This is a genomic window from Pandoraea sp. NPDC090278 (genome assembly GCF_044772185.1).
GTDB lineage: Bacteria > Pseudomonadota > Gammaproteobacteria > Burkholderiales > Burkholderiaceae > Pandoraea.
On sequence record NZ_JBIVYJ010000009.1, the window covers coordinates 1 to 57671 of the forward strand.

Annotated in this window: 48 protein-coding genes and 1 pseudogene (1 of these 49 running past the window's edge); 16 read left to right on the plus strand and 33 right to left on the minus strand. The window is 63.2% G+C overall.

The features are described from left to right. Positions 1-297: 297 nt before the first annotated feature. Positions 298-936: a peroxiredoxin gene (locus ACIQWO_RS25515; protein ID WP_046292760.1), complete on the minus strand. Its 639-nt coding sequence runs from the start codon at positions 934-936 to the stop codon at positions 298-300. A 215-nt stretch (positions 937-1151) separates the two neighbouring features. On the opposite strand from ACIQWO_RS25515, the gene ACIQWO_RS25520 reads away from it, so the two are divergent. The 3 genes from ACIQWO_RS25520 to ACIQWO_RS25530 all read left to right on the plus strand — a co-directional run bounded on the left by ACIQWO_RS25520 (position 1152) and on the right by ACIQWO_RS25530 (position 2518). After that, positions 1152-1460, plus strand: a complete 309-nt coding sequence (locus ACIQWO_RS25520) for a YqjD family protein (protein WP_402830182.1) — start codon at positions 1152-1154, stop codon at positions 1458-1460. 118 nt (positions 1461-1578) lie between these two features. After that, entirely contained in the window at positions 1579-1962 is a 384-nt protein-coding gene (locus tag ACIQWO_RS25525) for a phage holin family protein (RefSeq protein ID WP_402830184.1), read from the plus strand. Between the two features lie 13 nt (positions 1963-1975). Beyond that, complete coding sequence (locus ACIQWO_RS25530) at positions 1976-2518, plus strand: hypothetical protein (RefSeq protein ID WP_402830187.1); 543 nt, start codon at positions 1976-1978, stop codon at positions 2516-2518. Positions 2519-2552: 34 nt separating this feature from the next. On the opposite strand, the gene ACIQWO_RS25535 is transcribed toward ACIQWO_RS25530, so the two are convergent. From ACIQWO_RS25535 to ACIQWO_RS25570, 8 genes are all read right to left on the minus strand, one after another. Next, positions 2553-3050 carry a GspH/FimT family pseudopilin gene (locus tag ACIQWO_RS25535; protein WP_402830190.1) on the minus strand — a complete coding sequence of 166 codons (498 nt, stop codon included), beginning with the start codon at positions 3048-3050 and terminating at the stop codon, positions 2553-2555. Between the two features lie 55 nt (positions 3051-3105). Next, positions 3106-3747, minus strand: coding sequence for a hypothetical protein (locus tag ACIQWO_RS25540; protein ID WP_402830193.1), 642 nt, complete (start codon positions 3745-3747; stop codon positions 3106-3108). Continuing rightward, the gene (locus ACIQWO_RS25545; protein ID WP_402830196.1) at positions 3726-4688 is read right to left on the minus strand and encodes a PilW family protein; all 963 of its coding nucleotides are present in this window, start codon (positions 4686-4688) and stop codon (positions 3726-3728) included. The genes ACIQWO_RS25540 and ACIQWO_RS25545 overlap by 22 nt, the downstream gene beginning before the upstream one ends. 11 nt (positions 4689-4699) lie before the next feature. Then, positions 4700-4855 carry a hypothetical protein gene (locus ACIQWO_RS25550; protein ID WP_402830198.1) on the minus strand — a complete coding sequence of 52 codons (156 nt, stop codon included), beginning with the start codon at positions 4853-4855 and terminating at the stop codon, positions 4700-4702. A gap of 417 nt (positions 4856-5272) precedes the next feature. Beyond that, complete coding sequence (locus ACIQWO_RS25555) at positions 5273-5530, minus strand: acyl-CoA-binding protein (protein ID WP_039396661.1); 258 nt, start codon at positions 5528-5530, stop codon at positions 5273-5275. 287 nt (positions 5531-5817) lie between these two features. After that, positions 5818-7299: an AdeC/AdeK/OprM family multidrug efflux complex outer membrane factor gene (gene adeC, locus ACIQWO_RS25560; protein WP_402830202.1), complete on the minus strand. Its 1482-nt coding sequence runs from the start codon at positions 7297-7299 to the stop codon at positions 5818-5820. A 3-nt stretch (positions 7300-7302) separates the two neighbouring features. Beyond that, a complete protein-coding gene (locus ACIQWO_RS25565; protein ID WP_402830205.1) occupies positions 7303-10482 on the minus strand; it encodes an efflux RND transporter permease subunit in 3180 nt (1059 codons plus the stop codon). A 15-nt stretch (positions 10483-10497) separates the two neighbouring features. Continuing rightward, entirely contained in the window at positions 10498-11739 is a 1242-nt protein-coding gene (locus ACIQWO_RS25570; RefSeq protein WP_402830207.1) for an efflux RND transporter periplasmic adaptor subunit, read from the minus strand. A gap of 489 nt (positions 11740-12228) precedes the next feature. Between ACIQWO_RS25570 and ACIQWO_RS25575 the strand changes: the two genes are divergently transcribed. The 4 genes from ACIQWO_RS25575 (at position 12229) to modC (ending at position 15870) form a co-directional block, all read left to right on the plus strand. Further along, on the plus strand, positions 12229-12885 hold the full coding sequence (locus ACIQWO_RS25575; protein WP_233326591.1) for a TetR family transcriptional regulator: 657 nt from the start codon (positions 12229-12231) through the stop codon (positions 12883-12885). A 353-nt stretch (positions 12886-13238) separates the two neighbouring features. Further along, complete coding sequence (modA, locus tag ACIQWO_RS25580) at positions 13239-14060, plus strand: molybdate ABC transporter substrate-binding protein (RefSeq protein ID WP_402830210.1); 822 nt, start codon at positions 13239-13241, stop codon at positions 14058-14060. Positions 14061-14066: 6 nt separating this feature from the next. Further along, a complete protein-coding gene (modB, locus tag ACIQWO_RS25585) occupies positions 14067-14765 on the plus strand; it encodes a molybdate ABC transporter permease subunit (RefSeq protein ID WP_402830213.1) in 699 nt (232 codons plus the stop codon). After that, positions 14755-15870 (plus strand): molybdenum ABC transporter ATP-binding protein, encoded by a 1116-nt coding sequence (gene modC, locus ACIQWO_RS25590; RefSeq protein WP_402830216.1) that lies wholly within the window; start codon positions 14755-14757, stop codon positions 15868-15870. Before modB ends, modC begins: the two co-directional genes overlap by 11 nt. A gap of 151 nt (positions 15871-16021) precedes the next feature. On the opposite strand, the gene ACIQWO_RS25595 is transcribed toward modC, so the two are convergent. The 5 genes from ACIQWO_RS25595 to ACIQWO_RS25615 form a co-directional block, all read right to left on the minus strand. After that, positions 16022-16330, minus strand: a complete 309-nt coding sequence (locus ACIQWO_RS25595; protein WP_402830218.1) for a pentapeptide MXKDX repeat protein — start codon at positions 16328-16330, stop codon at positions 16022-16024. Positions 16331-16465: 135 nt separating this feature from the next. Then, positions 16466-17284 (minus strand): molybdopterin-dependent oxidoreductase, encoded by an 819-nt coding sequence (locus ACIQWO_RS25600; RefSeq protein WP_402830221.1) that lies wholly within the window; start codon positions 17282-17284, stop codon positions 16466-16468. Between the two features lie 49 nt (positions 17285-17333). Beyond that, complete coding sequence (locus ACIQWO_RS25605) at positions 17334-17960, minus strand: cytochrome b/b6 domain-containing protein (RefSeq protein WP_402830381.1); 627 nt, start codon at positions 17958-17960, stop codon at positions 17334-17336. Positions 17961-18213: 253 nt separating this feature from the next. Next, a complete protein-coding gene (locus ACIQWO_RS25610; RefSeq protein WP_402830223.1) occupies positions 18214-18588 on the minus strand; it encodes a winged helix-turn-helix domain-containing protein in 375 nt (124 codons plus the stop codon). Further along, positions 18578-19195 carry a CoxG family protein gene (locus ACIQWO_RS25615; protein WP_402830225.1) on the minus strand — a complete coding sequence of 206 codons (618 nt, stop codon included), beginning with the start codon at positions 19193-19195 and terminating at the stop codon, positions 18578-18580. The genes ACIQWO_RS25610 and ACIQWO_RS25615 overlap by 11 nt, the downstream gene beginning before the upstream one ends. Before the next feature lie 371 nt (positions 19196-19566). Between ACIQWO_RS25615 and ACIQWO_RS25620 the strand changes: the two genes are divergently transcribed. Beyond that, positions 19567-20592, plus strand: coding sequence for an XdhC family protein (locus ACIQWO_RS25620; protein WP_402830228.1), 1026 nt, complete (start codon positions 19567-19569; stop codon positions 20590-20592). 32 nt (positions 20593-20624) lie between these two features. Here ACIQWO_RS25620 and ACIQWO_RS25625 read toward each other — a convergent pair whose 3' ends face one another. The 7 genes and pseudogenes from ACIQWO_RS25625 to ACIQWO_RS25655 form a co-directional block, all read right to left on the minus strand. Further along, a complete protein-coding gene (locus ACIQWO_RS25625) occupies positions 20625-21743 on the minus strand; it encodes a DUF2827 domain-containing protein (protein WP_402830230.1) in 1119 nt (372 codons plus the stop codon). Between the two features lie 35 nt (positions 21744-21778). Further along, positions 21779-22939, minus strand: coding sequence for a DUF2827 domain-containing protein (locus tag ACIQWO_RS25630; RefSeq protein WP_402830233.1), 1161 nt, complete (start codon positions 22937-22939; stop codon positions 21779-21781). Continuing rightward, entirely contained in the window at positions 22932-24059 is a 1128-nt protein-coding gene (locus ACIQWO_RS25635; protein WP_402830383.1) for a DUF2827 domain-containing protein, read from the minus strand. The genes ACIQWO_RS25630 and ACIQWO_RS25635 overlap by 8 nt, the downstream gene beginning before the upstream one ends. 109 nt (positions 24060-24168) lie before the next feature. Beyond that, complete coding sequence (locus ACIQWO_RS25640) at positions 24169-33585, minus strand: YadA-like family protein (protein WP_402830385.1); 9417 nt, start codon at positions 33583-33585, stop codon at positions 24169-24171. 27 nt (positions 33586-33612) lie between these two features. After that, positions 33613-34209 (minus strand): annotated as a pseudogene (locus ACIQWO_RS25645) (ESPR-type extended signal peptide-containing protein); the annotation flags it as partial. A 449-nt stretch (positions 34210-34658) separates the two neighbouring features. Further along, positions 34659-35108, minus strand: a complete 450-nt coding sequence (locus ACIQWO_RS25650; RefSeq protein ID WP_402830236.1) for a carboxypeptidase regulatory-like domain-containing protein — start codon at positions 35106-35108, stop codon at positions 34659-34661. Positions 35109-35240: 132 nt separating this feature from the next. Beyond that, on the minus strand, positions 35241-36782 hold the full coding sequence (locus ACIQWO_RS25655) for a DegQ family serine endoprotease (protein ID WP_402830238.1): 1542 nt from the start codon (positions 36780-36782) through the stop codon (positions 35241-35243). Positions 36783-37102: 320 nt separating this feature from the next. Between ACIQWO_RS25655 and ACIQWO_RS25660 the strand changes: the two genes are divergently transcribed. Continuing rightward, the gene (locus ACIQWO_RS25660) at positions 37103-37537 is read left to right on the plus strand and encodes a hypothetical protein (RefSeq protein ID WP_402830241.1); all 435 of its coding nucleotides are present in this window, start codon (positions 37103-37105) and stop codon (positions 37535-37537) included. Positions 37538-37606: 69 nt separating this feature from the next. Here the strand turns inward: ACIQWO_RS25660 and ACIQWO_RS25665 are convergent, their stop codons facing one another. Together ACIQWO_RS25665 and ACIQWO_RS25670 are read right to left on the minus strand one after the other, a co-directional pair. Continuing rightward, positions 37607-39016, minus strand: a complete 1410-nt coding sequence (locus ACIQWO_RS25665) for an ATP-binding protein (protein ID WP_402830244.1) — start codon at positions 39014-39016, stop codon at positions 37607-37609. Beyond that, complete coding sequence (locus ACIQWO_RS25670; RefSeq protein WP_402830245.1) at positions 39016-39720, minus strand: response regulator; 705 nt, start codon at positions 39718-39720, stop codon at positions 39016-39018. Before ACIQWO_RS25670 ends, ACIQWO_RS25665 begins: the two co-directional genes overlap by 1 nt. 336 nt (positions 39721-40056) lie before the next feature. Between ACIQWO_RS25670 and dacB the strand changes: the two genes are divergently transcribed. Further along, the gene (gene dacB / locus ACIQWO_RS25675; protein ID WP_402830246.1) at positions 40057-41577 is read left to right on the plus strand and encodes a D-alanyl-D-alanine carboxypeptidase/D-alanyl-D-alanine-endopeptidase; all 1521 of its coding nucleotides are present in this window, start codon (positions 40057-40059) and stop codon (positions 41575-41577) included. Positions 41578-41806: 229 nt separating this feature from the next. Further along, positions 41807-42673 carry a sterol desaturase family protein gene (locus tag ACIQWO_RS25680; RefSeq protein ID WP_150577208.1) on the plus strand — a complete coding sequence of 289 codons (867 nt, stop codon included), beginning with the start codon at positions 41807-41809 and terminating at the stop codon, positions 42671-42673. A gap of 15 nt (positions 42674-42688) precedes the next feature. Here the strand turns inward: ACIQWO_RS25680 and ACIQWO_RS25685 are convergent, their stop codons facing one another. The 5 genes from ACIQWO_RS25685 to ACIQWO_RS25705 all read right to left on the minus strand — a co-directional run bounded on the left by ACIQWO_RS25685 (position 42689) and on the right by ACIQWO_RS25705 (position 48057). Then, positions 42689-43777 carry an L-threonylcarbamoyladenylate synthase gene (locus ACIQWO_RS25685; protein ID WP_402830249.1) on the minus strand — a complete coding sequence of 363 codons (1089 nt, stop codon included), beginning with the start codon at positions 43775-43777 and terminating at the stop codon, positions 42689-42691. Between the two features lie 7 nt (positions 43778-43784). After that, positions 43785-44978: a 5-(carboxyamino)imidazole ribonucleotide synthase gene (locus ACIQWO_RS25690; protein ID WP_402830251.1), complete on the minus strand. Its 1194-nt coding sequence runs from the start codon at positions 44976-44978 to the stop codon at positions 43785-43787. Positions 44979-45018: 40 nt separating this feature from the next. After that, positions 45019-45525 carry a 5-(carboxyamino)imidazole ribonucleotide mutase gene (purE, locus tag ACIQWO_RS25695; RefSeq protein WP_039396619.1) on the minus strand — a complete coding sequence of 169 codons (507 nt, stop codon included), beginning with the start codon at positions 45523-45525 and terminating at the stop codon, positions 45019-45021. A gap of 16 nt (positions 45526-45541) precedes the next feature. Beyond that, on the minus strand, positions 45542-46432 hold the full coding sequence (locus ACIQWO_RS25700; RefSeq protein ID WP_039402467.1) for a phosphoribosylaminoimidazolesuccinocarboxamide synthase: 891 nt from the start codon (positions 46430-46432) through the stop codon (positions 45542-45544). A gap of 167 nt (positions 46433-46599) precedes the next feature. After that, positions 46600-48057, minus strand: a complete 1458-nt coding sequence (locus tag ACIQWO_RS25705; RefSeq protein WP_402830254.1) for a hypothetical protein — start codon at positions 48055-48057, stop codon at positions 46600-46602. A 393-nt stretch (positions 48058-48450) separates the two neighbouring features. Here ACIQWO_RS25705 and ACIQWO_RS25710 point away from each other — a divergent pair, with 393 nt between their 5' ends. After that, positions 48451-49098, plus strand: coding sequence for a hypothetical protein (locus ACIQWO_RS25710; RefSeq protein ID WP_402830256.1), 648 nt, complete (start codon positions 48451-48453; stop codon positions 49096-49098). Positions 49099-49193: 95 nt separating this feature from the next. Here the strand turns inward: ACIQWO_RS25710 and fba are convergent, their stop codons facing one another. The 5 genes from fba to ACIQWO_RS25735 all read right to left on the minus strand — a co-directional run bounded on the left by fba (position 49194) and on the right by ACIQWO_RS25735 (position 54565). Continuing rightward, positions 49194-50258: a class II fructose-bisphosphate aldolase gene (fba, locus tag ACIQWO_RS25715; RefSeq protein WP_039396607.1), complete on the minus strand. Its 1065-nt coding sequence runs from the start codon at positions 50256-50258 to the stop codon at positions 49194-49196. Positions 50259-50390: 132 nt separating this feature from the next. Then, on the minus strand, positions 50391-51824 hold the full coding sequence (gene pyk, locus ACIQWO_RS25720) for a pyruvate kinase (protein WP_402830258.1): 1434 nt from the start codon (positions 51822-51824) through the stop codon (positions 50391-50393). A 274-nt stretch (positions 51825-52098) separates the two neighbouring features. Further along, positions 52099-53304, minus strand: coding sequence for a phosphoglycerate kinase (locus ACIQWO_RS25725; RefSeq protein WP_402830261.1), 1206 nt, complete (start codon positions 53302-53304; stop codon positions 52099-52101). A gap of 86 nt (positions 53305-53390) precedes the next feature. Then, positions 53391-53714, minus strand: a complete 324-nt coding sequence (locus ACIQWO_RS25730) for an AzlD domain-containing protein (RefSeq protein ID WP_150577214.1) — start codon at positions 53712-53714, stop codon at positions 53391-53393. Further along, positions 53714-54565, minus strand: a complete 852-nt coding sequence (locus ACIQWO_RS25735; protein WP_402830388.1) for an AzlC family ABC transporter permease — start codon at positions 54563-54565, stop codon at positions 53714-53716. Before ACIQWO_RS25735 ends, ACIQWO_RS25730 begins: the two co-directional genes overlap by 1 nt. Positions 54566-55020: 455 nt before the next feature. Here ACIQWO_RS25735 and ACIQWO_RS25740 point away from each other — a divergent pair, with 455 nt between their 5' ends. The 4 genes from ACIQWO_RS25740 to ACIQWO_RS25755 form a co-directional block, all read left to right on the plus strand. Continuing rightward, positions 55021-55215 (plus strand): zinc-finger domain-containing protein, encoded by a 195-nt coding sequence (locus tag ACIQWO_RS25740; RefSeq protein WP_039396595.1) that lies wholly within the window; start codon positions 55021-55023, stop codon positions 55213-55215. Between the two features lie 79 nt (positions 55216-55294). Beyond that, a complete protein-coding gene (gene waaF, locus ACIQWO_RS25745; protein WP_039396594.1) occupies positions 55295-56320 on the plus strand; it encodes a lipopolysaccharide heptosyltransferase II in 1026 nt (341 codons plus the stop codon). A gap of 57 nt (positions 56321-56377) precedes the next feature. Then, entirely contained in the window at positions 56378-56833 is a 456-nt protein-coding gene (locus tag ACIQWO_RS25750) for a nuclear transport factor 2 family protein (protein ID WP_046292789.1), read from the plus strand. A gap of 16 nt (positions 56834-56849) precedes the next feature. Continuing rightward, positions 56850-57671: the 5' portion of a YheT family hydrolase gene (locus tag ACIQWO_RS25755; protein ID WP_402830266.1), read on the plus strand. 210 nt of this gene lie beyond the right edge of the window; only the first 822 of its 1032 coding nucleotides appear in the window; it begins with the start codon at positions 56850-56852; its stop codon lies off the right edge, out of view.

Here is a 57671-nt window from a genome sequence, read left to right on the forward strand (position 1 = left end):
AACACACACCACGCCCCCCACCACACCCCCCCCGTTTTTGGGGGGCGTCACCTGCGGTTCTTTCGGGGTTTTTTTTTTGCCCCGTATTTTGGTGTGGGGGGCGCCAACCCCCCCCCACTTCTTTGCAACGTTGTTGGGTACGCGTCGTTTCTCGAGCCGCATGTCGCGGGCCGTCAATCCAACGAGTGACGGCGCGTACCCAACAAAAAAGCCAGCTCATACGAGCTGGCTTTTTTTGTTTCTTGCTGCGGCACGTGCGGCGCATCGTCATGCAACCGCACATCCCTCACCTATCGATTACTTGTTCGGCTGCGGCGTGAGGCGCAGATACGGACGCACGGCCTTGTAACCCTTCGGGAATTTCTCCTTCAGCACGGCCTCGTCCTTGAGCGACGGCACGATCACGACGTCTTCGCCATCCTTCCAGTTACCCGGCGTGGCGACCGAGTAGTTGTCGGTCAGTTGCAGCGAATCGATGACGCGCAGAATCTCGTCGAAGTTGCGACCCGTGCTTGCCGGGTACGTGATGATCAGACGCACCTTCTTCTTCGGATCGATCACGAACAACGAGCGCACCGTCACGGTTTCGCTGGCGTTCGGGTGAATCATGTCGTACAGCTGCGAAACCTTGCGATCGCCGTCGGCCAGGATCGGGAAGTTCACCGTGGTGTTCTGCGTTTCGTTGATGTCGCTGATCCAGCCTTTGTGCGACTCCGCATCGTCCACCGACAAGGCGATGGCTTTCACGTTACGTTTTTCGAACTCGCCCTTGAGTTTTGCAGTCAGACCCAGTTCGGTCGTGCACACCGGCGTGTAGTCGGCCGGGTGCGAGAAAAGGACACCCCAGCCATCGCCGAGGAATTCGTGAAACTTGATCGGGCCGATCGACGAATCCTGCTCGAAGTCGGGAGCGATATCACCCAAACGCAATGTCATTTACGGTCTCCTTGAGAACCTTTCACTCAGTGGGATCAAGACTAAAGGATGCTAAGCTTAGTCAGAACGAATAAAAAATTTGTTCCAAATGATTTCTGGAAATATACCGCTGCCCGTCTGTTGTTTTCTGGCAACGACGCGTTGAAAGCGGTAGGATAACCCCCATATCAGCCGCACATCCCCCCGCATTTTCCTCCCAGAAACGGGTAACGACTATGTCGCACGTGCATACCAACAAGGAGAAGTTCATGACCGATATCAAATCCGTACTGGCCGACGCCGAAGACCTGCTCAAGCAAGCTGCCAACACGACCGGTGAGCGTGCTTCCGAACTGAGCGACAAGGCCCTCACGCTGCTCAAGCAAGCCAAGGAAAAGGCCTCGGACGTTCAGGTCGTGGTGGTCGAGAAGAGCAAGATGGCCGCTCGCGCAACCGACGACTACGTGCACGATCATCCGTGGCAAGCCGTGGGCATCGCCGCCGGTATCGGCGTGGTGATCGGCCTGCTGCTCAACCGCAAGTAAGCCAACTGAGTACGCGCAGTCAGCGCGACCAGCACAAGTCACTTTCTCGCCTACTCTGCCAAAGGGCGGAGCCTGCCTGACCGGTGCGACGGGTCGGGTGGGCCGCCCCGTCCAGCCCATGACCGACAATGATCGCACGACCCCGCCGCGGCCTTCGCTACGGCGCCTCGCCGGTGCGTTGCTCGAGATCCTTCAGTCGCGCATCGAACTCATCGGCATCGAATTGACCGAAGAGAAGGAACGCCTGATGGGCGTTGCGTTTCTCGGTCTTGCCGCAATGCTCTTCGGTGTTCTCGCCCTCGTGTCGCTGACCGCGCTGGTCATCGTCTTTTTTTGGGACACCTATCGCCTCCAGGCCATGACCGGCATCTTCGTCGTGTATCTCTTGCTCGCGAGCTGGTGCGCCATGCGTGCGCGCAACATTCTGCGCGATGCCCCGATGCCGTTCGAAGCCACACTGGCCGAGTTCGAAAAGGACCGCGACGCCCTGCGTCCGGACTGAAGGAGACCCGCCCGTGCCGCTGGAACAGAACCATTCTCAACGACCGCGTCGCCCGCGTCAGTCGCGACGCTCCCGTCACGAACTCCTCGCCATTCGCAAGGAAATCGTGCTCACACGCATTGCCGTCGAGCGTGCCGAACTGATTCAGGCGTCGCACGTGACGCGCGAGCGGCTGCGCAACTTCCGCTGGGTTCGCTACCTGCTGCCCGGCGGTCTCGCCCGCTTCTCCGGCCTCGGCGGCCTCGGTGGCCTCGCCAACTCCGGCCTGAAGCTTGGCGGTCTGCTCGAACGCTATCCGCTCGTCAGCTCGGTGGCGTCGATTGCGTTGACGGGCCTCTCGCACACGCCGGTCGGACGCATCGCCCGTCGCGGGCTCAAGTGGGGCAGCCTCGGTGTGCTCGCGTGGCAAGGCATCAAGCTCTGGCAGGAGTCGACGAAAGGATCGTCGACACAAACCGACGCTTCGACAGACGCCGCGACCTCGACGAATCCCGCAACGCCCCCATCATCGCCCGTCGCCAAAGACAACGATCGCGGCTCCCCGCCGTTGATGTAACACCGGCACTCGCGCCGCTCGCCCATACGGCCGCCTACGCTTCGCAACGCTTTGCGACACGTGCGCGGCCGTAGGCGTTGATGGTGATGCAGATGCGTCGATCATGCCCTGCGATGCGCACCGTGCCCGACAACCATTTGCGCGCCTCCGTCCGGATGAAGCCACTTTCGGCGAATGCCAGCCCTTGTGTGTAGTACAAGCCCCACCTCGCCTCGATACTCACGCCCGACGGCAGCGGCGCATGACGCCCCAATAGCGTCTCGCCCGCATCGAGCCGGTGATTTCGGTTCTCGTCGACAAACGTCACCCAACCGCTGTTCAGGCTCACACCGTCGTGCGGCGCGATCGCGATACGCCGATGTCGCCCCAATGCCTCGGCGCGCGCCGCTTGCATCGTCGCCAGAAACGCACGCGCCGTCGTCTCCACCGCCACACGACGCCGCACCGCCTCAATCGACGGCGCGACAGCAAACAGCGCAACCACAAGCACCGCCATCGCCACAAGGCACTCGATCAGCGTGACGCCACGCATCGGGCGTGCGATGTGCCTATCGCACCTATCGAGCCGCGGTGACACGCCGCCGCCATCACGCATCGCAATGCTCTCGTCTGGCACCCGGCACCCGCGTCGTTATCGCGCTGTCGTGCCAGCTCCCGACTTCTCGCCAGTTCAGCCTGCGCGACGAGAACGAGATCGGCGCAGCACCTCCCGCCGCCTTGCGTCCACGAGACACGCGAACCTCATAGATCGCTTGCAGGAAGACCCGCGTCCCGGGCAACTTGCCGCATCCCATCGCGCTCACGCGGTAGCGGCGCACGAGCGACGCCCTTGCCGCCTTCGCCTCGCGCGCGTCCGGCAAGTACTCGGTGAACGCGATTCGCTCGATGAAGTACCGCGCACTGCTCACCGAGACGACGCGTACGTCATTCCAACCAATCCCGACCCAGTTCGCCATTTGATTGGGTTCGCGGCTTCCGTCTCGATAGCGCGCACCGATGACACCATGCGGCCCCTCATCGAACTCGTACGGTGCGCCAATATCCGGCGCCTCCGCGCCGCCGACCAATCGCTCGCGTGCGGCCCGGAGTGCATCATGCGCCGCGCCGAAAGCGAGCGTCCTGTCGTTTGTGTACGCGATGAAGCGGGTCGCCAGCTCACGATGCTGCATGCCTGAGGCCGCCAACGCCATCAGAGCCGCGAGCCACATCACGATGAAGACACCAACCATTTCGCCTCCCCGCGAATACCGCCATCGTTGCGCCGGTAGGCCACCACCGTGAACACATGCAAATGGATGTCACCGGCATTGGTCAGCCACTTGTACTCGCGGCCACCGGACGCCGCATCGAAGACCTCGACGGTCCGCCCCGCACGCTGCTTTCCCCCACGTCGCGGTGCCCCCCTTAGCACGAGCGAAAATGCCACGGCACTCACGTTCTCCCAGCCACCGGACCCAGCGGGCGCACTGGGCGGTTTGCGTCGCGCGCTCTTCACCGGTGTCAGCCATCGCAATGGGCCGGTTCCCCCTGCGCGCACGCCCAGCCGGATGTACATGGCCTCGACGCCGATGACCAGCACCTGCGCAGGACGCAGCGTCGTGATCTTGTATCCCCGGTCGCCGTACCGACAGAACAGCGACGGGACGCCGTCTTCGCCCTTGTCGACGTAAAAGGCGCTAACGTTGCGGTCGTCACCATCGCTTCGCGCTTTGACGCTTGCCCCGCCGCAGCTCTGCACCGCGCCGTTACCATTACCGTTTTCGTCTCCGAAGCCCGCCCCGTGGTACTGCACCTCCAGCATCGTGCTGCCCTGCCAGCCACGCTTCGGGCAGGTGTCGACCGTGCTTGCGCATTCGGCACTGGCTCGCAGTGACGGCCAATCGCCCAGCCCGGGTTTAACCGATTGATCTGCGTTGAGGATAGGCCCTTCCAACGGATCCCAGTTTCGATATCCGGCCATGCCGACAGCACGCGTGAGTTGGGTCAGCGCGAAGGCGGCACGCTCGTTCACCTCATATCGCTCCGCCTGCACGCGCCACAGTCGAATGCCCGCGAGGTAGATCGCCGTCGCAGCCATGACGATCAGCAGCCCCAGCGGCATGGCGATCACCCACTCGAACAACGTGAAGCCGTGCATGCGACGTTTGCCTGCTGGTAGACGACAAGTCATTGGCGATGTCGTCATGGCTGACGCTCGACAGCCATGACGCCTTGCATCGCCGGCGACGGCAATGCGGTTGTGACCACGTTATGCGCGACAGTCCCTGTGGCCGACGACACACTGCCCGCCGCTTGCCAGTGCGCGAAGCCCTGCGCACCGGCGACAAGCGCGGTCATCGTGAACAAGACGTCCAGCAGCGCCGCCCCTCGCATCGCGCGGCGACAACGAACATGCGGCGAATGCGGTCTCGATGGTGTTGGCGATGTGGGCGGAGACGATGCACGCACGCGATTCCCCCGTACATCGCGTGACGTGTGATGCCCGATGCGTCGCAGCATGTGATGGCGATCCTGTTGCATGGCGTGGCTCCTTGGCGCATTGATGGCTCGTTGCTGACGTGTCCATCGTCGCGCATCGCCATCTCCCAACCAATCGGACAGCACCGCAAAACCCGCCCCGTTATGCGCCACCTCACTTTTCACACACGTCACTTCCGCCACGCAAAAAAAAACGGCGACCGAGGTCGCCGTCTTTCTTCTCATCGAGGGTCGCCTATGGCATGTCGCAAGCCGCCAAAGCGCCATGCACCGTCATTATCCCTTGAGGGATTCGATGAGCTCGACGTAAGCCGTCTGCACTTCGTCTTTCGACTTGCCCTTGAGCATTTCCCAGGCATCGAATTTGGCGCGTGCGACGAAGTCCATCGCACCGGGGCGGGAACCGGTCACGTCGCCTTCCGTGCCTTGCTTGAACAGCGCGTAGATGCGCAGCAGCGTCAGATTGTCGGGGCGTTCGGGCAGCGTCTTGGATTGGGCTACCGCCTCGTCGAAGCGGGCTTGAAGATCGCTCATGGTGTCTCTCCCTGGAAAAACAGTCAGCTTATAAGTGACCCGCGCGTCGACTGGGCGACGTCTGCAGCAAGGTGTGCGGCACACGTGTCGACGCTCGGGGTGTTGCGAATACAACGCGAACAAGGATAGCGACGATGGCCTACGCAAGGTAGGGGCCAGCGTAGAACCCCGCGTCTAAACCTCTCGGGAACTGAGTCGATTGTTACGAAATGCCGCGTGACGAAGGCGACGCCTCAATGAAAAACGCCCGGCATTGCCGGGCGTTTTTTCAATCGTCAAACTTTACATCACGACGCAGAGGCGGCCGACGCCGTTCCCGCATTCGCAGGTGCCGAGCGCTCTTCCCAACCGCCGCCCATCGCCTTGTACAGCGTGACGAGGTTGGTCCAGCGCGCCAGACGCGTCGCGATCAGCGTTTGCTGCGACGAATACAGCGAGCGTTGTGCGACCAGCGCGTTCAGATAGCTGTCCACGCCATTGCGATAGCGCAGGTCCGAGAGCTTGTAGCTCTCGTCGCTCGCCTTCACGAGCGATTCCTGCGCCGCAATCTGATCGTCCAACGTGCCGCGTGCCGCCAGGCCGTCCGACACTTCGCGGAACGCCGTCTGAATCGCCTTCTCGTAGTTGGCGATCTCGATGCGCTTCTGCACCTTGGCCAGATCGAGGTTGGCGATGTTCTGCCCGCCCGCGAAAATCGGCAGCGTGATGGTCGGTGCGAACGACCATGCGCCCTGCCCGCCCTTGAACAGATTGCTCAGCGATGCGCTCGCCGTGCCCGCATTCGCCGTCAACGAAATCGACGGGAAGAACGCCGCACGTGCCGCACCGATGTTCGCGTTGGCACCCTTGAGCGTGTGCTCGGCAGACGTCACGTCCGGACGACGCAGCAACAAGTCCGACGGCAGCCCGGCAGGCAGATCGGCCAACAGGCCCTGCCCGTCGAGCGGACGTGCGGGCGGCAAATCGGCCGGCAACGGCTGGCCGATGAGCAGCGCCAGCGCGTTTTCGTCCTGCGCCACCTGACGCGTGTACTGCGCGAAGTTCGCACGCGCCGTATCGACCGGCGTTTGCGCCTGACGCAGATCCAGCCCGGAGGCCGTGCCCACGTCGAAACTGCGCTTGGTCAGGTTATACGACGATTGCTGGCTCTTGAGCGTGTCCGACGTGAGCTTGAGCAGCTCCTGATCGGCCAGCCACGTGAGATATGCCGTCGCCACTTCCGAGACGAGCGTGATGTGCGCCGCCTTGGCCGTGTCCTCGCTCGCCAGGTACGACTCCAACGCCTGATCCTTCAGGCTCTGGATGCGACCGAACAGATCGAGTTCGTACGACGTGAAACCCACGCCGACCTGATAGCTGCGGCTGATCCCCGCACGACCCGACGACGACAGATCCGCCGGCGAGCGCTGAACCGACGCCTGACCTGCCGCCCCCACCGAGGGCAGCAGCGCCGAGCGCTGGATCTGATACTGCGCACGTGCGGCTTCGACGTTGAGCATCGAGACACGCAGATCGCGGTTGTTCTCCAACGCGATCTCGATCAGCTTTTGCAGGCGCGGATCGGCGAAGAAATCTCGCCATCCCAGATCGGCGGCCACGACATTGCTGTCGGCGGCGCCGTTCTGGTTCGCCGCGCCGGGCGTCTTATAAGCCGGGCCCGTGGGGAACGACGTGGCGACCGGTGCCTCGGGCCGCTCATAGTGCGGCGCGAGGGTACAGCCTGCCAGGAACGCCGCCGCCAAGGCCATCGGCAATGCTTTGTGCTTCATAGGTCAGTTTCCTTCCTTGGCGGGACCGTTGGTTGCGTCAGGGTTCTCATGACGCGCTTCCGGATGTTCCACCGTGTCCAGATCCTCATGAGCGAAGCGCTTACGCACCAGCACGAAGAAGATCGGCACGTAGTAGATCGCGAGGAACGTCGCGGCCAGCATACCGCCGATCACACCGGTACCGATGGCGTGCTGCGAAGCCGAGCCGGCACCGTTCGAGATCGCCAGCGGCAGCACACCGAGAATGAACGCCATCGACGTCATCAGAATCGGTCGCAGACGCAGACGCACGGCTTCCATCGTCGCTTCCATCAGCGTGCGGCCCTGCTCCTGCAGATCCTTGGCGAATTCCACGATCAGAATCGCGTTCTTCGCCGACAGACCCACGGTAGTGAGCAGACCCACCTGGAAGTACACGTCGTTGGACAACCCGCGCAATGTCGCAGCCAACAGTGCACCCAACACGCCCAGCGGCACCACCAGAATCACCGAGAACGGGATCGACCAGCTTTCGTACAACGCGGCCAGGCACAAGAACACGATCAGGATAGAGATCGCATACAGCGCCGGTGCCTGCGAGCCCGAAATACGCTCTTCGAACGACAGACCCGTCCACTCCAGACCGATACCCGGCGGGAGTTGCTTCGCGATTTCTTCCACTGCCTTCATCGCGTCGCCCGACGACTTGCCCGGTGCCGGCATACCCTGAATTTCCACGGCAGGCACACCGTTGTAGCGCTCCAGACGCGGCGAGCCGTACGTCCACTTGCCCGTAGCGAAGGCCGAGAACGGCACCATCGTCCCGCTGCTGTTACGCACGTAGAGCTTGTTGATGTCCTGCGGCAGCATCCGGTCCTTCGGTTCCGCCATTACGTACACCTTCTTCACACGACCGCGGTCGATGAAGTCGTTCACGTACGACGAGCCCCACGAGGCCGACAACGTTTGGTACACGTCGGCAATCGACAGACCCAGTGCAGCAGCCTTTTCTTCGTCGACGTCGACCTTGTACTGCGGCGTGTCGTCCAGACCGTTCGGGCGCATGTTCGCCAGATTCGGGTTCTTCGCTGCCATGCCCAGCATCTGATTACGGGCGGCCATCAGGGCGTCGTGACCCAGACCTGCACGATCCTGCAACTCGAAGTCGATACCGCCCGCGTTACCGAGTTCCGGCACCGACGGCGGGTTGATCGCGAAGATCATGGCGTCCTTCACGCTGGCGAACGCCTGGTAGGAACGCGCAATCACGGCCTGCACCTTCAGGTCGGACGATTGACGGTCTTCCCACGGCTTCATCATCGTGAACGCCAGACCCACGTTCTGACCACGGCCGTTAAAGCCGAAGCCGGTCACCGTGAAGATCGAACGAACCGAGTCTTTTTCCTTCTCGAGGTAATGCTTCTCGACCTGCTTCATGACGTCGAGCGTACGCTCCTGCGTCGCACCCGGCGGCAATTGCACGAGGTTGAAGAAGTAACCCTGGTCTTCGTCCGGCAAGAACGCGGTCGGCATACGCACGAACAGGAAGCCGACAACCCCCACGATCACCACGTAGACGATCACGAGCGGCGTGGTGCGCTTGAGCAAGCGCTCCACCTGACCCTGATAGGCCTTCGAGCCGCTGTCGAACTTGCGGTTGAACCAGCCGAAGAAGCCGCGCTTCTCGTGAACCTCACCCTTCTTGATCGGCTTGAGGATCGTTGCGCACATGGCCGGCGTGAGCACGATAGCCACGAGCACCGACAACGCCATGGCCGCCACGATGGTCAGCGAGAACTGACGATAGATGGCACCGGTCGAGCCACCGAAGAATGCCATCGGCACGAACACGGCCGAGAGCACGAGCGCCACACCCACCAGCGCGCCGACGATCTGATCCATCGCCTTCTTCGTCGCTTCTTTTGGACTCAGCCCTTCTTCCGCCATCACCCGCTCGACGTTTTCGACCACCACAATGGCATCGTCGACGAGCAGACCGATGGCGAGCACAAGGCCGAACATCGATAGCGTGTTGATGGAGAAGCCTGCCGCCCCCATGATGCCGAACGTACCGAGCAGCACCACCGGCACCGCAATCGTCGGGATGATCGTTGCCCGCAGGTTCTGCAGGAACAGATACATCACGAGGAACACGAGCACGATACCTTCGATGAGGGTCTTGATCACTTCCTCGATCGAGATCTTCACGAACGGCGTGGTGTCGTACGGGTAGTCGACCTTCATGCCCTGCGGGAAGTACGGCTCGAGTTCGGTGACCTGCTGCTTGACGGCAGTCGCCGTCTGCAGCGCGTTCGCACCGGTGGCCAGCGTAATCGCCAGACCGGCGGCCGGCTTGCCGTTGTAACGTGCCACGACCTGATACGACTCACCGCCCAGCTCGACACGCGCCACGTCACCCAGACGCACTTGCGAGCCGTCCTTGTTGACCTTGAGCAGAATCTTGCGGAACTGCTCCGGCGTTTGCAGACGGCTTTGCGCCGTCACGGTCGCATTAAGCTGCTGGCCCTTCACTGCAGGCGCGCCACCCAGCTCACCGGCCGAGATCTGCACGTTCTGCGATTGAATGGCGTTCGAGACGTCGATGACGGTCAGGTTGTAACCATTGAGCTTCTGCGGATCGACCCACACACGCATGGCGTACTGCGAACCGAACAGCTGGACCTGACCCACACCGTTCACACGGCTGATCGGATCCTGCACGTTGGCTGCGATGTAGTTCGCCAGGTCGATGTCGGTCATGGTGCCGTCATCGGAATACGCGCCGATCACCAGCAGGAAGTTCTTGGTCGCTTTCGCCACCTTGATACCCTGCTGTTGCACCTGCTGCGGCAGCAGCGGCGTGGCGAGTTGCAGCTTGTTCTGCACCTGCACCTGGGCGATGTCCGGGTCCGTACCCTGAGCGAACGTCAGCGTGATCTGAGCGGTACCCGAGCCGTCGGACGTCGACGACATGTACTCAAGGTGATCGATACCGTTCATCTGCTGCTCGATCACCTGCGTGACCGTATCCTGCACGGTCTGCGCCGAAGCGCCCGGATAGGTCGCGGTGATCTGCACGGACGGCGGTGCGATCGGCGGGTACTGCGAGACCGGCAGCTTCAGAATCGAAAGCGCACCGGCCAGCATGATGACAATGGCGATCACCCAAGCAAAGATCGGGCGATCGATAAAAAACTTTGCCATGAATAAGGCTCCGCGTTATTGGGCTTTGGCGCTCGAGGCGGCGTCGGCCTGCGAGGCACCCGAAGCGCTGGCAGCGGCCGGTGCGCTCGCACCTGCCGGCTGTTGCGCCTGAGCACCCGGCAACTGTGCGGGCACTGCCTTCGCGGGCGAACCGGGGCGCGCCTTCTGAAGACCCGACACGATCACCTGATCGCCTGCAGCAAGACCCGAACTCACCAGCCACTTGTCGCCGATCGCACGGTCGGTCACGAGCTGACGCAGTTCGATCTTCCCTTCCTTGTTCACGATAAGTGCCGTCGGCTGACCCTTCTGGTCACGCGTCACGCCTTGTTGCGGCACCAGCAGACCGCCTTCCTTCACGCCTTCCTGGAGCTTGGCGTGCACGAACATACCGGGCAGCAACTCGCGGTTCGGGTTCGGGAAGATGGCGCGAACGGTCACCGAGCCGGTCGTCTGATCGACGGTGATGTCCGAGAACTGGAGCTTGCCTTCGAGCGGGTACGTCGTGCCGTCTTCCAGCGTCAGTTCGACCTTGGCGGCGTTCTTGCCAGCGCTTTGCAGCTTGCCGTCGGCCAGAGCGCGACGCAGACGCAGGCCGTCGGCGGCCGATTGCGTCACGTCCACGTACATCGGGTCGATCTGCTGCACGGTCGTCATGAGCGTGGCGGCGCCGGACTGCACGTAAGCGCCTTCGGTTACTTGCGAAAGACCGGTGCGGCCCGAGATCGGGGCCGGAACATCCGTGTAGCCGAGGTTGATCTTCGCCGTATCGACGGCAGCCTTACCGGCCTGCACATCGGCGTCGGCTTGCAGTGCTGCGGCGACGGCGTTGTCGTAGTCCTGCTTCGACACGGCTTCGACGGCGACCAGTTGCTTGTAGCGATCGGCCAACAGCTTGGTCGACGCCTGATTCGCTACGGCCTTCGCGAGCGTTGCCTTGGCGTTCTCGTAAGCGGCCTGATACGTTGCCGGATCGATCTTGTACAGACGCTGGCCAGCCTTGACGTCACCGCCTTCGGTGAAATCGCGCTTGAGCACGATCCCGTCGACGCGCGCACGCACGTCGGCGACGCGGTAGGGCGCGGTACGGCCTGGCAGGTCGGTCGTCAGCGTGACGCTCTGGGGTTGCAGTGTCACGACGCCGACTTCCGGCACCATGCCCTGCGGCTGCTGCGGCTTCTTGCCGCACGCGGCCAGGGTCAATACCGCGAGTGCGACGGCAGTGACCATCCCCAGTGAACTTCTCTTGACGTGCATATACGCCCCCGATAAATGGAATGCGGTCAAACAAAATGACGAATAACGTTGCGACGATTGCGACGGCGAAGGCCGGTCCGCAATCCCGTCGCACAAAGGCGGGCGGCAAATACCAAAAGGCCCGGTTTAGCGGGCCATCGGAGACAGGCCCGCCGGATGGGACGGGCGGGCCAACAAGACGTCCCCGGGCGCGACACAGGTCGCGCACGCTGGCACTCGTGTGAGATCGTCGAACAGGCTCCGGGACATCAGGCGACCTTGACTCACGCACCTAACCCCCAATCAGGCGGCGCGGCTTCATCAATTCGCTCTCTCCGGTCAGGGAGTTATCCCTTAGAGGAGGCAGCTTAAATGGTCCCTGTGCAATAGAGCAAGCGGCTGCTATTATAGATACATTCATGAATGTATGTAAATCACATTGCGTCGCACCATAGTGCGGCGCGGTTTACATGACATTTCACAAATTTCCGCTGCCCCTGTGACACGACGATGGCCCGCAGAACGAAAGAAGAAGCGATCGAGACCCGCAATCTGTTGCTAGACACCGCCGAGACGGTGTTCGCTCAGAAAGGCGTGTCGCGCACGTCGCTGGCCGACATCGCCGAAGCCGCCGGCCTCACGCGCGGCGCCATTTACTGGCACTTCAAGAACAAGATCGACCTCTTCAACGCCATGACGGATCGCATCCGCCTGCCGATGGAGCGCATGATCGACGAGGAATGCGCCGAGCCGGAAGACGGCGACCCGATGCAGCGCATGCACGAGATCTGCAAGCTGGTGCTCAAGGAAACGGCACGCAACGAGCGCCGCCGCCGCGTGCTGGACATTCTGTTCCACAAGTGTGAATACACGAACGAGATGCTCTCGGTGCTGGAGCGTCAGCGCGAAGCCTGCGCGGACGGCAAGCAGCGCATTACGCGTGACATGGAACGCGCCATCGAGCGCGGCCAGTTGCCCGCGGCGCTCGACACACGGCGTGCCGCAATCATGCTGCACGCGCTGGTCGTGGGCATGATGTCGGACTGGCTCTTCCTGCCCGACTACGACCTCGGCGCAGAGTGCGACGCCGTCGTCGACGGCTTCTTCGACATGCTGCGCACCAGCCCGGCGATGTTGCGTCCGGGCGGGCAGACGGCAGCCGTCTGAGATGTGACGAAGGGGCCCGCTCGCGGCCCCTTTCGATTTACTACATATATTAATTAGCAGACGTCACGCCCGGTCCTCGCTTTCGCCATGTCCGGCGAACGTGCACATTGTCCCGAATTCTCCGTTTCGCGACGCGGCATCGCCGCGCCGCGCGCCATTCGAATGCCGTGATAAGGCATATCGCTGTACAGCGCCGCATCGTTATATATAATCCTACACAACGCGTTGCGCACCCCGCGCAGCCGAAGGTCCGGCCTCGCTGCCCGACCGTATCCATGAGCCGACTCACGGCGCCGCGGCGAATTCCGCGCCAGCCGAGTCTGCCTTGCCACCACACGCTGGAGACCACTTTCGTGAAAGCTGTCGCAACCACTGTCACTGTTAGCCACACGTCCCAAGCCTCGAATACCCCCGGCACGATGCTGCGCCGCGCCCTCGGCGTTGCCGCTCTCGGCGCCAGCCTGTTGTTCGCTGGCCACGCCGCAGCCCAGCAAGTGTTCGCTGCCGCCAGCATGAAGGACGCCCTCGACGACCTGTCCGCCGCCTACACCAAGGAGACGGGCAAGAAGCCGGTGCTCGTGTACGGCGCAAGCTCGACGCTCGCTCGTCAGATCGAGAAAGGCGCGCCCGCCGACGTCTTCATCTCGGCCGACCAGGACTGGATGGACTACGCCCAGAAGCACGACCTGATCGATACGAAGACCCGCACCAACCTGCTCGGCAACGAGCTGGTGCTGATCGCGCCCGCCACGACCTCGGGTGACGTCGATCTGAAGTCGGGTACGGATCTCGACGCCAAGCTGGGCAACGGCAAACTCGCGATGGGCGATCCGGCGCACGTACCGGCGGGTCTCTATGGCAAGGCCGCGCTCGAGAAGCTCGGCGTCTGGTCGAAGGTACAAGGCAAGGTGGCTGCCGCCGACAACGTGCGTAACGCACTGCTGCTGGTCGCTCGTGGCGAAGCGCCTTACGGCATCGTCTACAAGACGGACGCCAACGCCGAGAAGCGCGTGCGTATCGCAGGCACGTTCCCCGCCGACAGCCATGCACCGATCGTCTACCCGGTGGCCGTGACGAAGCAGGCCAACCGCGCCGACGCCGATCCGTTCTTCAAATTCCTGCAAACGCCGACGGCTCAGGCCACGTTCCAGCGTTTCGGTTTCAGCCGTCCGTAACTCGGCATGGGCCTGACCCCGGAAGAATGGGGCATCGTCGAACTTAGCCTGCGCGTAGGCTTGTGGGGCACGCTTTGCAGCCTGCCCTTCGCCTACGCGGCCGCCTGGTTGCTCGCCCGCCGGCACTTCCCCGGCAAGGCGCTGCTCGATGCCATCCTGCATTTACCGCTCGTACTGCCACCCGTGGTCGTGGGCTTCGCGCTGCTCGTCCTGTTCGGTGCGCAGGGCGCGATCGGCAAGCTGCTGCGTGAGTGGTTCAACTTCACCTTCGCGTTTCGCTGGACGGGTGCTGCGCTCGCGGCCGGTGTCATGGGCTTTCCATTGCTCGTGCGTGCGATCCGTCAGGCGCTGGAATCGTCCGACATGAAGCTTGAGCAGGCCGCTCAGACGCTTGGAGCGGGCCCCTGGCTCACCTTTCTCACCGTGACACTGCCGCTCACCGCGACCGGCGTACTGCACGGCTTCGTACTGGCCTTTGCGCGTGCCCTGGGCGAGTTCGGCGCGACGATCACCTTCGTCTCGAACATTCCCGGACAGACGCAGACGCTGCCGCTGGCCATTTACACGGCCACGCAAGTCCCCGATGGCGACGCGATGGTCTGGCGCATGTGCGCGATTTCGGTCGTACTGGCCGTCGCGACGCTCATCTTCTCCGAAGTGTTGATTCGCTTCGGCAATCGCAAGGCGATGGGTCATGACGGTTGAAGTTCGTCTCCAACACCGCTTCGGCAACTTCGTGCTCGATGCCGAGTTCGCCGCAGGCATGGGCGTGACAGCCCTGTTCGGTCCGTCCGGCAGTGGTAAGAGCACGGTGGTCAACGCCGTCTCCGGTCTGCTCAAACCCGACACCGGGCGCATCGTCGTGGGCGATAACGTGCTCTTCGACAGCGCCGCCGGTATCGCACTGCCGACCTGGCGTCGTCGCATCGGCTACGTGTTTCAGGACGCACGTCTGCTGCCGCACTTCACCGTGCGCCAGAACCTGCTCTTCGGGCGCTGGCTGCGACGCCGCGATGTGGCTGCGGCAGGTAGCGGTGCCATCGCCCTCGAACACGTCGTCGATGTGCTGAACCTCGGCCACTTGCTCGACCGACGTCCGGGCGCGCTCTCGGGCGGCGAGAAGCAGCGTGTGGGCATCGGCCGTGCGCTGCTGTCGTGCCCGCGCATGCTCCTCATGGACGAGCCACTGGCCTCGCTCGATCACGCGCGCCGTCTCGAAGTCCTCGACTACCTGAATCGCATTCGTCACGAACTGAAACTGCCGGTGCTGTATGTCACGCACTCGCTGGACGAAGTCATGCGACTGGCCGATCAGGTGGTGCTGTTCAAGGAAGGACGCACGATCTCGCAGGGCGCACCGGCCGATGTCCTCAATCTGCATCGCGACGCCCTCGACGGCACGATCGAGTCACCCGGTATCGTGCTGGAGACCCGCATCGTCGCGCACGACGCGCAATACGGTCTGACGGAAGTCGCTGTGCATGGCGACGAAGTCATCCGGCTCCGCGTCCCACGCGCGAGCGGCCAGCCCGGCGATCGCTGCCGAATTCTCGTGCGCGAACGCGATGTGGCCGTCGCGACATCGCCCCCCGTCGATACGAGTGTGCTGAACGTACTTCCGGCGACGATCATGACATTGCGCGATCTCGGCGATTCGGTCGAAGTCGACGCCGCGTTGCAGGGCAACCGCGGTTTGGACAGAGGCACCATGCTGCGCGCGCGCATCACACGCTTGTCTGCCGATCAGTTGCAACTCTATCCGGGGCGGGAAGTTTACCTGCTGATCAAGTCGGTGGCGCTGACTCGGTGACCTTGCACGGAGAGCGCACTATTGAGCGTTGACGGTCGCACAACAAAACACAAGGCGTCGCAGCGGAGTTCCGTTGCGACGCCTTGTTTCCTCTGGGGCCTTCTGAGTCCTTCCGAGCCGTTCGCTACCCTTCGATAGCGTCGACGCGTGCTTACTGGCTCTTGCCCATCGAGCCGCTCTTGTCCATCCCGTCGCCCTTGCCCATGGCATCCCCCTTGGACATCGCGCCGCCCTTACCCATCGCATCGCCCTTACCCATGGCGTCGCCCTTCTTCATCGCGTCGCCCTTCTTCATGGCATCGCCCTTGCTCATCGCGTCGTGCTTGCCCATGGCGTCACCCTTGCTCATCGCATCGCCCTTGGACATTGCATCGCCCTTGCCCATCGCGTCCTGCGCAAAAGCCGCGCTCGTGCCGAGTGCCAGACCCAGTGCCATCACTGCCAGAATTTGCTTCTTCATTGCGGTTACCTCCAAGAGTGAGAATTTCCATCGAGACGATCTGGCGTTCAACCGACAATCAGCCGTTCGCCGACGTCTCGTAAGTCGTGCAGTCATGCCAGCCAGTGAGCGATCTTGCTGCCACCGGCCCCGGCATCAACTGCCGCCGAACCAGTTGTATCCCTGGTCCTCCCAATACCCGCCCGAGTACGTGTTGGTGACGTAGATCGCGCGGATATGCTTGGGATTCTTGTAGCCGAGCTTGGTCGGGATGCGCAGCTTCATGGGGAAGCCGTACTCCCGCGGCAGCGTCTGGCCGTCGTAGGTGAGCGCCAGCAGCGTCTGCGGATGCAGCGCCGTGGGCATGTCGATGCTGGTGTAGTAGTCGTCCGCACACTTGAAGCCGACGTACTTCGCCGAGGTGTCCGCGCCGATGCGACGCAAGAAGTCCGCGAACGTCACGCCGCCCCAGCGTCCGATGGCGCTCCACCCTTCCACGCACACATGACGCGTGATCTGCTCGGCAGCACGTGGCGCAGCGAAGTCGCGCAGGGCGTCGAGCCGCCACGGCGCTCTGTCGGCGATCAGGCCGGACAATTCCAGCCGGTACTCGGCTTCATCCACCACGGGCGCTTCGTCCATCGTGTAGAACGCGTTGAACGGAAACGGACGCGTGATGGCCGAGGCCGGGAACGTCGGGGCCAGCACGCTCTTTCGGAACAGCGCGGCCTGCACGCGATCGTTCCAGCGAGAGATTTTGGTTAGCGCCGACTCCACGCTGGCGTTGTCGTCGAGCGAACAGCCGGAGAGCAACGCGACCCCGCCGAGCGACAAGGTGCGGGTGAGAAACGCGCGGCGCGACGGCTCGGACACGCGACGTGTCATCAGCGCACGGGCTTCGTGAAGAATCGCCTCGCCGTCGCGCACGACCGGGGCGTCGGGCATCAGGATCGAGGACTTGCGGTCGGGCGTCATGGCGGGGCTTCCTTGGTGTCGGCATGCGATGAGTGGGGACAGCGCCCGCTCAGCGTCCGGTAATCATGGTGCGCAGCGTGCGGGGCACCAAGGCCACCATCGCCACGTGGACGACGACGAAGCCCACGAGGCCGGCCATCGCAATGAAGTGAACGAGACGTGCGCCCTGAAAGCCGCCGAACAGCGAGCACAACCAACCGAGTTGCACGGGCTTCCATACAGCCAGCCCCGACGCGACGAGCAACACCAGGTCGAGTACCGCGAACAGATAGGCGGCGCGCTGCACCTGGTTGTAGTGACGGGGATCGTCGTGCGTCAGACGACCGCGCAGTGCCGCGAAGAGATCGTGCAGCACACCTCGCGGCGACAGCGGGAAGAAGCGACGCGAAAAGCGGCCGCTTGCGGCGTTCGTCGTCAGGTAGATCAGACCGTTGGCGACCAGCAACCACATGGCGGCGAAGTGCCACTGCAACGCGCCGCCGAGCCAGCCACCCAACGTGATCTCGTTCGGGAAACGGAAAGGGAATATCGGCGATGCGTTATAGATGCGCCAGCCGCTCATGACCATCACGACGACGGCCAGCACGTTGAGCCAGTGGGTCACGCGCAGCCACCACGGCTGAACCGTAGCGGGACGCACCGGAGGCTGTGCCGCAGGGGGCACCGACTTCGTCATCGTGGTCATCGCGGTCTCCATCGCAGAAGTGTTTTTCGATGGAGTTAGTGTCGCCGCGTGCCGGTGACGAAGTCCTCACGAAGAATTAACTTTTTCGTGACGAACGGCGCAAGCGGGAATACCGGGCGCTAAACGGTGTTGCGGTGTTGCCGCGCCCGGCAGTTCAGAAGCGGGATCGTGGGAAGTGGGCCGAAGCAGGCCGGAACGACTGTCCTGAGGCCCCGGACGTGAAGCACGTCCGGGGAAGACCAACTCATTCGTCGTTCGGATCGACGGCTTTGCCGTCTTTGAGATAGGCGTCGAAGGTCGGCACGTGCGCGTCGAGCAGCGAGCGGATTTCCTTGACGAGGGTGTCGTAATGCGCGACGAGGTTCTGCGCGAACGGCGTCAACTGGGCCCCGCCGCCCGACACGCCGCCGATGTGGCGCGTCACGAGCGGCTCGCGAAACTCGTGGTTCATGGCTTCGACGAGCAGCCACGCGCGACGGTAGGACATATTCATGCCACGCGCCGCTGCCGAGATCGACCCCGTCGCATCGATGGCGCGCAACAGCGTGAGACGTCCTGGGCCGAATACCGGTGTTTCGCCGTCGCGAATGCGCACGCGCACGTCGTACTCAGCTGGCATGGTTGCCCCACATCACGATAAAGATCAGGATCAGCAGCGCCACGGCCCACGGCCACCAGCGCGAGAGCTTGCCCCGCGTCGAAGGCATGTCGCGCATCGCGGCGTCGGTCGCCAGCGCGGCGGCCACTTCGCCGTCGGCGGCGATGGGATCGTTCAGCTTATGGTGCGGCGCGATGGCGGCCGTCAGGCGTCGGAAGAATTCGTTGGCGAGCGCGGCGGCCGCGCCGTCGACCTGCGGCGTATCGAGCTTGGCGTACTCGCCGCCGAACTGCGCCTTCAGGTCGTAAGTCATCAATGTGGTCATCGGTCCTTGCGGTTGCAGCGTGACGGCGGCCTGACCGCGTGTGAGGCCAGCCGACGAGCCGAGCCCGTCGAAATGCAGTGTGTACGAGGTCGGCACGATCACGTCGGTCAGCTTGATGCGCCCGGTCCAGCGTCCGCCGACGGGGCCGAGTGTCGCCGCGATGGCGATGGTCCACGTCGTATCGTCCACGCGCTCGATCGACTCGCATCCCGGAATACATCCCTGCAACACGCCCGGATCGTTCAGCGCGATCCACGCGACATCACGCGCGACGGGTAACTGCCGACTGTTCTGTAGTTCCATTGCCCCTCTCCTTAGCGTCTGCGCCCGATGGATTTCGGTCCCTCAGGTGGCATGGCAGCATCGCAACGTGGCGACGTACGGATATTGCGGCATTGCGGCGTTGTCTCGAACATCGAACTATTGTGACACGAGTTACCGCTCGTCAGATCACGGCTGCGGCATCACGTCCCCGGGGGGGGGAATGTCGATGCACCGCACGTCGACCACCGCCGGAACCCCGCCCGACCGGCGTATCGGCTGAAATACAGCGCGAGCCAAGGCGCGATATACTTCGCCGCATCACATCGAGCGGCGTAATAGCAGAGCCATCGGCAGCCAGTGTCCCCCTGGCCAGCGGTCGGCCGCTCGCGTATTGGCGAAGGAAGAGTGCTATGGACAGTGTCGATCTGGAAGTGCTGAAGTCCGCCGTACAGTGGACCCGCGCAGGCTTTTTCGTCACGCTGGGCACCGTTGTGCGCACCTGGGGCTCCGCCCCGCGTCCCGTGGGCTCGATGCTCGCGATCCGTGAAGACGGTCATCTCGTCGGCTCCGTCTCAGGCGGCTGCGTCGAAGACGATCTCGTCGCGCGCATTCGAGACGGCGACTGGCCGCAAGACCGTCCCCAAATCACCAGCTATGGCGTCACCGCCGAGGAAGCGCATCGCTTCGGGCTGCCGTGTGGCGGCACGCTGCAACTGGTGCTCGAACCCGTGCGTGAGACGTCGCGCATTCCCGAACTGCTCGACAGCATCGGTAAATTCCGGCTCGTCGTGCGCGAACTGGATATGAAGACCGGTGCGGTCCGCATGGCGCCGGGACACCACACGCCGTCCGTCGAATTCGACGGCGAACGGCTGATCACCTCGCATGGCCCGCGCCACCGGCTGGTCGTGATTGGTGCCGGTCAACTCTCGAAATATGTGGCGAGCATGGCGTGCGCGCTCGACTATCACGTGATCGTGTGCGATCCGCGCACCGAGTATGCCGACGAATGGCAAGTGCCCGGCACCGAACTCTCGCGCGAGATGCCCGACGATCTCATCGTGCGGCTGCAACTCGATTCGCACAGCGCAGTGCTCACGCTCACCCACGATCCCAAGCTCGACGACATGGCGCTGCTCGAAGCGCTCAAGTCGTCAGCGTTCTACATCGGTGCGATCGGGTCGCGCGTGAATAATGCGCGACGCCGCGAGCGTCTGTCCCTGTTCGATCTGAGCACAACGGAGATCGAGCGCCTGCACGGACCGGTGGGCATGCACCTTGGGGCACGCACGCCCGCCGAGATCGCCGTGGCGATTCTCGCCGAGATGACGGCCATCAAGAACGGTATCGCAGTGACGCAGACGTTTGCCGTATCGCGAGCCGACGATACCGGTGTTCGGGACGCGTCCGCCGAGCCATGCGGCACGGCGGTCTGACATAAGCGCCGCAACGTTGCAGCGACGCCCGGCTAGCGGACCGGCCGGGCCATCACCTGACACAGCAAGGCCTCATACGTGCGCACGATATCCGCGTTTTCCGGGAAGTAGCGCCGAATCAGATGGCGTTGCGCGAATCGCTGCGATGCGTGACTTACGTCGTGGTGCATCATCGCCTGAAGCAGACATTTCGCGCCCGAGACCACATCGTTATTTCGGTAGTAGTAGCCGAGATCGCTGCACAGGCTGGCGTTATGAATCAGCGCATAGCCCTGCCAGCAAACTTCCAGATAAAAGTAGTTGAGCGGATTTTCCATTTGGTGGGAAATCACGACATCGGTGTGTTCCGCCAGAAACGAGGGCGTATCGAAGCGATCGAGAAACACCGCCTTTTGTTCTCGCACGATATCAAGTTGGTTCATGATCGTGACGAACGCCGCACTCTCACCGGCCAGTCGAAGTGCGTTGGTCACCTGCAATCGGGCGATGCCTGCGGGGTGCTCACGATAGGCCAGTTCGGCAATGAGTATGGGATACAGGCAAAACTTGACGACGTTGGCGTTCGGCTCCATCACGCTCAGACGTCGGCCGCCGGTATGCGGCACGTACTCCCCGCCCGACGGCGCAGACCGCATCTTCGCCTCCAGCAGCGACGGACTCCACACGAACGGTACGACTTGCGCCACCTGACGGCGCAGCACCTCGAAGAACGGTCGGCTCGTCGCCGCGACCTGCGGCACCATCCAGATCGCGTCATAGCGCTGGTTCACGAACAACTCGGCGCCCCCCGCCGATTGGCCGAAGAGCATCGATTCCATCGCCACCACGTATTCGGAGCCGCAACAGTACGACACCAGCCGGACACCGCGCGCCTTCAGGTAGGCCGTCTGAACAGGATCGATTTGTCCGCCAAGTTCGATCAACAGATCGATGTCGTCTTTTGCTTCCTCGAAGCGGCGTGTCGGGTATCGCGTCAGCGACCAGGGCAACGCCTCGCCGATCGGCACCTGCGTCGTGTTGAGAAGCATCACGGCGCTCACGCCCACGCAACGCCCGAGGGCGTCCGCCAGGAAAATGGCATTCTGTTTGATGCCGTTATTCCACATCGTCTCGTCTTCACGATGCAGGCCAATGGTAATTCCGATACGCATGGCACTCCCTCAAATCGGCCGCGCGGCGCCGTGCATCACCGCTCGGCGGCCCCATACAGCGCCACGAGTGCGCTGTCGTATGCCTGCACATTCGCCGGGTTCTCGATGCTCACACTGTCGAGCAATTGCTTGGCATGGCATCGATAGGCGTCGAGATTCTCGTCATGGGTGTTGAACGCTTCCAGCAACTTTCGCGCCCCTTCTTCCCCCTCGAACTCGGGGTAGAAATAGCCGCACTTGCCCAGATACGGCGAGTTGTGAACGAGCGGATAACCGCCGTACAGCAACTCGTAGTACAGGTAGTTCTGTGCGTTTTCCCACGAGTGCGACACGACGGCATCGCCGTATGCGGCCATGAACTCGTACACGGCGAAGCGTCCCTGAAATGAGGCGATCCCGTGGCTCACCACATCGAGACGCTGCGCGAAGTGTACGAACGTCGCGTGGTCCTTGAGATGCAGCGTGTTGCACACGAGCAGGTTCTCCAAGAACGACGGATGCGCGCGATACGCCAGTTCGGTGATGAGCATCGGCATTACGCTGGTCTTCACCATGCAGATGTTCGGCTCGAATATCGCCACGCGCCATCGCGCGCGGCCGGGCCGGTAGCCGTAACGCAATCCTTGAGCGAGGGTCGCGCAAGCCTTGTCGAAGATCATCGGATGCCAGATATGCGGCACGATAGTGACCGGGGTGCGCAGCGTGGTCTCGAAATACGACCGGCAGGAATGCTCGAATTCGGGAATGGTCCAGACACCGTCGTAGGTGGCGCCGGAGAATAGAAAACCGGGTGGCTTGTTGAACATCGCACGTTCGATGTCGATCACATAGTCGTTGCCGACACGCATCGTCACCACCTTGCCGCCGCGTTCCCGAAATGCAGAGATCCACGCCACGTCAAGCTGTGCGCTCATCTCGATGACGACGTCGCAGCGCGCCATTGCCGTCTCAGGAGAGACCAGCGCAATATCCCATTCGTCGAGCATCAGTTCGCTCGCCGGCGTCGACGTGGTGCCCCCATTGATCATGACGGCTTCGGCAACCAGAGAGGAGCGGCGCAGCAACATCACCAGAAGCAGGCAATTCTGGAAAATGCCGTTCTCCCACAACGACTGACCGGCCCCTTTGACAAACAGAGATACACCGACCACAAGTTGTCGACTGACTGGCAGGCGGTTCGTCTCCCGATCACTCATATCCCGTTTCCTCGCCCTCGGCGCAAGACACGAGACGTTGCGTGATCGTCGCCACATTTGCCGGGTTCGCGATCGACACGTTGTGCAGCACGGCTCGCGAACGCGCGTTGTAATCCTCGTGACGCGCGTCGTGGTGGCACCAGGCTTCGTGCAATGCCGTCGCCCCTGCGGCAGCGTCGAACGCCGGGTAGAAATAGCCCGCGTCGCCGAGCATCGTCGAGTTGTGAATCAACGGGTATCCCCCATACAAAGTGTCGTAATAGAGATAGTTCTGCGGGTTCTCCCACTGATGGGAGATCACGGCATCCGTGTGTTGTGCCAGCAGCGAGGGCAGATCGACACGATCGGCAAATGCCGCCTTGTGGTGCTGCACCAGATCGAGACGATTTGCAAAGTAAAGAAACGTCGGATGCTCTCTCACTGACGACGTGTTCACCACCGAAAGCTTCTCCACCGCATCGGGATGCCGACGATAGAAGGCATCGGCAACGAGCATCGGATACTGGCAACTCTTTACGACCGAAATATTCGGCTCCGCAATGCTCAACCGCCACCGCCCTGCCCGTGGGCGATAGCCGAAATGCAAGCCTTGCCCGACCAATGCCTGACAGCGGCGCTTAAGGAAGTACGGCGACCAGAGATGCGGGACGGTAAAGACAGGAACGCGCAGGATCGTACGCAGGATGGACGCGTCGATCTTTTGCGACTTGGGCAATACCCACGCTTCGTCGAACGGACTGCCGTTGAACAGATGCCCGGACGCCTTGCCGAACATCGGGAACTCGCACAGATCGGCATAGATATTGCCCACGAAGCAGGCGATCAGTTTCGTGCCACGCGCCTTCATGCGACGCAACCACGCCAGGGGCAATTGCGCCCCCATCTGAATCACGACGTCAAGTTCGTGGGTCACCTGCTCGGGCGCCACAAGCGGCACCTGCAAGTCGTTCAATTCGAGGCCCTCCGGCAGCGACGTGGCATCGCCGCCATTCAGGAAGTAGACCGGGCCGATACGATCGGACGCCTTTAACAACATCGCCAGAAAGGCGACGTTCTGATGGATGCCGTTCTCCCAGATGCTTTGGCCATCTCTGGCGAACAGGGAGATGCCGACCGTCATGCGACGCTCGGCACGACCCGTCGGCCTGAGCGGTTGAGAGGCGTTCACTGCGGGCTCCCCCTTTGAAAATGGGCCCACTCGAGCGGTGGGCCCCCTTGCGTCGTCGACATCACCATTGATACGAGACGCCACCGGCGTAAGTTTTTCCCTGGCTGCTCATGCCGACGCCCATCTTGACTTTCAGGTTGTCGGTGAACCGTATCGACGCGCCGATCGACACGGCAGCGGACCCCAGATAGGTCGCGGAACCGACACCGAGCGCGACGCGCTTGCCGGGATCCACCTCGGGAATCATGGCCAGCGCCGTGGCGGCGGCGATCCCGGCGTAAGCCCTCTTGGCGACCTGATTGACGCCGGACTGCACGCCCCATAGCTGGCCGACCGTTGCCGCATCCGTCGGATGGGTACCTGGCGCGAGGTTGGTGAGCCGGCGCTCGTTGCCTTGCGAACCAATCGACACCGTGTCCGGGTCCAGCGCCGTCGAATTGGCTCCGATGGCGACGGAATTGGCCCCGTACGCCGTTGCGCCATAGCCCAGTGCCACACTTCCCTCCTCGGAGGCGCTCGCGGCGTGCCCCAGCGCCGTCGCATGAGCCCCCGACGCCTTGGCCTCCGCCCCAACCGCCGTCGCGTGTTCTCCGGTGGCAGAAGTCTCGGTACCCATCGCCAGCGCGTGCTTGCCCGACGCACCGTCGCCGTTGAAGTTGCCGACCTGCGTGCCGCCGTCGTTGATACCGATATACGGGGTCTGAGGTGGGGCGACCTGCGCCGGAACGCCAGCCTTATCGCCATTGGTGCCCTTGTCGTCAGCGTCTGCCGATGCAGCCGGTTCGACGGTCTTCGCCTTTTGGCTCGGCAAATCGCCCAATCGCGATGCGAGTGAGCTGACGGCGCTCAGCGCGTCGCTCAAGCCTGTCGAGGCGGACGTCGACAACGATGTCACCCGACTGTCGGTTGTCGCCAGCTGACTCACGTTGACCGCGTCGGTAGGTGCCACGCCTGCGGCCAGATTGGTCAGCAGGATAGGCCCCTGCGCATTGGCCCCTCCCAGCTTCAATTTGCCTTGAGGGAGGTCGTCGTAAAGAAGAGCATGGCTGCCATCCGAGGACGATATCGAGGCGAGCTTGCTCAACCCCGTGGAGAGCGACGTCACATTGCTGTTGGTCGCGCTCAGTTGAGCGAAGTTGACGGCGTCGGCAGGGTTGACACCGGCGGCGACGTTGGTCAGCGTCACAGGTGCCGTCGAACCGACCCCGCCGAGCGTCATCATCGTGCGTGCCGCATCGTCGTAGTGCATGGCGGTGTCGGCGCCGGCCGAAAGCGCCGCGAGCTTGCGCAGCCCCGTCGACAGCGATCCGTCAGGAGTGACCAACCCGGCAAGTCCCGTCGACAGCGACTCCACACCGCTGGTGGTCACCGCCAACTGGCTTAAGTTGACAGCATCATTCGGGCGGGTCCCATCGGCCACATTGCCCAGTTGCACCGGCGTTTTCGACAGGCCGCCGAGCCGCAGTTTGGAGCGTGTCGGACTGTCGTACTGCACGGCGACCGCCATCTCCGAAACCAGCTTTTCCACCGTGCTGTCGATCTCGCCGAAGCTCGTCGAGAGCGAGCCCAGGCTGACGTCGTGCGAGGTCACACTCGTCGATAGCGACATCACGTTGCTGTTGGTCATACCCAACTGCCTGACGTTGACCGCATCGGTCAATTTGATGCCATCGGCAACATTGGCCAGCGTCACGGGTGCCGCCCCGTCGTGTCCCCCCAACGTGATGCTTTTACGCGCTTCGTCGTCGAAACGCACGAACTTATCGAGGTCCTCTGGCCGAAGCGCAATCTGGCTCAATCCCGTTGACAGCGACTCGACGTCCGAATCCAGACTCCTGGAAAGCCCCGCGATGCGCTTGTCGACGCCGGCGACCATGGTCGTCATCTGATGACCTTGCTGGTTCAATTGTCCGAGATTGATCGCGTCTGTCACGCCTTCCCCATCGGCAACGTTGCTCAGTTTCACCGGTCCAGCTGCCGCAGCGCCCCCCAACGTCACCGCATCGCGGTGCTCGTTGTCGTACTGCACGAATTTGTCGGGGTCCGTCGTCGTCGTCGAGGCAACGTTGCGAAGACCGGTGGAGAGCGACTCAACGCTTCGATCGACGCCGGTGGAGAGCGACGCCACGTGCCCGTCGGTCGCCAGCAGGCCTGTGGAGAGTGATCGCACATTGCGGTTGGTCGCACTGAGCTGCCTGAACGTCGCCACATCGCTCGGGTCAACGCCATCGGCCACATTGCCCAGAATGACTGGGGCCTTCGCAGACGAGCCGCCCAACGTCAGCCTGGCGCCTGCCCCACTTCCTCGCAGCAACCCGGTCGAATCGGGTGTGATGAGGCTCGCCAATCCTGTAGAGAGCGACGACACGTTGCTGTTCGTCGTCGCAAGCTGCCCCGCGTTGACGGCATCGGTCGGACGGGTTCCGTCTGCAACATTGCTCAACGCCACGGGGGTTTTGGAAAGCCCGCCCAACCGCAGTTTGGTGCGATTCGGCGTGTCATATTGCACGGCCACCTCCATCTCCGAGACGAGCGTGTCCACGGTACTCTCCGTCTCGGACATGCCAGTGGAGAGGCCGACCACGCTGGCCTCCAGCGAAGTCATGCCCGTCGAGAGCATCATGACATTGCTGTTGGTTACGCTTAGCTGCTTGATGTTGACGGCATCGGTCAGTTTCGTCCCCTCGGCGACGTTGGACAGCGACACAGGTGTCGTGGCAGCCTTTCCGCCCAACGTCACCCGGGTACGTTTGTTGTCGTCAAAGCGGATGAATTCCGCGACGTCCGGCGCCTGGCTGGATACCTGACTCAACCCGGTCGACAGCGATTTGACGTTTTCGCCAACGCTCGTCGACAGCGATGAGACGTGTTCGTTGGTCGCGCTCAACTGGCTGAAGTTGACCGCATCGGTTGACAACGCACCTTCGGCAACGTTGCGCAATTTCACCGGCGCTGACGCGCTGGCACCGCCCAGCGACAAGGTGTCGTGCGCCTCGTTGTCGTACTGTACGAACTTGTTGACGTCCGTCGTCAGGGAGGCAACCGTGCTCAGGCCCGTCGAGAGCGACTCGACGTGTTCGCCAACGCTTGTCGATAGCGATGTGACGTTCTCGCCGACGCTTGTCGACAGCGATGTGACGTGTTCGTTGGTCGCGCTCAATTGGCTGAAGTTGACCGCGTCGGTTGACAACTCACCTTCGGCAACGTTGCGCAATTTCACCGGCGCTGACGCGCTGGCGCCGCCCAGCGACAGGGTGTCGTGTGCCTCGTTGTCGTACTGCACGAACTTGTTGACGTCCGCCGTCAATGAGGCAATCGTGCTCAGCCCCGTCGAGAGCGATTCGACGTGTTCTCCAACGCTTGTCGATAGCGATGTGACGTTCTCGCCGACGCTTGTCGACAGCGATGTGACGTGTTCGTTGGTCGCGCTCAATTGGCTGAAGTTGACCGCGTCGGTTGACAACTCACCTTCGGCAACGTTGCGCAATTTCACCGGCGCTGACGCGCTGGCGCCGCCCAGCGACAGGGTGTCGTGTGCCTCGTTGTCGTACTGCACGAACTTGTTGACGTCCGCCGTCAATGAGGCAATCGTGCTCAGCCCCGTCGAGAGCGATTCGACGTGTTCTCCAACGCTTGTCGATAGCGATGTGACGTTCTCGCCGACGCTTGTCGACAGCGATGTGACGTGTTCGTTGGTCGCGCTCAACTGGCTGAAGTTGACCGCGTCGGTTGACAACTCACCTTCGGCAACGTTGCGCAATTTCACCGGCGCCGACGCGCTGGCGCCGCCCAGCGACAGGGTGTCGTGTGCCTCGTTGTCGTACTGCACGAACTTGTTGACGTCCGTCGTCAATGAGGCAATCGTGCTCAGACCCGTCGAAAGCGATTCGACGTGTTCGCCAACGCTCGTCGACAGCGACGTGACGTGTTCGCCGACGCTTGTCGACAGCGATGTAACGTGTTCGTTGGTCGCGCTCAACTGGCTGAAGTTGACCGCGTCGGTTGACAACTCACCTTCGGCAACGTTGCGCAATTTCACCGGCGCTGACGCGCTGACGCCGCCCAGCGAAAGGCTGTCGTGCGCCTCGTTGTCGTACAGCACGAACTTGTTGGCATCCGTCGCCAGAGAGGCAATCGTGCTCAGACCCGTCGAGAGCGATTCGACGTGTTCGCCAACGCTCGTCGATAGCGATGTGACGTGTTCACCGACGCTTGTCGACAGCGATGTGACGTGATCGCCGACGCTCGTCGACAGCGATGTGACGTGTTCGTTGGTCGCGCTCAACTGGCTGAAGTTGACCGCGTCGGTCGACAACGCACCTTCGGCAACGTTGCGCAATTTCACTGGCGCTGCCGCGCTGACGCCGCCCAGCGACAGGGTGTCGCGAGCGTCGCTGTCGTACAGCACGAACTTGTTGACGTCCGTCGTCAGCGAGGCAATCGTGCTCAGGCCCGTCGAGAGCGATTCGACGTGTTCGCCAACGCTCGTCGACAGCGATGTAACGTGATCGTTGGTCGCGCTTAACTGGCTGAAGTTGACCGCATCGGTTGACAACTCACCTTCGGCAACGTTGCGCAATTTCACCGGTGCTGACGCGCCGACGCCGCCCAGCGTCAACGTCCCGTGCGTCTCGTCGTCGTACTGCACCGAATGTTCGGCCCCCGTCGAAAGCGACGCGAGACTAGTGCCTGCGGAACTCAAACCTGTCGAGAGCGATTCCACATTGAGATTTGCCTCGCTCAATCCCGTCGAAAGCGACCCCACGTTGAGATTTGCCTCGTTCAACCCCGTCGAGAGCGATTCCACGTTAAGACTCGTCTCGCTCAAGCCGGTCGAAAGCGACTCCGCATTGGCGTTGGCCGTGCTGAGTCCAATCTGAAGGGAGTCGACAGTGCCCGCGGTCGCAGATAGGCCGCTGGAGAGTGAATCGACGTGACTGTTGACAGTACTGACGCTCGCTTCGAGTTTTTCGATTGCGTTGCCCGCGCCGGTGGAAAGCTTGACGAGGTGGCTGTTGGTCGCACTCAACTGCCCAAAGTTGACCGCGTCGTAGGGCCGCACCCCATCCGCCACGTTACCGACCGCCACAGGATCTCTTGCCCCGACGCCGCCGAGCGTGATTTTCGCGTGCGTTGCGTCGTCATATTGAACCGCGTCACCGACACCGATCGTCAGCGAGTCCAACCTGCTGTCTGTCGTACTCAGCCCCGTGGACAACGACTCGACACTCACATGCGCCGTGCTTAGCCCGGACTGGAGTGCGGCGACGTTGCTATCGGTCACCGTCAGTCCCGTAGATAGCGATTCCACGCCCATATGCGCCTCGCTCAGCCCCTCCCTCAGACCCGACTCGAGTACAACCATATTGCTGTCGGTCTCCATCAGCCCCGTAGATAGCGATTCCACGCCCACATGCGCCGTGCTCAGACCCGCCTGGAGTTCAACGACGTTGCTGTCGGTCGCCGTCAGTCCCGTAGATAACGATTCCATGCCCACATGCGCCGTGCTCAGACCCGACTGGAGTTCAACGACGTTGCTGTCGGTCGCCGTCAGTCCCGTAGATAACGATTCCATGCCCATATGCGCCGTGCTCAGACCCGACTGGAGTGCAACGACGTTGTTGTCGGTCGCCGCCAACCCCTTGGTGAGAGCATCGAGATCGACGCTGGCCGTGCTGATCCCCTGCTTGAGGATTTCCACGTTGCCGTCGGTCTTGCTCAACCCCGACGAGAGGGACGTCACATGGCTGTTGGTCGCGCTTAGCTGACCGAAGTTGACGGCGTCGCCCGTCATCTCCCCTGCGGCAACGTTGGTCAGCTTGACCGGCGCTTTCGCCGTAGCGCCCCCAAGTGTCAGCGTATCGTGCGCCTTGCCGTCGTAACGAACGAAGCCCTCCGGGTCTTCCGTAAAGGATGACACCGTGCTAAGCCCCGTCGAGAGCGAACTCATGCCTTCCACGAGCGACACTACGCCCGTCGAAAGCGATTCCAGGCCACTATTGGTCGCCCCCAGTTGTCGGACGTTGACCGCGTCGCCCTGCTTTTGCCCATCCGCGACATTGCCCAGCTTCACCGGCACTTTCGACCCTGCGCCACCCAGCGTGACGCGGGTGCGACCCACGTCTTCGTACATCACGGCACCCTCGACCTCCGCCGCGAGCGATGCCACCGAACTCAAGCCCGTCGAGAGCGAACCCACGCCGAGCGACAGGGCTTCCACGCCTGTCGAGAGGGTGACGACGCCGGTTGAGAGCATCTCCACATTGCTGTTCGTGGCACTCAATTGCTTGACATTGACGGCATCGCCCGGCTTCGCGCCGTCGGCCAGATTGCCTAACTTGACGGCGGATTTCGCGGCCTTCCCTCCCAGCGTCACAAACGCATGCGTGTCGTCGTCATAGAGCACGGCGCCCGTGATATCCGCCTCCTTTGAAGCGATCTCACTCAGCCCCGTGGACAGCGAACCCACGTTCTGATTCAAGCTTGTCGACAAGGACTTCACGTTGTCGTTTGTCGCGCTCAACTGCCCAAAGTTGACGGCGTCGCCCGCGATCTCCCCATTGGCGACGTTAGTCAGCTTCACCCCGCCTTTCCCCGTCACACCACCCAGCGTGACCTTGTTGTGTTTCTGGTCGTCATACTGCACGCCATTCTCGATTTCCACTTCCTTCGAGACGAATTCGCTGAACCCCGTCGAGAGAGAACTGACGCCCTGCTCGAGGGATACCGCACCTGTCGAGAGGGACTCCACATTGCTGTTGGTCACACCCAACTGCCGGACGTTGACGGCATCGCCCTGCTTTACACCATCGGCCACATTGCTCAACCTCACCGCCGCTTTCGTCTTATCGCCGCCGAGCGTCACGTGCAAATGGCTTGTGTCGTCATATCGCACGGCGCCTTCGACATCCCCGGTGATCGACGTTATCGTACTCAGCCCGGTCGAGAGAGAATCCATGCCCTCGGTGAGCTGTGTCACGCCAGTCGAGAGAGACGTTACATTGCCATTGGTCAGACTTAACTGTCTGACATTGACGGCGTCGCCCTCCTTCACGCCATCGGCAACGTTGCCCAATTTCACTTCGGCCTGTGCCGCCTTACCGCCCAACGTGACTCTCGAATGCTGTTCATCGTCGTACAGAACGCCGTCCTTCGACTCGGTTCCTCCCGAGGTAATCTGACTTAACCCGGTGGAAAGCGAGTCCACATGCGCATCGACGCTCGTCGAAAGCGACGTCACATTGCTGTTGGTCGCGCCCAACTGCGCATAGTTGACCGCGTCGCCCGGCAATTTGGCATCGGCAACATTGCTCAAGGTGACCGGCGCTGTTGCACCGTGACCACCGAGCGTCACCGTCGCGCGGTCCGCATCGTCATACATCACCGCGCTGGCAATATCCGTCTCCAGCGAAGCGATCTTGCCAAGCCCGGTCGAGAGCGACTCGGCATGCTCGCCGACACTGGTCGAAAGCGACGTCACATTGCTGTTGGTCTCACCCAATTGCGCATAGTTGACCGCGTCGCCCGGCAATTTGGCATCGGCAACATTGCTCAAGGTGACCGGCCCTGTTGCACCGTGACCACCGAGCGTCACCGTCGCGCGGTCCGCATCGTCATACATCACCGCGCTGGCAATATCCGTCTCCAGCGAAGCGATCTTGCCAAGCCCGGTCGAGAGCGACTCGGCATGCTCGCCGAGACTGGTCGAAAGCGACGTCACATGCGCGTTCGTCGCGCTCAGCTGACCGAAGTTGACGGCATCGCCCTGCAGTGTCGCGTCGGCAACGTTGGTCAACCTGACCGGTTCCGCCTTGCCGTGGCCGCCCAGTGTCACGGCTGTTTGCTGCGCATCGTCGTACTGCACACCGTTCGCGCCGCCGGGCTCCGTGGGCGTTAGCTGCCCCATGCTCGTAGACAGCGACTTCACACCTTTCGACAGTGTCAGCATGCCCGTCGACAACGCGCCAACGTTACTGTTGGTCACGCTCAGTTGCCTGACGTTGACCGCATCGTTCAGCGCCACACCGTCGGCAATGTTGGCCAATGTCACTGGCTGCATCGACAGCGTGTTGCCGAACGTCACCGACTCCTGCTCCTCGTCGTCGTACTGCACGGAATTCGCCACGTCGACTGCCAGCGAGCCCATCTTCTTCAGACCGGTCGAGAGCGAGTTCACACTCTTGGATGTCGCCACCGCGCCGGTCGAGAGCGATCCCACGCCGCTATTTGTTACGCTCATTTGCCTGACGGTGACGGCATCGCTCAGGCCCACACCATCGGCCACGTTGGTCAGCTTCACCGGTTTCATTGACAGGAGGTTACCCAGCGTTACGGACTCCTGCGATTCGTCGTCATAGTGAACGCTGCTCTCGATGTCTCCCGTCAATGCAGTCATTTTTCCGAGACCGGTCGAGAGCGAGGTGATGCCCTTCGTGAAGGCGATTGCGCTGGTCGAAAGCGATTCCGTGGTGCGGTTGGTCGCGCTCAACTGCCTGACAGTGACGGCATCGGAGGGCTCCACGCCGTCAGCAACATTGGTCACCGTTACCGGCTTTGTCGACAACCGATTCCCCAAGGTCACTGACTGCTGTGTTACGTCGTCGTACTGGACAGCCTTTTCGGCGTCCTTCGCCAGCTCCGCCATGTTGTTCAGCCCCGTGGAGAGGGCGACCACGGCTTTGGAAACCGCGCTGGCCGTGCTCGAAAGCGATGCTGCACCTGTCGAGAGCGATGTCACCTGCGTGCCGACAATCTTCAGTTGCCTGACGGTGGCCGCGTCATTCGGCGCAACACCGTCGGCCACATTGGCGAGCTTTACCGGCTTCATCGACAGCGCATGACCCAACGTGATCGACTCATGTGTTTCGTCGTCATAGAGCAGCGCTTTCTCGACATCCGAAACCCACGAGGCCGCTTTACTCAGCCCTGTCGAGAGCGAAGTGACGCCTTGCGCGAGCGACGTCATGCCCGTCGACAGCGCCCCGATGCTGCCATTGGTCGCCGCCAGTTGCCGGACGTTGACCGCGTCGCTCATCCCGACGCCGTCAGCCACATTGTTCAACTTGACCGGCTTTCCCGAGAGCGAATGACCCAGCGTCACCGATTCCTTCGAGATGTCGTCATATGTCACCGCGTTACCGATATCTCCACCGCCACCGGGTCTCGGCGGTAGCGTCCCGGTGGACAGCGAACTCATGCCGGTGGATACGGAACTGAATCCAGTCGATACGGAACTGAAGCCGGTCGATACTGAAGTCTCAAATCCCGCCAGATCCCTATTGATCTTGGAAAGCGCCAGAGTTGTCGCATTCATCTGCGAGCCGTTGACCGCGTCGGTACTGTCTCCCGCGATACGCCCCGCCGCGAGATTGGTGATGGTTCGCTCGCGACCCGGTGCCCCGACACTCACCGTCGCTATCGGCGCACCCGCCGCGAACTGGTAGGCATTCCCGTTGATCTCGAGGCTCGAGGTTCCCACCGGAGCCGCAGATTTCGCTCCATTCCCCAACGCGACCGCCCCCTCGAACGACGCCTCCGCCTTGTACCCCACGGCGATGGAATGTAACGCTTTGGCCTCCGCCCAATGACCAAGGGCGATACTTTGCCGGCCCGAAGCCAGCGAGCGAGACCCCAGGGACGTTGCGCCGCCGCCCTGTGCAAGCGACCAGCCGCCGAACGCAGAATTGTCTTGTTCATTCAGAGACTTGTCCCCCGCCTGGGCTCCCGCGCCCACTGCCGTATCGAAGTTCGAGGTGGCCGTGGCGAAAGTACCGATCGCGACCGGATCCGCATCGTTTGTCAGTCCGGCGCATCCCCCGCCCATACCGGCGATCGCCTCGTACCCGATCGACACGACGCCCCTCGGCCAGTTGCATTTTGTATGCCCGCCATCGAGCGTGCCGGCAAACGCCGGGTTGGAAAGCAATGCGAGGCAAACACCTGCGCCTGTGCCAAGCAATACACTGGCACGCTTCATTGCGGCCCCGCCCCGCGTCCGTCCTGACTTCCCCTGCCCCGAACATATCTCCGCCACGGCAACCCAGGCGTTGGTCCTGCGGCTGAAAACCAGCCGGTAAGTTTTGTTCATGACACTCTCCATCATGCTCAGACATCAACATCGCCATTCACCCGCCGGCCGGAGCAGTGCCCCATCGATCACGGCGAATGCGTCCCGTTACATCGAATACGACTTCATCGAATGCGCGAACCGAGAATCCTCCTCAGGACGAGTCGGAATCCTGACGAGAAGTTGATCAATTCGGCGAAAGGGAACGTTCGTTGCTGTCAGGCGGTGAGAGGGGTGTGGCGCGCACGGCCAGTACACGGGGTTGCCGGTGCCGTAGGGGTCACGAGATGGGAATTGGCCAAATTGCGGGGATTGTGAATTCGCTCATGCAACTTTCGAGCGCACAAAAAAAAGCGCCGCCATGAAGAACATGGCGGCGCAACTCGCTCACTCGTTGCAGAGTGGTACTGCCTGGTACTGCCTGGGTAACTTCAACTTACGCGTCAAACATCCGTGGCACTACATTCGCACGACCGATCGGCACATCATTCGTGCGGCCACAGAAACGATGCGACGGCGTGACCCTTGGCGGAAACCTTCACATCCTTCGTCATGGGCTTGCCCTCGTACGTCACCTTCACGGTGTAGTCGCCGTCGGGCAACTTCACCAGCATGTACGGCCCTTTCGAGCGCGTATCGAGCACTGTCGCGCCGCCGTGCATGATCTGCACCTGTGCGTCGGCAATGTATTCGTTCGCGCCATTGCCTCTTGCGGCCATCGTGATCGACAGCGGCCAGCGCGACGCTTCACGCTTGAACGTGCCCGACTCGTCGCTGTCGATGCCGCCGGACACGTACGTCACGTTGCCCTGCTGCATCGTCGGGGGCAATGTGCCGCCCTGTGCATGGGCGACGGAAATGCCGCCCAGACTGCCCGTAAGTGCTGCGGCGGTGGCGGCTGCCACCGACCAGCGTTGCCATTGTTGTTGCCACATGTTCAACCTCCCCTTGCATGACTTAAGCGATGCGGTTCGTACCGACAGCGCAGCCGTCGGTACCCGGGTAGTGCGTGGCACCCCTTGGCGTCTTTCTCGGGGCCAGTGTTGCGTAAAAAACTTAACTGAGGCTTAGCCGAGATCGACCGGGATGAAAATCTGTTGCCCGTCGCGCTGCACAAGCAACGCAACATTATTGCCCGCTTTCTTGAGCTTCTCGCTCAGTTGCGCGGCGCTTGTCACCGGTGTGCCGTTGAGCGACAGAATGATGTCGCCCGCCTCCACCCCGGCCTGCTCCGCCGGACCACCCGCACGTGCGACCAGCAGACCGTTCGTCACCTGCGCCGCCTGCTTCTCCTGCGGCGACAGCTCGCGAACCGCCAGCCCCAGACGACCGTGCGTTGCAGAGTCGTCGCTGCTCGCCACGTCCTTCTTGTCGTTGAGCGCGGCGATCTTCACCGACACATCCTGCTTCGCGCCGTTACGCCATACGGTAAGCGTGGCCGTCTGACCCGGACGCATGTCTGCAATCTTCTCCGGCAACTGCACCGAGTCCTCGATGGTTGCGCCGTTGACGGCGAGAATCACGTCGCCCGGCTTCAGATCCGACTTCGCCGCCGGGCCGCTCTTGTCGATGGACGACACCAACGCACCGGTAGGCTTGGGCAGACCGAACGACTTCGCCAGCGACTGGTTCACTTCCTGAATCGCCACACCGATGCGGCCGCGACTCACCTTGCCGTACTGCTGAAGCTGCGTCTTGACCTTCATCGCCATGTCGATCGGAATCGCGAACGACAAGCCCTGGAATCCGCCGGTACGCGAGTAGATCATCGAGTTGATGCCGATGACCTCACCGTTCAGGTTGAACAACGGCCCGCCCGAGTTCCCCGGGTTGACCGGCACGTCCGTCTGGATGAACGGTGTGTAGTTCTCGTCGGGCAACGCGCGCGCTTTCGCCGATACGATACCCGCCGTCACCGTGTTGTCGAAGCCGTACGGCGAACCGATGGCGACAACCCACTCACCCGCCTTCGACTTCGACGGATCGCCGATCTTCACCGTCGGCAGATCCGTGGCGGCAATCTTCAGCAACGCAACGTCGCTCGCCTTGTCGCTGCCCACGACCTTCGCTTTGTATTCGCGCTTGTCGGTGAGCTTCACCGTCACCTGACTCGCGTCGTCGACGACGTGAGCGTTGGTGAGGATGTAGCCGTCCGGACTCACGATGAAGCCCGAGCCGAGGCTGCGCGTCGGCCCGCTGCTGCCGTCGTCGCCACCGCTGTCGCCACCGTCGTTACCCGGCGCGCCGTAGAAGTGGCGGAAGAACTGGAACAGCGGATCGTTGGGATCCATGCCCGGCGGGAGCTGATTTGCAGCCGAGCCGCGTTGCGCCGAAGGTTTCCCATCGTGCGTCACACTGATGTTGACTACGGCCGGTCCGTATTGTTCCGCCAGTTGCGAGAAGTCCGGCACCAGCATGCGGGGCGCGGTGTTCGGGGAATTCTGCGCAGCGACCGGGGTCGCGGCCGGGGAGCTTGCAGCGCTCGCGTCGCTGACCATTTCCGAGGTCAGCGGCGTCTGCCAGTGCTGACGGCCCGCCACATAGCCACCCGTCAGGGCGACGAGCACGGCACCAGCAACCAACGTACGAGTGAGCTTCGAAGTCTGCATGAGTCTCTCCTTACCGACGACCACGTTTGAACATGACTGTCATCGTAGAGAGGCTCCCTTAAGAGAACCTTAAGACGAAACTTGAAGGAGCATTCGGGAGATTTTAAGGCGGCAACGCGGCCCTTCGACAGGAATGCGTCGACGCCGCAGTGTCATTCATCGAGGACGATTCGAAGCGACATTGATTGCTATGCGTCACGGTTGCTGGCGTTTGAAGGTGCACCTCGCGTAGTTCGACTTGCGTACGTCGCGTGCCGCTGTCTACGGTGGCTGGGTGGTGCAATTTCGCACCGCGCTTTTTCATCGACAGGAGAATCACGATGCGCAAGACCGATATGTTGAGCACATCCGAAGCGTCAACTTCTTCCCAACCCCGCCACCACGTGCGCCGTGCCCGCCGTGCATCAGGCTGGATCGGCGCAGCCGGTACGTTTTTCTGTCTGACGCTGGCGATGTCTGCACACGCCGCATCGGGCAACGGTGTGGGCACGCAGGGCCCGGCCGACTCGACGCCAGCGCAAGGGCCGATGTCCGGACAAATGCAAAGCCAGAACGGCGAATGTTCGAAGGATGCGCCGACCGATCAGGCGATTGTCGGCAAGTCGCTTACGGAAGCGAAATCGATGCTGCAAGGGTGCCCGTGGCGCATCGGCATGCAGGACGGCCGTGCCATGCCGACAACGCGCGATCACCGGCCGGATCGCCGCACGCTCACGATTGAAAACGACAAAGTCACGAGCGTGACGCACGGATGAGTGGCGCAGTCCGTCGCCAACGCGGTGTCGGCGCGAACGCTGGCACCGCAAGACGCGAGCCCTGTGAGATCACAGCGCCGGCGGCACCGAGGTCGCGCCGCCGAAGGTCACACGCACGCGCAATCCGTGAGCATTGCGAGTGTCGAGCAACTCCACCTGCGCGCCGTGCGCCTGCGCGATGTTTCGCACGATGGCGAGACCCAGACCACTGCCCTGCGCACGCGGCGCGTCCGGCTCGCTTGCCGCGTCCACCGCGTGCTGGCCCGACGCCTCGGACGGCACCGAGCCATCCGTCGTGGCCGCGCCGCCACGGAAGAATCGATCGAACACGCGCTCGCGCTCAGCCGGTGCAATGCCCGGACCGGTGTCCTCGACCTCGACTACCGGCGATGGCATGGCCGAGATCAGACGCACATCCACGTGCCCACCGCGCGGCGTGTATTTCAACGCGTTGTCGACGAGGTTACCGAAGAGCGTCTGCAGTGCGTTCGCATCGCCGCGCACACGACTGATCTGCGCGAGCGCGTCAGGCGCGTCCAATCCCAGATCGATGCCGCGTGCGACGGCCAACGCCGCGTGGTGCGCCACCACGTCCTGCAACAACGGGGCCAACGGCAAGTCGGTGAACGCCGCTGCCGCACGCGTGGCATCCGGCTCCTGACGCGCCAACGTCAGCAACTGCGCCACCATATGCGATGCACGACGCACGCCCTCACGCAAATCGCGCATGGCCTCGGCGCGCTCTGTATCGCTGTGCGCGCGTTCAAGCAACTGCACCTGAAGCTGCAAGGCAGCGAGCGGTGTACGCAACTCATGCGCTGCGTCTGCAACGAAGGCCTTTTGCTGAACCAGTGCGTCATCGAGCCGACCGAGCAGGCTGTTAAGCGCTCGCACCAGCGGACGCACTTCGTCCGGCAAACCGGCTTCGGGGAACGCCTCCAATGCGCCCGGGGCACGCGCATCGAGCGCCTTCGTCACACGACGCAACGGCCGCAACCCACGTCCCACGACAATCCATACGAGCAAGCCGAGCAACGGCATCGCGACGACCAGCGGCAGCAGCGTACGCAAGGCCATCGACACAGCGAGCGAGTCGCGGATCACCATCGGCTGCGCCAGTTGCACGACGTTATCGCCTACGCGCGCCGCGTAGACACGCCAGTCGCCGACGGGGGTCTGCACCGTGGTGAAGCCAAGTTCGGCACGGGGCGGCAACGGCGTGCGCGGATGCGAGTAGTACAGCTCCACGCCGTTCTGGCTCCATATCTGGATAACGAGACCTTCCGTGTCGTTGTGCTCGCCCGGCACGCTGGAGAACGATTCGGCAGGCAGCGACAACGCCATCTGCTGCAACTGGAAGTCGAACAACTCGTTGGCTTCAGTGCGTGCCTGACGGAAGATGGCGATACCTGCGAGCACCAGCGCAATCGCCAGCGTAATGAGCAAACCGAAGAGCAGACGGCGACGAATCGAGCGCATCAGTTCGTCTCCGATGCCGACGGGCCACCGTTCGGGGTCTCGCTCGTCTGCGCGGGCATCATGTAGCCGACACCGCGCACCGTGCGGATCGCATCCGCACCGAGCTTCTTGCGCAACCCATGAATGTGGACTTCGACGGCGTTGCTCGCGACTTCTTCACCCCAGCCGTAGATACGCTCTTCGAGCTGCGACTTGGATAACACCGCCCCCGGGCGGTTGAGCAACGCTTCGAGCACCGCGTATTCACGTGCCGAGAGCATGACGGGCGCGCCGTCACAGGTGATCTGGCGCGTTGCCGGGTCGAGCACGATGCCGCCATGACGCAGCAACGGCTCGCTGCGTCCGGCCTGACGCCGTACCAACGCGCGCAGGCGCGCCGCGAGTTCGTCGAGATCGAAGGGTTTGACGAGGTAGTCGTCGGCACCGGCGTCCAGTCCTTTGACGCGGTCCGCTACGGCGTCGCGCGCGGTGGCGATGAGCACCGGCAGCGTCTGGCCACGCCCACGCAATGTGCGCAGCACATCGATGCCGTCGCGACGCGGCAGACCGAGATCGAGCAGCAGCGCATCGTACGACTCGACGGCGAGCGCGTCGAGCGCACGCTGCCCGTCGCCGACATGGTCGACGGTCCAGCCGTCCTGGCGCAGACCTTTCATGACGGCCGCGGCGATCATCGTATCGTCTTCCACCAACAAAATTCGCATGGTTTGGCACCGGTTGAGGCTTTGCCCGGGGTGTCTCGCATCGGTCGCAAATTGCTCGTAAGCGCTTGGCATCCGACGATTTGTACAATGCAGCGCGCGTCGCGATGGCTCGCTCGATGTTGCCTTCGAGTGACACTCACCGGAATTCGACTCATTGTAGCGACAGTTCGTTGCACGTCGGACTTACAATGGCACGCATCGCACCGCGCTGTGGGGTTTCGCAGCGCGCAACACTGGAGAACACCGCCCGTCATGCGTTTGCTACGCCTGCCCCGCCGCCCTTTGCATTCCCTTCGTCACGCGTCCGACGCACTGCATAGCCCCGCAGTTTCCCATTTGCCCAACGTAGTCCGCGCCTGTGGCGCGGTGCTGGCCATTGCCATGCTGGCAAGCGTGCCCGCACAGGCAAAATCCGAAAAGCAGGCGAAGCGCAAAATGCCGAAGGTGCCGGTAACAGCACCGCACGCCACGCCGTTGCCGCAACCGCTGGCGCGCGCGCTCGCGGCGAGCAAGGTGCCTGCGTCGCACGTAAGCGTGATCGTCGCGAAAGTAGACAACCCGCTGCAAACGCGCGGCGCAGTGCCTGCACCGCTGCTCGCCGTGAATCCGAATGTGCCGCGCAATCCTGCGTCGACGATGAAACTCGTCACGACGATTGCCGCGCTCGACACGCTCGGCCCCGACTATCGCTGGCGCACGCAGGCCTTCACCGACGGTGCGTCAGACGGCCGTACGCTCAACGGCAATCTCTACTTCAAGGGCACCGGCGATCCGAAGCTGGTACCGGAGGAGATGGAGAAATTCGTCGCGGAACTGCACAGCGCAGGCGTGACGAACATCAACGGCGACATCGTGCTCGACCGCTCGGCCTACAGCGCGGACATCGGCGCGCAAGGACCCATCGACGGCGACAGCGACCGCCCCTACAACGTCGCGCCGGATCCGCTGCTGTACTCGTTCAAGGCGATGTCCTTCAGCTTCACCGGCAATCCGAACGGCACCGTGGACGTCGGCGTGCTGCCCCCGCTCGCGAACCTGCAGGTGGCGAACGAAATGTCGTCGACGCCCGCAGGCAATTGCGGCGACTGGCTCACCCGGATTCATCCCACGCTGAGCACGACACCCGACGGCGCCTATGTGGCGCACTTCTCGGGCACGTATCCTGCGTCGTGCGAAGACAAGGGATGGAACATCGCCGCGCCGGATCGCGACCGCTTCTTCCTCGGTGGCTTCCGCGCGCTGTGGCAGGCGTCCGGCGGTCAGTTCACCGGGAACGTGCGCGCGGGCGTCGTGCCGCCGGGGGCGCGTCTGCTCGTCACGCATCGCGGTCAGACCCTGGCCGAAGTCGTGCACGACATGAACAAGTTCAGCAACAACGTGATGGCGCGTCAGTTGTTCCTCACACTGGGATTGGCCGCCGACGGCAAGACGCCAGCGAGCATTGCGCGCTCGCGTGAAGTGCTCACGCGCTGGCTCGAGAAAAACGATATCGCCACGCCGGGCCTCGTCGTGGAGAACGGCTCGGGTCTGTCACGCGTGGAGCGCATCAGTGCTTCGGAACTGGCGCGACTGCTGCAACACGGCATCAACAGCCCGACCGGACAGGTGCTCATCGAATCGATGCCGACGGTCGGCGTCGACGGCACCATGCGCAATCGTCTGACCAATCGCGACGTGGCGGGCAACGCGCACATCAAGACGGGCACGCTCGACGACGTGGGGGCGGTTGCTGGCTACGTTGCCACGCGCTCGGGCAGCACGTACGTCGTGGTCTCGCTGATCAACGATCCGAAAGCGGGTAACGCGCGTCCGTTCAACGATGCGCTGATTTCGTGGGTGTACGAAAACGCCCCTTGAGCGCCCCATGAGCGCCCCTTGAGCAGGGCTGGCGTCGTGCGTCGACGTAGAAGCGAGGCCCGACGCGGCACTTGACGTTTCCCTCTAACGACAGCGCCGCCGAGGGCGATTCGCGTCAGAATAGACGTTCCATCGGTGTCACCTGCACCGGCCGTGTCACATGAAGTGGCACGTCAAGAGATGCAGGGACGCCGGTTCAGATGGCCCAATCGTGAGGAGACGCGAGGTCATGAACGTCGAGTTGATTCTGCTGGCGCTCGCGCCGGTCTTCGTGCTGTGCATCGGCATCGAGGCGTGGTACTGGCGACGCCGCCGTCCCGGCATGTACAGCCTGAAGGACACCATCAGTAACGCGACGCTCGCGCTCATGCATCAGGGCGCCGACAAGCTTGCGTGGCTGCTCATCGTGCCGTTCTATGCGTGGCTCTACGACCATCACCGCATCTACACGATGCCTGCCGGATGGGTCGGCTTCGTGCTGCTCTTCGTCGTTCAGGATTTTCTCTACTACGTGTTTCACCGCGCCAGCCATCGCATTCGCTGGCTGTGGGCGGCGCACGTCGTGCATCACTCTTCCGAGCGGCTGAATCTGTCGACGGCGTTCAGGCAGAGCCTGATGTATCCCGTGGCGGGCATGTGGCTATTCTGGACGCCGATGGCGCTCATCGGGTTCACACCGATCCAGATCGTCGGCGTGGTGCTGCTCAACCTCGCGTTCCAGTTCTTCGTGCACACGCAGGCGATTCCGAAGCTGGGCTGGCTGGAGTACGTGCTCAATACGCCGTCGATCCATCGCGCACATCACGCGCGCAATCCGCGCTACATCGACCGGAATTACGCAGGCGTGCTGGTGATCTGGGACCGCATGTTCGGCTCATACGTCGAGGAAAGCGACGCCGAGCCGTGCGAATACGGCATCGTCGATCAGATCCACACCCATAACCCGATCACGCTGACGTTCCACGAATGGCGCACGATGGCGCGCGACGTCGTCACGATGCCGGGCTGGCGCAACAAGTGGATGGCGTTGTTCGGGCCACCGGAATGGCGTCATGCACGTGAGACGACGCCGATGCCGGAGGGAAAGACGACCTGAGTCGTGAGGTGAGATTTAAGCGCGTTCGAATGCCGCAGCGGCACGGCCAAGGCGGTCGCCGACGGCCGCCCAGGCGGGCGTGTCCGGCAGACGCTCGAACAGGATGTGCGTGACGTTGGCGCGGTCGAGGCGGCGCAGCATCGCGTACAGATCGGTCGCGAGCCCGGCAGGCGTGGCAGGCAGCACCAGCTTGACGATGTCGGTGGAGGCGGCGATATCGGCAGGCAACGTCGCGAGTGTCGGCGCGAAGGCCACCACGGCCACACGTTCGCCCGCAGGACGCACGGCCAGCGCCGCCGCGAACTGCCCGGCGTCGCACAGATACAGCGGCGTGCGCGGCGCGTAATGCGCCTTGAGCGTGCCTGAGGCGCGTGGTGCGTTACTGTCCTGCCCCGGCAGACGCGGCATCTCGCCCAGCGCCTCGGCAATCTGTTCCGGCGTGATGTGTCCGGGGCGCAGTAGCGCCGGGAATCCGCGCGACAGATCCACGATGGTCGACTCGATACCGACGGCCGCTTCTCCGCCATCGAGCACATGAACGGTGACACCCGGCAGCCCGGCGAACTCGTCGCGCACGTGTTGCGCGGCGGTTGGACTCACCTGACCGAACCGGTTGGCGGACGGGCCTGCTACGCCCCCCTGACCACTTTTACCGCCCTTGACCCGTGCGAACTCGCGCAGCAGCGCCTGAGACACCGGATGCGACGGGACACGCAAACCGACCGAATCCTGACCGCCGGAAACGGCAGCAGGGATGTGCGGTGCGCGTTTGAGAATGAGCGTGAGAGGACCGGGCCAGAACGCGTCCATCAGCTTGCGCGCGGCAGGCGTGACGTCGTCGCTCCAGTAACCGGGATCGCCTTCCGGCGAAAAGTGCACGATGACCGGATGATTGGCCGGACGCCCCTTCGCCGCGTAGATCGACGCAACGGCCGCCGGATTCTCCGCGTCGCCACCCAGCCCGTAGACCGTCTCCGTCGGGAACGCGACCAGCTCGCCCGCCGCCAGTTGCTCGGCCGCTTGCGTGATGGCAGCCGCCGACGGCATGACGATGCGCGGGGCGTCGGACGGGGACGTCGTCGAGGGTGCGGAGGGTGTAGACATCGCGCGCTTAGTTTTCCAGCGGGATATCGAGGCTGGCTGCGGCGCTCACACACGCCTTGCGGGCTTCGTCGAGCGTCGCACCAGCGAAGGTGATGTGGCCCATCTTGCGGCCCACGCGCGCGTCTTCCTTACCGTACAGATGCACGCGTGCGGACGGCAAACCCGCGACCGCCGCCCATGCGGGCGTGCGCGGCTGGTCCTTGGCCGGGCCGTCGAACCAGATGTCGCCGAGGATGTTGAGCATCACGGCTGGCGAGTGCTGACGCGTCTCGCCCAGCGGCAGTCCGGCCATCGCACGCACTTGCTGTTCGAACTGGCTCGAAGCGCAGGCGTCGATGGTGTAGTGACCGCTGTTGTGGGGACGCGGCGCCATTTCGTTCGCGACCAGCGAACCGTCCTTCAGGATGAAGAACTCGACGCACAGCACACCCACGTAGTCCATTTGCGACGCAATCGCCGCAGCGGCCGCACGCGCGGCGTCGGCAATGGCCGGTGCCGCATCGGGTGCAGGCACCGTCGTCGTCGCGAGAATGCCGTCGATGTGGACGTTCTGGGCGAGCGGGTACGTGGCGACCTTACCGTCGGCACCGCGTGCACTCAGCACGGACACTTCGAAGGCCAGCGCCAGACGCTTCTCCAGCACGCACGGCACGCCGCCAAGCGCGGCGTAGGCTTCGCGGGCCTCGGCGGGCGTGTTCACACGCACCTGCCCCTTGCCGTCGTAACCGAGACGCGCCGTCTTCAGAATGCCCGGCAACACGCTGTCGATGGCCGCGTCGCCCACGGCGGCAAGCGCCTCGTTCGACTCGATCACCAGATGCGGGGCCACGGGCACACCGCAGCTTTCGATGAAACGCTTCTCCGCCACCCGATCCTGCGCAATCGCGACGCAGCGCCCGGCAGGGCTCACGGTCGTGGTTTGCGCGAGGAAATCGAGCGACTGCGCAGGCACGTTCTCGAACTCGGTCGACACGGCCGGACACAGCGCGGCCAGCTCGGCGAGCGCCGTCTCGTCACGATAATCGGCCACGATCAGACGGTCGGCCACGGCACCGGCCGGGCAACGCGGGTCCGGGTCCAGCACACAGACCTTGTAACCCATCGACTGGGCGGCAAAACAGAACATGCGGCCGAGTTGGCCGCCGCCCAGCATACCCAGCCATTGGCCGGGAAGGACGGGCGCAGCGGAGACGGAATTCATCGACGTTTAGGAACAGACGGTAGCGGGGACGTTTTTTCTTTTACAGCGCAGGCAGCGTCATGCCGCGCGCGGCTTCGGTCTGCTTCGCACGGAACGCTTCGAGCTTGTCGGCAAGCGTCTTGTCGTCGGCTGCCAGCATCGAGACGGCGAACAGCGCCGCATTGGCCGCACCGGCTTCACCGATGGCGAAGGTCGCGACCGGCACGCCCTTGGGCATTTGCACGATGGACAGCAGCGAGTCTTCGCCACGCAGATACTTGCTCGGCACGGGCACGCCCAGCACCGGCACGGTCGTCTTGGCGGCGATCATGCCAGGCAGGTGCGCGGCACCGCCAGCACCGGCAATGATCGCGACCAGACCGCGCTCGCGTGCGGCTTCGGCGTAACGGAACATGTCGTCCGGCATGCGGTGTGCCGAGACGACTTGCGCCTCGTAAGGCACACCGAACTCGGCCAGAATGGCGGCCGCGTTCTTCATCACTTCCCAGTCCGAGTTGGACCCCATTACCACGCCAACGCGCGGGGCCACGGCTTGTTTGTCGCTCATAGTCTCAGTGCCCCGCTCAGGCCAGTTGCTGGCCGGTCAGGCGCTCGAGCGCCTCGCGGTACTTGGCGGCCGTCTTCTCGACGACTTCCGTCGGCAGTGCCGGTGCGGGCGGGGTCTTGCCCCACGGCTGCGTTTCCAGCCAGTCGCGCACGAACTGCTTGTCGAACGACGGCGGGTTGCTGCCCACGGCGTAAGAGTCAGCGGGCCAGAAGCGCGACGAATCAGCGGTCAGCGCTTCGTCCATCAGGTGCAGCTTGCCATCGTCATCCAGACCGAATTCGAACTTCGTGTCGGCGATGATGATGCCGCGCGTGGCGGCGTAAGCGGCGGCTTCCTTGTACAGACGGATCGAGATCTCACGGATCTGCTCGGCCAGTTCGCGACCGATGCGGCTCACCATGTCGTCGAAGCTGATGTTCTCGTCGTGTTCGCCCAGTTCGGCCTTGGCCGCCGGGGTGAAGATCGGTTCGGGGAGTTGCTGCGCGTTTTGCAGACCGGCGGGCAGCTTCACGCCGCACACCGCGCCCGTCGCCTGATAGTCCTTCCAGCCGCTACCGGCCAGATAGCCACGCACCACGGCTTCGACCAGGATCGGCTTCAGACGCTTGACCACGACCGCACGGCCAGCGACTTGCGCGGCTTCGTCGGCGGAGACGACCGTTTCCGGGGCCACGCCCGTCAGGTGGTTCGGCACGACGTGTGCGAGCTTGTCGAACCAGAAGTTGGCCATCTGGTTGAGCACACGGCCCTTGCCCGGAATCGGCTCGCCCATGATCACGTCGAACGCCGAGAGGCGGTCCGTCGTCACGATCAGCAGCTTGTCGTCGCCGACGGCGTAGTTATCGCGCACTTTGCCGCGCGAGAGCAGCGGCAGGCTCTTGAGGGAGGATTCGTACAGGGCGTTCAGAGCGGGGGTAGTCACGGCGGGACCCAATATCAGGAAGGGCAAAGGCGTAATTATACGCGCGTCGTGGGTCGTTTCACGAAGATGTCGGTCCGGTGAGTCGATGGAGTCGTCTGGGGCCGCCATCTTCTCATCCCGTGGGCCGCGCGCCGCCTTTGCCCTTCGACGACTTAGACCGGCCAGCGGCGGAACTGCGCTTCCAGCCGCGACTTTTCGGACGCCCGGACCAGCAGCGCCACGACCGGCGCACGCGAAACAGGATTCGACAGGGGCTTCGACGCCCCCAGACAGTGCCGGTACCAGCCAGCCACCGAACTGACGTCGTAATACTTGTTGTCGCAGGTGAGGCCGTAGTCGTCGAACGACACGAGCCGCACGGCATTCGGGTCATTGACCGCAATGGCCTCCTGCGAGATCCGGTCCGTGTGGCCATCGATGTATGCGGCCGACAGGAAGCGGATGCCGTTCAGCACGTCGAGTTCGTCTCGCAACCACAGCATGGCGGTACCGGGTGGCAAGCCGCCCGACGCCAGCAATGGCGACACCTTCTCGAAGTTCGCTTCGAGATAGTCGGCGAGTCGGCGGCGTCCCGGTTGACTTTGCCAGTCGATCTTGACCCCAAGGTCTTTCCCCATCAGTTGCTGCCTGAGGATGTGCACGCGGCGCTCGCTGCGCGTGTCGCCCCGCCCCGGCTCGCGCAGCATGGTCGTAAGCCGGGACAGTTCCGCGATCAGGTCGAAGCTGCGCGCCGCCACATTGATGTGGTGATCGCTGGCTTCGGCGCGCTGCCGGACGACTTCGTGCGCAAGCAGGCTGCGCAGCCGGGCGTCGCCACCACGCAATTGGAGCGCCGCGCTGGCAATCACTGCGCACGGCCGGGCAATCCCCCGCTCCGAGCAGACGAGTGGGATCTTGCCCGGATGCTGCCGCATAAAATCCGCCACGCCTTTACCGGCGCGCCAGAGCGCCGCACCGTCGATCTGGGTGTCGAAGCGCTCCATGCCCGTGAACTCCATGAACTGCACGTGCGACAGCCCCCCATCGAGATGGCCAGGTGTCACGGACGGCGGCATGCCAGCGTCCCCGCCTGCGTCCGGTGCGCTGTGTCGGCCGCCCCGGCGTGTCACGCGGGTGATGTAATCGCCGATCGGACGCTCCCGATAGCCCGCCCCGTCAGACGCACTGCCGTCGCGCGGCCGTTGCATCGTGCCCGGCTCGACGCAGAAGATCGCGCCGATCTGCGGATTCATCTTGAGCATGTGGGTGAGGCTGCGCGCTTCGGCCGGTGTCGCCGTCGGCCCCACGATGAAACGGTGACCCTCCAGTTCCAGCAGGCCGAAGCGGGTGCACTCGCCGTCCACGCGAATAAGCTTCGCCGTGTTCACGCCATACCGCTCGACCCACGCTTGGGCCGTCTCGCGCAGCGGCACCGCCCAGTCGGGTGTCGGGTCGTCGCACTCCCAAAGCGATATCTGAGAGGCGGCTGCGGTGCCCTGGCTGGATACGGCAGGGTCTCGGAGATCGTGCGACTTGGCACGCTTACAGTCCGCCGCCATCGTCGTGCGCATCTCCAACGACGTCGAGTCGGTCGCTGAGGACGCCTGAGGCATTTGGGACGCTTGGGACACGCCGCGTGTCCCGGCCGTCGATGGATCAGGATGGCGGGTACCGGTCAGCGTGCTGGCCATCTCGTGGGCGCGCGCGGACGGTGGAGATGCTTCGGGTCTCGAAAATCCAAAACACAGGGTCATTGTCTTGGGGAAGCGATTGAACGGCATCGATAACTCCGGGGCGCCCGGAACGGGCAGGTTGACGGGAGGCAGGAGACTGCCACGCGTCATCCCCCCGGACTTCCGGGAACGGGTGGATGCCTGTCGTTTCGCACCGGTAATGGGGCGCAGGACGGCCGCGGGACGGAACGCACAACGAACCGCTGTTAGGTCCGTCGACCGGCCCGGATGTTACCTACAATGGAAACGTTCACCCGACCAAAGTGGCCTGACGAGGCCGAGGGGGCTGCCATGACGATCTTATCGACACCGCGCACTGTCCGGCAGCCATGCATCGGACGAATGGGGGGATGGCCTGACGACGACGGCTGCGCAGCCATGTTCGGCCGCTTCGCCTCAGCCGCGCTCGCTGCCGTCGCCCTGCTTTCACTCTCAAACGCACCGGCGCTGGCGCAGACGGCCGCCCCGACGGTCGCACCCCAGACCCAGCACGCCCCCGTCCATCGGGCAACGCCACCCCGCGCGGCTTCCGCCGGGAGCGCGGCCGAGGCCAGCGAGCGCCCTGTCCTGCCACGGCTGATCGCCATTGCGCCACCGGACGACGACGACGATGTCATCCCCCGCTTCGCTCTCTTTGCAGCGCGCGATATCGAACAGTTGGGATTGCAATTTCCGGCACAGGCGGCCAATGGGACATCCGGATCGACGGACACCGAGGTCATCATCACGATGAGCCTGCGCGACAGCGCGACCACACGCATGCGCGACTTCTCGCGTCAGCATATGAACGAACCGATGACGCTGATCGTCGACGGCGTGGAGATGATCACCGCGACCATCCGCTCCGAGCTGGGCGGCAAATTCCAGTTGCAGATGCCAAAAGAAAAGGCCCGGCTTCTGTTCCAGCGCGTGCTGGCAAAAGCCGGGCCTGCGACCTGAGGGGGCGTGGGCATCTGACGTTCGTCAGCGTCCTCCCCTCGCAGGTCGGGCATTTCGCCGTCCGGGGTAACCCGGCGCGACGACAATGCGCGTATTTACTTCACGATCTGAGCGAGATCGCCGCTCTTGTACTTCTCGGCCATCTTGTCGAGCGAGACCGTCTTGATCTTGCCAGCCTGACCTTCGCAGCCGAACGACAGGTAGCGCGCCTTGCAAACCTGCTTAGCGGCTTCGCGAGCGGGCTTCAGGTAGTCGCGCGGGTCGAACTTGCTCGGGTTTTCGAACAGATAGCGACGGATCGCGCCGGTCATGGCCAGGCGGATGTCGGTATCGATGTTGATCTTGCGCACGCCGTGCTTGATGCCTTCGACGATCTCTTCGACCGGCACGCCGTACGTTTCCTTCATGTCGCCACCGAATTCACGGATCTCGGCGAGCAGTTCCTGCGGCACCGACGACGAACCGTGCATCACCAGGTGGGTGTTCGGAATGCGGCGGTGGATTTCCTTGATGCGGTCGATGGCGAGAATGTCGCCCGTCGGCTTGCGGCTGAACTTGTAAGCACCGTGCGAGGTACCGATGGCGATGGCCAGCGCGTCGCATTGCGTCTGGTGCACGAAGTCGGCGGCCTGATCCGGATCGGTCAGCAGTTGCTCGCGGGTCATCGTGCCGTCGGCACCGTGACCGTCTTCCTTGTCGCCCTTCATCGTTTCGAGCGAACCCAGCACGCCCAGCTCGGCTTCCACCGTCACGCCGATGTAGTGCGAGAACTCGACCACCTTGCGCGACACTTCGACGTTGTACTCGTAGCTGGCGACCGACTTGCCGTCCGCTTCGAGCGAACCGTCCATCATCACGCTCGAGAAACCGCTCTTGATCGCGGCCATACACACCGCCGGCGACTGGCCGTGATCCTGGTGCATCACGACCGGGATATGCGGGTAGGCTTCCACGGCTGCCGAGATCAGGTGACGCAGGAACGCTTCGCCAGCGTACTTACGAGCACCGGCCGAGGCTTGCATGATGACCGGCGCGCCAACTTCGTCGGCGGCGGCCATGATCGCGGAAACCTGTTCCAGATTGTTGACGTTGAAGGCCGGCAGACCATAGCCGTTTTCGGCGGCGTGGTCGAGCAGCTGTCGCATAGAGACTAGGGGCATGATGTTCTCCTTGGAATCACAAAACTAAGCAAATCTTTCTTCGATCCGGAGGCGCCCCACATGACGACAGCTCGCGCCCGGCGCGGTCGGTGCTGAATGCACCGCCTCGCCGTACTCGCGCGGCCCACTTGGTCATGCCTGGCCCACCTGAACGATCTTCAACGTGTTGGTGCCGCCGGGTTGCCCCATCGGCTCGCCTACCGTCAGCACAATCGTGTCGCCACGCTTTACCACACCGCTCGAGAGCAGCAACTTCTCGGCTTGCTTGAGCGCGTGATCGCGGTCATGCGTGGCGTCGGCGCGCATCGCGTAGACGTTGCGATACAGTGCCATTTTGCGATGGCTGCTCATCTGCGACGTCAGCGCAAAAATCGGCACATGGATCTTGTGACGGGACAGCCACAACGCGGTCGCGCCCGATTCGGTCAGCGCCACGATGGCTTTCGCGCCAAGATGATACGCGGTAAACAGGGCACCGGCCGCAATCGTTTGGTCGATGCGCGTAAAAGTCTGGTTCAACCAGTCGCGATCGAGTTCCACCGTTTCCGAGCGCTCGGCTTCGACGCAAATCGCCGCCATCGCCTCAATCGTCTCGACCGGGTACTTGCCCGCCGCGCTTTCCGCCGACAGCATCACCGCGTCGGTGCCGTCGAGCACCGCGTTGGCGACGTCCGACACTTCGGCACGGGTCGGCACCGGGTTGTGAATCATCGACTCCATCATCTGCGTGGCCGTGATGGTCGTCTTGTTCATCTCGCGCGCGAGCTTGATCATGCGCTTTTGCAGCGCCGGCACGGCCGCATTGCCGACTTCGATGGCCAGGTCGCCACGCGCGACCATGATGCAGTCCGAGGCCGCCAGAATCTCTTCGAGGGCCGGAATCGCTTCCGCACGCTCGATCTTCGCGATCATCAGCGGCTTGATGCCGAACGGCTCGCCCGCCACGTTCGCCAGACGCCGCGCCATTTCCATGTCGGTAGCGTTCTTCGGGAACGAGACCGCGACGTAATCGGCGCCCAGCGCCATCGCGGTCTTGATGTCTTCCATGTCTTTCGACGTGAGCGCCGGTGCCGTCAGCCCGCCGCCCTGGCGGTTGATGCCCTTGTTGTTCGACAGGTCACCGCCGACCTTCACGGTCGTGTGGATCTCGCTGCCGAGCACGCGGTCGACGATCAGCACGATCAGGCCGTCGTTGAGCAGCAGGACGTCGCCCGTGCGCACGTCGCGCGGCAGTTCCTTGTAGTCCAGCCCGACGCGCTCGTCGTTACCGAGTTCGCACTCGCTGTCCAGAATGAACTTGGCGCCGGCTTCGAGCGTGGTCTTGCCGTTCTCGAACTTGCCGACGCGAATCTTCGGGCCCTGCAGGTCGGCCATGATGGCCACTTCGCGGCCCGCCGCCTTGGCAGCCGCGCGCACCATTTCGGCGCGCTCGATGTGGTCCTGCGCCTTGCCGTGCGAGAAGTTCAGGCGAACGACGTCGACGCCTGCGGCGATCATGCGCGAAAGCACTTCCGGCGTGCTCGATGCCGGACCGATGGTGGCGACGATCTTGGTGGAGCGGTTCATTACATCCATCTCTTCATCCTCTTTGGGTAGCAGCGCTTTCGACATTACTGGCGCTTAGAGGTTTGTAACGCAATTAGGCCGCCGCAGGTTAACCAAAAAGTTTGTATTGTCCGTACGAAATCGTTTGATTCGATCTCTAACGTTCGCAATAAAGCGATCGAAACCGCCCTCGGCGAACGTTTTCCGGACCGTCGAACCGCCCTGCAAGCCCCGCTCCACCTGGGTTTGCGCATTTCAGAGCAAACCCAGCACAAATTCCGCGCAATCCGCCCGATCAGTTCGACTGGGCGGCGCGTTGTTCCAGCACGTCGACGGCCGGAAGCGTCTTGCCTTCGAGGAATTCGAGGAAAGCGCCGCCGCCGGTCGAGATGTAGCTGACCTGATCGGCGATACCGTACTTGGCGATGGCCGCGAGCGTGTCGCCACCACCGGCGATCGAGAAGCCCTTGGCTGCGGCGATGGCGCGCGCCAGGGTTTCCGTGCCGTGACCGAACTGGTCGAATTCGAACACGCCGACCGGGCCGTTCCAGACGATGGTGCCCGCGCTGCCCAGTTGCTCGGCCAGCTTGGCGGCCGTTTGCGGGCCGATGTCGAGGATCATGTCGTCGGCGGCCACGTCGGCGGCGGCCTTGACGGTCGCTTCGGCGTTCGCGCTGAATTCCTTCGCGCACACCACGTCCGTCGGGATCGGCACCGATGCGCCGCGTGCGGCCATGGCGTCGATGATTGCCTTGGCTTGCTCGACCAGATCGGCTTCGGCGAGCGACTTACCGATCGGCAGACCGGCGGCCAGCATGAACGTATTGGCGATGCCGCCGCCCACGATCAGTTGGTCGACCTTGTCGGCCAGCGTCTTAAGGATGGTGAGCTTGGTGGAGACCTTCGAGCCAGCCACGATGGCCACGAGCGGACGCGCCGGTGCGTTCAGCGCCTTGCCCAGCGCTTCGAGTTCTGCGGCGAGCAGCGGGCCTGCGCAAGCGACCGGTGCGTACTTGGCGATGCCGTGCGTGGTGGCTTCGGCGCGGTGGGCCGTGCCGAATGCGTCGTTCACATAGACGTCGCACAGCTTGGCCATCTTCTGCGCCAGTTCGTCGTTGTCCTTCTTCTCGCCCTTGTTGACGCGGCAGTTCTCCAGCAGCACGACCGAGCCCGGGGCCAGGTCAAAACCGCCGTCGACCCAGTCAGCGACCAGCTTCACGTCGCGGCCGAGCAATTCCGACAGACGCTTCGCCACCGGGGCGAGCGAGTCGGCGGGCTTGAATTCGCCTTCCGTCGGACGACCCAGATGCGAGGTGACCATCACGGCAGCGCCGGCGTCGAGCGACATCTGGATGGCTGGCACCGAGGCGCGGATACGCGTGTCTTCCGTGATTCGGCCCTCATCGTCTTGCGGCACGTTCATGTCGGCGCGGATGAAGACACGTTTGCCGGCGAGGCGGCCCTGGGCGATCAAATCGGAAAGACGTACGACGGAAGCCATGAGAATCCGGAATAAATAGTGGGAAAAACATGCATTTTAACTGATCCGACCGCCCCGATGCCCATTTTGCAGGTCCGGCGTTCCACCTACAGGAACAGTCGCCCCAGCGTATAAACGACCATCCCGATCACGATCATCTCGATCATGTTCCTACGCCAGATGAACCAGCCCGTGGCCGCCACTGCCGCCGCGAGCTTGTGATTGCCCAGATGCATGGCGAACTGGTGATCGAGCAGCACGACCTCCGGCACGACGATGACCGCAAGCGCCGCCGCCGGTGCGTAGCGCAGCGCGCGTTGCAGGCGTTGCGGCAACGTCACGCGCTCGCCCGCGAGCATGAAGAAGGTGCGCGTGACGATGGTGATGGCCGTCATCGCGACGAAGGCGAACCAGATTTCGAAGGTGCTCATCAGCGACGCTCTCCCGAGGTGCGGCGTTCTTCATGGACGGCGTCCGGCTGCGGTTCGCCGGTCTTCGTCGTCACTGGCGCATTTGCCGCCACGTCGTCCCCCGTCGAAATCGGCACCCGCACCGGATTGGCCAGCGCGAGGCGCTTCGCATGGCGCGACGCCAGTTCGTCGCACACCATGCCCGCGGCCAGCGCGCCGAGCACGCCCAGCACCAGATTGAGGCGATACGGCAAATCGAACGCGAGCACCCCGATGAGCGACGCGAGCGCCACCGCCAGCATCGTCGAGCGGCTGTTGATCGTGTGAACCATCATCGGAATGAGCGCGAGTGTGCCTGCAAACCCCAATCCCCAGCTGTCAGGTACCAGTGCCCCAAGCACGATGCCGAGAATCGACGACACGTGCCACACCGCCCAGTTGGAGAGCGTGATGCCGTAATACGTCCCCTCCTTGCCCGGCACGTAGCCGTTCGCAAAGTTCTGGTTCATGAACATCACGAAACCGAGATCGCCATTGACGTAACCGAGCGCGATGCGACGCGGCAACGACAGATAGGAGAAATGCGGCTGGAGGCCCGCGCTGAAGATCACGAAGCGCAGATTGACGATGCCGACCGTCAGCAGAATCGTCCAGAGCGGCATACCGGCGGCGAAGAGTGGCAGCGAGGCCAGTTGTGCCGACCCTGCGTAGAGCATCAGGCTCATGCCGATGGCCTGCGGCACGGTCAGCACCGATTTGCTCATGGCGACGCCTGTCACCAGACCCCACGAGAAAATGGCAGGCAAAAGCGGCGAGATAATGCGAAATCCGGCCGCGAACCCTTCACGTTCAGCGGCAGGCAAACGAAACATTGACATGGTCGGCTGGGGGGGCAGCGCCGGGGTGAGCGACGCGGTGTCTGGCATTACGGGGCGAAGCGGTCCCGACGGCGCCCGGCACGCCCGAGATGACCACTAGCGGTCACGGCGCCCGCCAGGGTTGCCGGATTGTCTCGTGAATATGTTCATCATTGGCGGCGGACGTCAGGCCATTATAGCCACGGTAAATAGTTACTTAGTACGGGGAAAGCCGTCACTCGCGTGTTTTTTCTGATGCAACGCTGCCGCTGTGGCATACGCGCCACGCGTACCCGACCATGACCGTCGGGGCGGCTAGCCGTCCGCAAAGGGCGGCGGCTGCTTTACAATAGCGTCTTTTGGTAAACGGGCGGACGTCACCCAGTGACCGACACCGTCCGGGCAATCCTCAAAACTTCGGATTCGCGGCCTACCGCGAATTCATCGAATATCACCACGGTCCGAACCCCATGAGCGAAGTCAAACAAATGCCGGTCGTCGAAGTCGGCGCTGAAGATCTCCCGGTCCACTGCCCGAACCCGAAGATGCAGTTCTGGAGCAGCCACCCGCGCGTGTTCATCGACGTGAGCCACGGCGAAGCCGCCTGTGCCTATTGCGGCACGCGCTATCGCCTGAAGCCCGGCACCGTGATCAAGGGTCACTGATCGTCCGTCTTTTTCGTGAAACGGCCCGGTCGCCGGGTCCGTCTCATCGCCACGCTTAACGAATTGAGTCTCCGCCACGATGCATAAAGCCTTGGTGATCGCCCCCAACTGGATTGGGGACGCGCTGATGGCGCAGCCGTTGTTTACCCTGCTCAAGCGTCTGCATCCGCGTCTGACCATCGACGCGATCGCGCCCGGCTGGGTCGCCCCGGTGCTCGAACGCATGCCGGAGATTTCGCGCGTCGTCGCCACCGACCTCGCGCACGGCAAGTTGCAGCCGCTCGAGCGCTACCGGCTCGCGAGCGTGCTGGCCGACGAGGGGTACGACGCCGCCTATGTGCTGCCCAATTCCCTGAAGTCGTCGCTGATTCCGTGGCTGGCGCGCATTCCGCTGCGCATCGGCTACAAGGGCGAGCAGCGCTACGGCCTGCTCAACGTGCGTCACGCCAATCCGCGCAAGGACGAGCGCCCGCCGATGGTGCGGCATTACGCTGCGCTCGCATTCGCACCGGGCGCCAAGCTGCCCGAGACGTTGCCGACGCCGCGCATCGAGGCCGACCTGAACGAATCGGCCCGCGTGTTCGCGCGCTTCGGCCTCGATCTGCGCGTGCCGCTCGTGGTGTTCTGCCCGGGCGCCGAGTTCGGACCAGCCAAGCGCTGGCCGCCGGGACACTTCGCGCAGCTCGCGCAATTGGTGCGCCGTTCGTTCCCGTACGCGCAGATCGTCGCGCTCGGCTCGGGCAAGGATGGTGCGCTGGCCCAGCAAATCGCCGCCGATGCGCCGTTCGTTCGCAATCTTTGCGGGCAGACGTCGCTGGCCGAGGCCTGCGCCCTGCTCGCACGCGCGAACGCCGTGGTGAGCAACGATTCCGGCCTGATGCACGTGACAGCCGCCCTGCGCCGCCCGCAGATCGCCTTGTTCGGTTCGTCCGATCCGCGCCATACGCCGCCGTTGTCCGAGCAGGCGCACATCCTGTGGCTACAATTGGAGTGCAGCCCGTGTTTTGCCCGCGAATGTCCGCTGGGTCACACACGCTGCCTGAACGAGTTGATGCCCGAGCATGTGTTCGCGAATCTGCGCAACATTCTGCTGACGCAGCGCTGAGCGCCGCGCACGGCAAGCTTTCGGTTCGATCCCGGTAACACTCAACGGTAAATCCTCATGCCACGTTTTGTCCGTCTGTTCGATGCCGCCAGTGAAACCATCACGGCCTTTTATGACGCGCTGCGCCGTGGTCAGACGGATCGCGCGATGACGCTCTGGGCGAACGAGGATTTCGTCAGCTACATTCGCGCCGACGGTACGCGCTGGGACGGCCTTGAACAGATCCGCAGCGGTCTCGTCGCCCAGTTCGCGCAGAGTGTCGTGCTGATCGACTCACTCGATACGACCGAGTACGACACCGTCGGCACGGTCGTGCACACGGCGACCGAAGCCATTCGCGTGGGCAAGGAAGACGCCGGGCAAACGACCGCTCAACTCATCCACACGACCTACGTGCTGGTGCACGAGCAAGGCGACTGGCGCTTCGCCCACATCCACTCAAGCCCCCTGCCGCCGCATGCCGTCGAGCAATTCAGCCTGATGATGCACGCGCGTCCGGACGGGCTGCACTAAACCGTACGGTGTTCGCATGACAGCGCGCCCGGCCGTCTTTCTGCCTCAGGATTACCGGCCGCCCCGGTGGTTGCCCGACGGCCACAGCCAGACGATCTATCCCGCGCTGCTGGGCCGCCGCCCGTCGGTCGAGTTCCGCCGCGAGACGTGGGATACGCCCGACGGCGATTTCGTCGACGTCGACTGGCTGGTCGCGCCACCCGCCTCGCAGAAGTCCCCGCCCGCCCCCGACGGTCTCGTCGAAACACCGCTGGTCGTGCTGTTCCACGGTCTCGAAGGGGGGTCGGGCAGCCATTACGCCCGCACCCTGATGCGTGAGGTCGAAGCGCAGGGCTGGCGCGGCGTGATTCCCCACTTTCGCAGTTGCAGCGGACGCATGAATCGCGGCCCGCGCTTCTATCACTCCGGCGACAGCACCGAAATCGACTGGATGTTGCAACGCCTGCGCGCCCACACGTCCGGCCCGATCTTCGCGGCGGGCGTGTCGCTCGGCGGCAATGTGCTGCTGCGCTGGCTCGGCGAGCGCGAGGGGCACGCGACGCAAGTCGTCAGCGCCGCCTGCGCGATCTCCGCCCCGCTCGATCTGCGCGCGGGCGGTCTGGCGCTCTCGCACGGCTTCAACATGGTGTACACGCGCAACTTCCTCGGCACGCTCAAGAAGAAGGCGCTCGCCAAGCTCGATCAGTACCCCGGCCTTTACGACCGCAATCTGATGATGGCCGCGCGCGATCTCGGCGAATTCGATCACGTGGTCACCGCACCGCTGCACGGCTATCACAGCGCGTTCGACTACTACACGCGAGCGTCGAGCAAACCGATTCTGCCCGCCATCGAAGTC

Excerpts from the sequence above, each read along its gene's own strand:
- ACIQWO_RS25515 (WP_046292760.1), bottom strand. The coding sequence starts at position 936 with ATGACATTGCGTTTGGGTGATATCGCTCCCGACTTCGAGCAGGATTCG.
- ACIQWO_RS25520 (WP_402830182.1), top strand. The coding sequence starts at position 1,152 with ATGTCGCACGTGCATACCAACAAGGAGAAGTTCATGACCGATATCAAA.
- ACIQWO_RS25525 (WP_402830184.1), top strand. The coding sequence starts at position 1,579 with ATGACCGACAATGATCGCACGACCCCGCCGCGGCCTTCGCTACGGCGC.
- ACIQWO_RS25535 (WP_402830190.1), bottom strand. The coding sequence starts at position 3,050 with ATGCGTGGCGTCACGCTGATCGAGTGCCTTGTGGCGATGGCGGTGCTT.
- ACIQWO_RS25540 (WP_402830193.1), bottom strand. The coding sequence starts at position 3,747 with ATGGTTGGTGTCTTCATCGTGATGTGGCTCGCGGCTCTGATGGCGTTG.
- ACIQWO_RS25545 (WP_402830196.1), bottom strand. The coding sequence starts at position 4,688 with ATGACTTGTCGTCTACCAGCAGGCAAACGTCGCATGCACGGCTTCACG.
- ACIQWO_RS25550 (WP_402830198.1), bottom strand. The coding sequence starts at position 4,855 with ATGACCGCGCTTGTCGCCGGTGCGCAGGGCTTCGCGCACTGGCAAGCG.
- ACIQWO_RS25555 (WP_039396661.1), bottom strand. The coding sequence starts at position 5,530 with ATGAGCGATCTTCAAGCCCGCTTCGACGAGGCGGTAGCCCAATCCAAG.
- adeC (WP_402830202.1), bottom strand. The coding sequence starts at position 7,299 with ATGAAGCACAAAGCATTGCCGATGGCCTTGGCGGCGGCGTTCCTGGCA.
- ACIQWO_RS25565 (WP_402830205.1), bottom strand. The coding sequence starts at position 10,482 with ATGGCAAAGTTTTTTATCGATCGCCCGATCTTTGCTTGGGTGATCGCC.
- ACIQWO_RS25570 (WP_402830207.1), bottom strand. The coding sequence starts at position 11,739 with ATGCACGTCAAGAGAAGTTCACTGGGGATGGTCACTGCCGTCGCACTC.
- ACIQWO_RS25575 (WP_233326591.1), top strand. The coding sequence starts at position 12,229 with ATGGCCCGCAGAACGAAAGAAGAAGCGATCGAGACCCGCAATCTGTTG.
- modB (WP_402830213.1), top strand. The coding sequence starts at position 14,067 with ATGGGCCTGACCCCGGAAGAATGGGGCATCGTCGAACTTAGCCTGCGC.
- modC (WP_402830216.1), top strand. The coding sequence starts at position 14,755 with ATGACGGTTGAAGTTCGTCTCCAACACCGCTTCGGCAACTTCGTGCTC.
- ACIQWO_RS25595 (WP_402830218.1), bottom strand. The coding sequence starts at position 16,330 with ATGAAGAAGCAAATTCTGGCAGTGATGGCACTGGGTCTGGCACTCGGC.
- ACIQWO_RS25600 (WP_402830221.1), bottom strand. The coding sequence starts at position 17,284 with ATGACGCCCGACCGCAAGTCCTCGATCCTGATGCCCGACGCCCCGGTC.
- ACIQWO_RS25605 (WP_402830381.1), bottom strand. The coding sequence starts at position 17,960 with ATGACGAAGTCGGTGCCCCCTGCGGCACAGCCTCCGGTGCGTCCCGCT.
- ACIQWO_RS25610 (WP_402830223.1), bottom strand. The coding sequence starts at position 18,588 with ATGCCAGCTGAGTACGACGTGCGCGTGCGCATTCGCGACGGCGAAACA.
- ACIQWO_RS25615 (WP_402830225.1), bottom strand. The coding sequence starts at position 19,195 with ATGGAACTACAGAACAGTCGGCAGTTACCCGTCGCGCGTGATGTCGCG.
- ACIQWO_RS25620 (WP_402830228.1), top strand. The coding sequence starts at position 19,567 with ATGGACAGTGTCGATCTGGAAGTGCTGAAGTCCGCCGTACAGTGGACC.
- ACIQWO_RS25625 (WP_402830230.1), bottom strand. The coding sequence starts at position 21,743 with ATGCGTATCGGAATTACCATTGGCCTGCATCGTGAAGACGAGACGATG.
- ACIQWO_RS25630 (WP_402830233.1), bottom strand. The coding sequence starts at position 22,939 with ATGAGTGATCGGGAGACGAACCGCCTGCCAGTCAGTCGACAACTTGTG.
- ACIQWO_RS25635 (WP_402830383.1), bottom strand. The coding sequence starts at position 24,059 with ATGACGGTCGGCATCTCCCTGTTCGCCAGAGATGGCCAAAGCATCTGG.
- ACIQWO_RS25650 (WP_402830236.1), bottom strand. The coding sequence starts at position 35,108 with ATGTGGCAACAACAATGGCAACGCTGGTCGGTGGCAGCCGCCACCGCC.
- ACIQWO_RS25655 (WP_402830238.1), bottom strand. The coding sequence starts at position 36,782 with ATGCAGACTTCGAAGCTCACTCGTACGTTGGTTGCTGGTGCCGTGCTC.
- ACIQWO_RS25660 (WP_402830241.1), top strand. The coding sequence starts at position 37,103 with ATGCGCAAGACCGATATGTTGAGCACATCCGAAGCGTCAACTTCTTCC.
- ACIQWO_RS25665 (WP_402830244.1), bottom strand. The coding sequence starts at position 39,016 with ATGCGCTCGATTCGTCGCCGTCTGCTCTTCGGTTTGCTCATTACGCTG.
- ACIQWO_RS25670 (WP_402830245.1), bottom strand. The coding sequence starts at position 39,720 with ATGCGAATTTTGTTGGTGGAAGACGATACGATGATCGCCGCGGCCGTC.
- ACIQWO_RS25680 (WP_150577208.1), top strand. The coding sequence starts at position 41,807 with ATGAACGTCGAGTTGATTCTGCTGGCGCTCGCGCCGGTCTTCGTGCTG.
- ACIQWO_RS25685 (WP_402830249.1), bottom strand. The coding sequence starts at position 43,777 with ATGTCTACACCCTCCGCACCCTCGACGACGTCCCCGTCCGACGCCCCG.
- ACIQWO_RS25690 (WP_402830251.1), bottom strand. The coding sequence starts at position 44,978 with ATGAATTCCGTCTCCGCTGCGCCCGTCCTTCCCGGCCAATGGCTGGGT.
- purE (WP_039396619.1), bottom strand. The coding sequence starts at position 45,525 with ATGAGCGACAAACAAGCCGTGGCCCCGCGCGTTGGCGTGGTAATGGGG.
- ACIQWO_RS25710 (WP_402830256.1), top strand. The coding sequence starts at position 48,451 with ATGACGATCTTATCGACACCGCGCACTGTCCGGCAGCCATGCATCGGA.
- fba (WP_039396607.1), bottom strand. The coding sequence starts at position 50,258 with ATGCCCCTAGTCTCTATGCGACAGCTGCTCGACCACGCCGCCGAAAAC.
- pyk (WP_402830258.1), bottom strand. The coding sequence starts at position 51,824 with ATGAACCGCTCCACCAAGATCGTCGCCACCATCGGTCCGGCATCGAGC.
- ACIQWO_RS25725 (WP_402830261.1), bottom strand. The coding sequence starts at position 53,304 with ATGGCTTCCGTCGTACGTCTTTCCGATTTGATCGCCCAGGGCCGCCTC.
- ACIQWO_RS25730 (WP_150577214.1), bottom strand. The coding sequence starts at position 53,714 with ATGAGCACCTTCGAAATCTGGTTCGCCTTCGTCGCGATGACGGCCATC.
- ACIQWO_RS25735 (WP_402830388.1), bottom strand. The coding sequence starts at position 54,565 with ATGTTTCGTTTGCCTGCCGCTGAACGTGAAGGGTTCGCGGCCGGATTT.
- ACIQWO_RS25740 (WP_039396595.1), top strand. The coding sequence starts at position 55,021 with ATGAGCGAAGTCAAACAAATGCCGGTCGTCGAAGTCGGCGCTGAAGAT.
- waaF (WP_039396594.1), top strand. The coding sequence starts at position 55,295 with ATGCATAAAGCCTTGGTGATCGCCCCCAACTGGATTGGGGACGCGCTG.
- ACIQWO_RS25750 (WP_046292789.1), top strand. The coding sequence starts at position 56,378 with ATGCCACGTTTTGTCCGTCTGTTCGATGCCGCCAGTGAAACCATCACG.